At 63.6% G+C, this 55,481-nt stretch carries 55 protein-coding genes, 1 tRNA gene and 5 pseudogenes (1 of these 61 running past the window's edge); 37 read left to right on the top strand and 24 right to left on the bottom strand.

Translation table 11 applies throughout. The features are described from left to right. From mdoH to BF95_RS07665, 3 genes are all read right to left on the bottom strand, one after another. Positions 1–1,788, bottom strand: partial view of a glucans biosynthesis glucosyltransferase MdoH gene (gene mdoH, locus BF95_RS07675; RefSeq protein WP_043150601.1) — the 5' portion only. The gene continues 102 nt to the left of window position 1, outside the view; 1,788 of the gene's 1,890 nt are visible here — the first part of the coding sequence; the start codon lies at positions 1,786–1,788; its stop codon lies beyond the left edge, outside the window. A gap of 63 nt (positions 1,789–1,851) precedes the next feature. Next, the gene (locus BF95_RS07670; RefSeq protein WP_043150600.1) at positions 1,852–3,339 is read right to left on the bottom strand and encodes a glucan biosynthesis protein D; all 1,488 of its coding nucleotides are present in this window, start codon (positions 3,337–3,339) and stop codon (positions 1,852–1,854) included. Between the two features lie 206 nt (positions 3,340–3,545). Continuing rightward, positions 3,546–4,346 carry a flagellin N-terminal helical domain-containing protein gene (locus BF95_RS07665; RefSeq protein WP_043150546.1) on the bottom strand — a complete coding sequence of 267 codons (801 nt, stop codon included), beginning with the start codon at positions 4,344–4,346 and terminating at the stop codon, positions 3,546–3,548. 336 nt (positions 4,347–4,682) lie between these two features. On the opposite strand from BF95_RS07665, the gene BF95_RS07660 reads away from it, so the two are divergent. From BF95_RS07660 to queE, 25 genes and pseudogenes are all read left to right on the top strand, one after another. Then, complete coding sequence (locus BF95_RS07660; protein WP_043150544.1) at positions 4,683–5,963, top strand: sigma-54 interaction domain-containing protein; 1,281 nt, start codon at positions 4,683–4,685, stop codon at positions 5,961–5,963. A 15-nt stretch (positions 5,964–5,978) separates the two neighbouring features. Continuing rightward, positions 5,979–6,329 carry a flagellar hook-basal body complex protein FliE gene (gene fliE / locus BF95_RS07655; RefSeq protein WP_043150542.1) on the top strand — a complete coding sequence of 117 codons (351 nt, stop codon included), beginning with the start codon at positions 5,979–5,981 and terminating at the stop codon, positions 6,327–6,329. A gap of 3 nt (positions 6,330–6,332) precedes the next feature. After that, positions 6,333–8,078, top strand: coding sequence for a flagellar basal-body MS-ring/collar protein FliF (gene fliF / locus BF95_RS07650; RefSeq protein ID WP_043150540.1), 1,746 nt, complete (start codon positions 6,333–6,335; stop codon positions 8,076–8,078). Then, entirely contained in the window at positions 8,071–9,087 is a 1,017-nt protein-coding gene (fliG, locus tag BF95_RS07645; protein ID WP_043150538.1) for a flagellar motor switch protein FliG, read from the top strand. Before fliF ends, fliG begins: the two co-directional genes overlap by 8 nt. 91 nt (positions 9,088–9,178) lie before the next feature. Beyond that, positions 9,179–9,811 (top strand): FliH/SctL family protein, encoded by a 633-nt coding sequence (locus tag BF95_RS07640; RefSeq protein WP_043150598.1) that lies wholly within the window; start codon positions 9,179–9,181, stop codon positions 9,809–9,811. After that, positions 9,808–11,136: a FliI/YscN family ATPase gene (locus BF95_RS07635; protein ID WP_043150537.1), complete on the top strand. Its 1,329-nt coding sequence runs from the start codon at positions 9,808–9,810 to the stop codon at positions 11,134–11,136. Before BF95_RS07640 ends, BF95_RS07635 begins: the two co-directional genes overlap by 4 nt. After that, positions 11,133–11,558 carry a hypothetical protein gene (locus tag BF95_RS07630; protein ID WP_043150536.1) on the top strand — a complete coding sequence of 142 codons (426 nt, stop codon included), beginning with the start codon at positions 11,133–11,135 and terminating at the stop codon, positions 11,556–11,558. Before BF95_RS07635 ends, BF95_RS07630 begins: the two co-directional genes overlap by 4 nt. A 1-nt stretch (position 11,559) precedes the next feature. After that, the gene (locus BF95_RS07625; protein WP_043150534.1) at positions 11,560–13,575 is read left to right on the top strand and encodes a flagellar hook-length control protein FliK; all 2,016 of its coding nucleotides are present in this window, start codon (positions 11,560–11,562) and stop codon (positions 13,573–13,575) included. Between the two features lie 28 nt (positions 13,576–13,603). Beyond that, positions 13,604–14,224, top strand: coding sequence for a flagellar basal body-associated FliL family protein (locus tag BF95_RS07620; protein ID WP_043150533.1), 621 nt, complete (start codon positions 13,604–13,606; stop codon positions 14,222–14,224). 51 nt (positions 14,225–14,275) lie between these two features. Continuing rightward, the gene (locus BF95_RS07615) at positions 14,276–15,160 is read left to right on the top strand and encodes a flagellar motor switch protein FliM (RefSeq protein ID WP_043150532.1); all 885 of its coding nucleotides are present in this window, start codon (positions 14,276–14,278) and stop codon (positions 15,158–15,160) included. Beyond that, positions 15,157–15,492 (top strand): flagellar motor switch protein FliN, encoded by a 336-nt coding sequence (gene fliN, locus BF95_RS07610; RefSeq protein WP_043150531.1) that lies wholly within the window; start codon positions 15,157–15,159, stop codon positions 15,490–15,492. Before BF95_RS07615 ends, fliN begins: the two co-directional genes overlap by 4 nt. A gap of 88 nt (positions 15,493–15,580) precedes the next feature. After that, complete coding sequence (locus tag BF95_RS07605) at positions 15,581–15,844, top strand: FliO/MopB family protein (protein WP_043150530.1); 264 nt, start codon at positions 15,581–15,583, stop codon at positions 15,842–15,844. A 94-nt stretch (positions 15,845–15,938) separates the two neighbouring features. Further along, positions 15,939–16,699 (top strand): annotated as a pseudogene (gene fliP, locus BF95_RS07600) (flagellar type III secretion system pore protein FliP). Between the two features lie 35 nt (positions 16,700–16,734). After that, entirely contained in the window at positions 16,735–17,007 is a 273-nt protein-coding gene (fliQ, locus tag BF95_RS07595) for a flagellar biosynthesis protein FliQ (RefSeq protein ID WP_037476216.1), read from the top strand. Beyond that, complete coding sequence (gene fliR, locus BF95_RS07590) at positions 17,004–17,786, top strand: flagellar biosynthetic protein FliR (RefSeq protein ID WP_043150529.1); 783 nt, start codon at positions 17,004–17,006, stop codon at positions 17,784–17,786. Before fliQ ends, fliR begins: the two co-directional genes overlap by 4 nt. A 2-nt stretch (positions 17,787–17,788) precedes the next feature. After that, on the top strand, positions 17,789–18,925 hold the full coding sequence (gene flhB, locus BF95_RS07585) for a flagellar type III secretion system protein FlhB (protein ID WP_043150527.1): 1,137 nt from the start codon (positions 17,789–17,791) through the stop codon (positions 18,923–18,925). 78 nt (positions 18,926–19,003) lie between these two features. Continuing rightward, positions 19,004–19,456 carry a hypothetical protein gene (locus tag BF95_RS07580; protein WP_043150525.1) on the top strand — a complete coding sequence of 151 codons (453 nt, stop codon included), beginning with the start codon at positions 19,004–19,006 and terminating at the stop codon, positions 19,454–19,456. Positions 19,457–19,527: 71 nt separating this feature from the next. Beyond that, entirely contained in the window at positions 19,528–20,931 is a 1,404-nt protein-coding gene (gene fliD, locus BF95_RS07575) for a flagellar filament capping protein FliD (protein ID WP_043150523.1), read from the top strand. A gap of 17 nt (positions 20,932–20,948) precedes the next feature. After that, positions 20,949–21,343: pseudogene (locus tag BF95_RS07570) on the top strand (flagellar export chaperone FliS). Positions 21,344–21,499: 156 nt separating this feature from the next. After that, positions 21,500–22,696, top strand: a complete 1,197-nt coding sequence (locus BF95_RS07565; RefSeq protein WP_043150521.1) for an aspartate aminotransferase family protein — start codon at positions 21,500–21,502, stop codon at positions 22,694–22,696. A gap of 104 nt (positions 22,697–22,800) precedes the next feature. Further along, positions 22,801–23,730 carry an ornithine carbamoyltransferase gene (argF, locus tag BF95_RS07560; RefSeq protein ID WP_043150519.1) on the top strand — a complete coding sequence of 310 codons (930 nt, stop codon included), beginning with the start codon at positions 22,801–22,803 and terminating at the stop codon, positions 23,728–23,730. A gap of 96 nt (positions 23,731–23,826) precedes the next feature. Beyond that, positions 23,827–24,729, top strand: a complete 903-nt coding sequence (hslO, locus tag BF95_RS07555; protein WP_443018343.1) for an Hsp33 family molecular chaperone HslO — start codon at positions 23,827–23,829, stop codon at positions 24,727–24,729. Between the two features lie 142 nt (positions 24,730–24,871). Beyond that, positions 24,872–25,276, top strand: a complete 405-nt coding sequence (locus BF95_RS07550) for a DUF3617 domain-containing protein (protein ID WP_043150596.1) — start codon at positions 24,872–24,874, stop codon at positions 25,274–25,276. A 55-nt stretch (positions 25,277–25,331) separates the two neighbouring features. Next, complete coding sequence (queC, locus tag BF95_RS07545; RefSeq protein ID WP_043150517.1) at positions 25,332–26,024, top strand: 7-cyano-7-deazaguanine synthase QueC; 693 nt, start codon at positions 25,332–25,334, stop codon at positions 26,022–26,024. A gap of 13 nt (positions 26,025–26,037) precedes the next feature. After that, positions 26,038–26,685, top strand: coding sequence for a 7-carboxy-7-deazaguanine synthase (gene queE / locus BF95_RS07540; protein WP_081764076.1), 648 nt, complete (start codon positions 26,038–26,040; stop codon positions 26,683–26,685). A 7-nt stretch (positions 26,686–26,692) separates the two neighbouring features. On the opposite strand, the pseudogene BF95_RS07535 reads toward queE, so the two are convergent. From BF95_RS07535 to lipB, 3 genes and pseudogenes are all read right to left on the bottom strand, one after another. After that, positions 26,693–27,375, bottom strand: a pseudogene (locus BF95_RS07535) (hypothetical protein). Positions 27,376–27,468: 93 nt separating this feature from the next. Beyond that, a complete protein-coding gene (locus BF95_RS07530) occupies positions 27,469–27,738 on the bottom strand; it encodes a hypothetical protein (RefSeq protein WP_043150594.1) in 270 nt (89 codons plus the stop codon). A 59-nt stretch (positions 27,739–27,797) separates the two neighbouring features. Then, a complete protein-coding gene (gene lipB, locus BF95_RS07525) occupies positions 27,798–28,493 on the bottom strand; it encodes a lipoyl(octanoyl) transferase LipB (protein ID WP_043150513.1) in 696 nt (231 codons plus the stop codon). Positions 28,494–28,570: 77 nt separating this feature from the next. Between lipB and BF95_RS07520 the strand changes: the two genes are divergently transcribed. Then, complete coding sequence (locus tag BF95_RS07520; RefSeq protein WP_043150512.1) at positions 28,571–29,365, top strand: glycerophosphoryl diester phosphodiesterase membrane domain-containing protein; 795 nt, start codon at positions 28,571–28,573, stop codon at positions 29,363–29,365. Here BF95_RS07520 and BF95_RS07515 read toward each other — a convergent pair. Genes BF95_RS07515 through BF95_RS07505 form a run of 3 tightly spaced genes read right to left on the bottom strand, consistent with a single transcriptional unit; the run spans position 29,347 to position 31,293 of the window. After that, a complete protein-coding gene (locus tag BF95_RS07515; RefSeq protein ID WP_043150510.1) occupies positions 29,347–29,946 on the bottom strand; it encodes a GNAT family N-acetyltransferase in 600 nt (199 codons plus the stop codon). The two genes, BF95_RS07520 and BF95_RS07515, sit on opposite strands and share 19 nt — an antisense overlap. Positions 29,947–29,950: 4 nt before the next feature. Further along, the gene (gene hemF / locus BF95_RS07510) at positions 29,951–30,838 is read right to left on the bottom strand and encodes an oxygen-dependent coproporphyrinogen oxidase (RefSeq protein ID WP_051519899.1); all 888 of its coding nucleotides are present in this window, start codon (positions 30,836–30,838) and stop codon (positions 29,951–29,953) included. Continuing rightward, positions 30,835–31,293, bottom strand: coding sequence for a tRNA (cytidine(34)-2'-O)-methyltransferase (locus BF95_RS07505; RefSeq protein ID WP_043150508.1), 459 nt, complete (start codon positions 31,291–31,293; stop codon positions 30,835–30,837). The genes hemF and BF95_RS07505 overlap by 4 nt, the downstream gene beginning before the upstream one ends. Before the next feature lie 208 nt (positions 31,294–31,501). Here BF95_RS07505 and petA point away from each other — a divergent pair, with 208 nt between their 5' ends. From petA to BF95_RS07485, 4 genes and pseudogenes are all read left to right on the top strand, one after another. Next, entirely contained in the window at positions 31,502–32,068 is a 567-nt protein-coding gene (gene petA, locus BF95_RS07500; RefSeq protein ID WP_043150507.1) for a ubiquinol-cytochrome c reductase iron-sulfur subunit, read from the top strand. Positions 32,069–32,079: 11 nt separating this feature from the next. Further along, a complete protein-coding gene (locus BF95_RS07495) occupies positions 32,080–33,372 on the top strand; it encodes a cytochrome b (protein ID WP_043150505.1) in 1,293 nt (430 codons plus the stop codon). Positions 33,373–33,386: 14 nt separating this feature from the next. Next, positions 33,387–34,231 (top strand): annotated as a pseudogene (locus BF95_RS07490) (cytochrome c1). Positions 34,232–34,311: 80 nt separating this feature from the next. Next, positions 34,312–34,848, top strand: coding sequence for an adenine phosphoribosyltransferase (locus tag BF95_RS07485; RefSeq protein WP_043150504.1), 537 nt, complete (start codon positions 34,312–34,314; stop codon positions 34,846–34,848). Here BF95_RS07485 and BF95_RS07480 read toward each other — a convergent pair. Beyond that, positions 34,845–35,468 carry a 5'-methylthioadenosine/S-adenosylhomocysteine nucleosidase gene (locus tag BF95_RS07480; RefSeq protein WP_043150502.1) on the bottom strand — a complete coding sequence of 208 codons (624 nt, stop codon included), beginning with the start codon at positions 35,466–35,468 and terminating at the stop codon, positions 34,845–34,847. The genes BF95_RS07485 and BF95_RS07480 overlap by 4 nt on opposite strands. Positions 35,469–35,570: 102 nt before the next feature. Next, positions 35,571–35,645, bottom strand: a tRNA-Val gene (locus BF95_RS07475). A 128-nt stretch (positions 35,646–35,773) separates the two neighbouring features. Between BF95_RS07475 and BF95_RS07470 the strand changes: the two genes are divergently transcribed. Then, complete coding sequence (locus BF95_RS07470; protein ID WP_043150500.1) at positions 35,774–37,105, top strand: dicarboxylate/amino acid:cation symporter; 1,332 nt, start codon at positions 35,774–35,776, stop codon at positions 37,103–37,105. Positions 37,106–37,109: 4 nt separating this feature from the next. Here the strand turns inward: BF95_RS07470 and cpdR are convergent, their stop codons facing one another. Next, positions 37,110–37,487, bottom strand: a complete 378-nt coding sequence (gene cpdR, locus BF95_RS07465; protein WP_043150498.1) for a cell cycle two-component system response regulator CpdR — start codon at positions 37,485–37,487, stop codon at positions 37,110–37,112. A gap of 123 nt (positions 37,488–37,610) precedes the next feature. Between cpdR and BF95_RS07460 the strand changes: the two genes are divergently transcribed. Further along, on the top strand, positions 37,611–38,504 hold the full coding sequence (locus BF95_RS07460; RefSeq protein ID WP_043150497.1) for an N-formylglutamate amidohydrolase: 894 nt from the start codon (positions 37,611–37,613) through the stop codon (positions 38,502–38,504). Here BF95_RS07460 and BF95_RS07455 read toward each other — a convergent pair whose 3' ends face one another. Then, positions 38,505–40,388, bottom strand: coding sequence for an acyltransferase family protein (locus BF95_RS07455; protein WP_051519898.1), 1,884 nt, complete (start codon positions 40,386–40,388; stop codon positions 38,505–38,507). A 389-nt stretch (positions 40,389–40,777) separates the two neighbouring features. Then, a complete protein-coding gene (locus BF95_RS07450; RefSeq protein ID WP_043150496.1) occupies positions 40,778–41,794 on the bottom strand; it encodes a class 1 fructose-bisphosphatase in 1,017 nt (338 codons plus the stop codon). 218 nt (positions 41,795–42,012) lie between these two features. On the opposite strand from BF95_RS07450, the gene BF95_RS07445 reads away from it, so the two are divergent. Both BF95_RS07445 and BF95_RS07440 read left to right on the top strand, forming a co-directional pair. Further along, entirely contained in the window at positions 42,013–42,798 is a 786-nt protein-coding gene (locus BF95_RS07445) for a TerC family protein (protein WP_076605509.1), read from the top strand. Positions 42,799–43,338: 540 nt separating this feature from the next. Further along, a complete protein-coding gene (locus BF95_RS07440; RefSeq protein ID WP_043150495.1) occupies positions 43,339–43,683 on the top strand; it encodes a hypothetical protein in 345 nt (114 codons plus the stop codon). Positions 43,684–43,885: 202 nt separating this feature from the next. Here the strand turns inward: BF95_RS07440 and BF95_RS07435 are convergent, their stop codons facing one another. The 6 genes from BF95_RS07435 to BF95_RS07410 all read right to left on the bottom strand — a co-directional run bounded on the left by BF95_RS07435 (position 43,886) and on the right by BF95_RS07410 (position 48,299). After that, positions 43,886–44,158 (bottom strand): HPr family phosphocarrier protein, encoded by a 273-nt coding sequence (locus tag BF95_RS07435; RefSeq protein ID WP_037477255.1) that lies wholly within the window; start codon positions 44,156–44,158, stop codon positions 43,886–43,888. After that, on the bottom strand, positions 44,155–44,559 hold the full coding sequence (locus BF95_RS07430; RefSeq protein ID WP_043150494.1) for a PTS sugar transporter subunit IIA: 405 nt from the start codon (positions 44,557–44,559) through the stop codon (positions 44,155–44,157). Before BF95_RS07430 ends, BF95_RS07435 begins: the two co-directional genes overlap by 4 nt. 22 nt (positions 44,560–44,581) lie before the next feature. Beyond that, positions 44,582–45,520: an RNase adapter RapZ gene (gene rapZ / locus BF95_RS07425; protein WP_043150590.1), complete on the bottom strand. Its 939-nt coding sequence runs from the start codon at positions 45,518–45,520 to the stop codon at positions 44,582–44,584. Beyond that, on the bottom strand, positions 45,517–45,951 hold the full coding sequence (locus tag BF95_RS07420; protein ID WP_043150493.1) for an HPr kinase/phosphorylase: 435 nt from the start codon (positions 45,949–45,951) through the stop codon (positions 45,517–45,519). The genes rapZ and BF95_RS07420 overlap by 4 nt, the downstream gene beginning before the upstream one ends. Positions 45,952–46,030: 79 nt before the next feature. Continuing rightward, positions 46,031–47,626, bottom strand: a complete 1,596-nt coding sequence (locus BF95_RS07415) for a sensor histidine kinase (RefSeq protein WP_043150492.1) — start codon at positions 47,624–47,626, stop codon at positions 46,031–46,033. Then, entirely contained in the window at positions 47,592–48,299 is a 708-nt protein-coding gene (locus BF95_RS07410) for a response regulator transcription factor (RefSeq protein WP_043150490.1), read from the bottom strand. Before BF95_RS07410 ends, BF95_RS07415 begins: the two co-directional genes overlap by 35 nt. Positions 48,300–48,567: 268 nt before the next feature. On the opposite strand from BF95_RS07410, the pseudogene BF95_RS07405 reads away from it, so the two are divergent. From BF95_RS07405 to BF95_RS07395, 3 genes and pseudogenes are all read left to right on the top strand, one after another. Next, positions 48,568–50,168: pseudogene (locus tag BF95_RS07405) on the top strand (phosphoenolpyruvate carboxykinase). A gap of 120 nt (positions 50,169–50,288) precedes the next feature. Then, positions 50,289–50,600 carry a hypothetical protein gene (locus BF95_RS07400; protein WP_081764073.1) on the top strand — a complete coding sequence of 104 codons (312 nt, stop codon included), beginning with the start codon at positions 50,289–50,291 and terminating at the stop codon, positions 50,598–50,600. Positions 50,601–50,764: 164 nt separating this feature from the next. Further along, a complete protein-coding gene (locus BF95_RS07395) occupies positions 50,765–51,580 on the top strand; it encodes a ferredoxin--NADP reductase (RefSeq protein WP_043150589.1) in 816 nt (271 codons plus the stop codon). 187 nt (positions 51,581–51,767) lie between these two features. On the opposite strand, the gene BF95_RS07390 is transcribed toward BF95_RS07395, so the two are convergent. From BF95_RS07390 to BF95_RS28865, 4 genes are all read right to left on the bottom strand, one after another. Next, positions 51,768–53,597: a DUF885 domain-containing protein gene (locus BF95_RS07390; protein ID WP_043150486.1), complete on the bottom strand. Its 1,830-nt coding sequence runs from the start codon at positions 53,595–53,597 to the stop codon at positions 51,768–51,770. Between the two features lie 33 nt (positions 53,598–53,630). Further along, entirely contained in the window at positions 53,631–54,059 is a 429-nt protein-coding gene (locus tag BF95_RS07385) for a hypothetical protein (RefSeq protein ID WP_200866896.1), read from the bottom strand. Positions 54,060–54,369: 310 nt separating this feature from the next. Then, positions 54,370–54,906 (bottom strand): hypothetical protein, encoded by a 537-nt coding sequence (locus BF95_RS28870; RefSeq protein WP_235209624.1) that lies wholly within the window; start codon positions 54,904–54,906, stop codon positions 54,370–54,372. Further along, on the bottom strand, positions 54,887–55,450 hold the full coding sequence (locus BF95_RS28865; protein WP_235209623.1) for a type I restriction endonuclease: 564 nt from the start codon (positions 55,448–55,450) through the stop codon (positions 54,887–54,889). Before BF95_RS28865 ends, BF95_RS28870 begins: the two co-directional genes overlap by 20 nt. Between the last annotated feature and the right edge of the window lie 31 nt (positions 55,451–55,481).

The following is a 55,481-nucleotide window of genomic DNA, read 5'->3' as shown; positions in this document are numbered from 1 at the left end:
GACCTGGAACAGCCCGCTCGCCTCGGCCCTGCGGCCCAGATCCTTGCGCGCGGTAACCGCCGCCAGCACCGGCGCAAGAAACAGCCCTGCCGTCACCGGAATGATCCAGCCGATGCCGCTACCCGCCTGGATCGCCAGCACCAGCAGCAGCGAGCCCAACAATATATGCCATTTGAACAACCAGATCGCGCTGCCGATCGCCATGCCGTCGCGGTCGCGGGTCTGGCCGTTCCAACTGCTCTTGCGTCCCATCAATATGCCGAACAGGTTGATCGTCTGGGTCAGCATCGCCACCGGTGCCATGAGGATCGACAGGATGATGTCCACGATCACTCCGCGCGTCATCCGCGCCGCACCGCCAAAGCCGATCCGCCGCGCCGGGTCGAGCAACGCCCACAGCATCGCCAACAGCTTTGGCCCGAACAACAGGAAAGCCGTCACCGCGAGCAATCCGCCCGATGGCAATATCTCGGTGGGCGGCCACACGCCGCTGGCCCCGCCGCCCAGCACGACGAGCATTAGCGTCAGCCACATGGGCGATGTGCAATAAGCCGTCGCGCCAACCAGCAGCTGGAACCGGCTGACCGGATGCAGGCCCGCAATCTTGGCCAGCAAGGGCACATGCTGGATATTGCCCTGACACCAGCGCCGGTCGCGGGTGAAGAGGTCGGGCATCGATGGCGGAAATTCCTCGAAACTATCGTCGGCCGTGACCATATGCACGTCCCATCCGCGCCGCCGCAACAGCGCCGCCTCCAGCATGTCATGGCTCATGATGTGGCCGCCGAATGGCGCACGGCCGGGCAATTCAGGCAGGCCACAGCTTTGCGCAAAGGCCTTGACCCGGACGATGGCATTATGGCCCCAGAACATCCCTTCGGACCCGGCCCACCAGATCATCCCGGCGGCTGAGATCGGTCCGAACAGGCGGCTGGCAAATTGCTGCCAGCGCGCAAAAAGCGTCGCCGCACCCATGACGGTGGGGACGGTCTGGATCAGCCCGACCTGCGGATGCCGCTCCATATCGGATGCCAGCCGCGCCATGGTCTGGCCGCTGACGATGCTGTCGGCATCCAGCACGATCATATAATCATACCCGCCGCCAAACCGCTCGACCCACTCGGCGATATTGCCGGGCTTTCGCCCGATATTCCGCGCGCGGCGGCGATAATGAACGGGGCGCGAGAAGGAACCGCGCATTTCCAGATAAGCTGCGCGCTCCGTCTCGCCGCTCTGCACATTGGAATCAGACAGGATGAAGAATTCGAACCGCTCGCGCCCCATCACCTGCGCCAGCGATCGTTCCATGATCGACAGCCGCCCCAGCACGCCCAGAAAATCCTCGTTGCAGACCGGCAGCAGGATCGCGGTCTTGCCCTGCAACGGCTGCGACGCGCGCAGCGGACGCGGGGTGACGCTGCGCCCCTTGCCAACGGTCAGCAGCAGGAAGCCGATGATCGCGGTCGCACAGCCGAACGCGATCCAGGCGAACAGCGGAATGAACAGGGCCAGATAGACGCCCTCCAGCAGCGAAATGCCGTCGAGGCCGATCGAGCGGCGCATTTCATGCGCGGCCATGCCGGTGGGGATGAGGGCAAGCAACACGACCAGCATACGCCGTGCCCACAGGTCGATATTGAAGCGGCGCGGCACGATGAGCGGCGGCCGCGCGCTGAAATCCTGCTCCGGCATCGCGATCGGGCTTTCGGGCGGCAATTGTTCGAAGGCCGGGCTCACCGGCAACTCCCCGGCGGCGGCATCGGCCACCGGCACATGTCCATTGCCCATATCATCCAGACCCATAGCGATTCACCCAACGGCTTGAACCGTTCGTTACGCCAACGGTTCCGGTTATCCACCAACGGGGTAATGCACATATTCGCTCACCGCGTGATCGCCCGTCCGCAATTGCAGCCGCACGTCCGCCACGCCGCCGCTATTGGGCCGCAGGTCCAGCACGGTGCGATACAGGCCTTTGCGGCCCAGCACCGGATAGCCCGCCTGCTTGACCAAAGTGCCGTTGGCGATGTCCACCCACAGGTCAGGCTTACTACCGTCCGCCACCCCCACGAAATCGACCACCAGCCGCGCGATATCGGGCTGGTCCCCGCGCCCGCGCCACACATTTTCGACGATCGCGATATCGGTCGCGGCGGGCGATCGGTCGGCCGACCAGTCGAGCCGGTAGTTAAGGTCGATCCGCTTGCCCGGTACAGGCGCAGCGGCAGGCGTCCAATAGGCGGCCAGATTGTCGGTATATTCGCTGTCGGTCGGAAAGGCGTAGAGCCGTACCTCGCCTGTGCCCAGCGGCCGGGCCGGCGTGGCCCAAAGCGTCGGGCGGCGATCATAATAGACGCCGTCATCCTGATAATGGTCGAAATCCCGGTCGCGCTGCAGCAGGCCGAACCCCTTGGGGTCGCGCTCGGCAAAGGCGCTCACCATCGGCACCGTGGGATTGACGATCGGGCGGGCATGGGCGGTGCCATCGGCGCTGGCGATCGACAAAAGGTCGGAGTCATGGATTTCAGGCCGCCAGTCGGTCCCCACCGTTCGGTTCGCCTGATCATACCAGAACATGCTGGTCATCGGCATCAGCCCCAATTCGGGGATGGCGCGGCGGGGGAACAGGGCGGCGGTCACGTCCTGCCGCACGCCGTCCTTGTCCAGCCGACTGACGAAGCGGAACGCGCCGGTAATCGACGCGCCGTCCAGCAGGGCGAAGATGGTGACGCTGCTCGGCCCGATTCGCTCCAGCCAGAAATGGGTGAAGCGCGGAAATTCCTCGCGACCCTGGATGCTGGTGTTGATCGCGACGGCGCGCGCCGACAGGCCGAATTGTTTTTGCGGACTTGGCGCGCGGAAATAGCTGGCCCCCAGATAGGACAGCCAGTCGCCGTCGCGCGCGGCATTCATGATGCGGAAGCCCGCAAAGCCTGCGCCAGGCGGCAAGGCGGTCACCGGATTGCCTGCAGGCGCATCGAACATGGCAGGATCATAGCGTAGCGGGGTAGCGCGGCCTCGTTCGATGATCGCGATCTCGACGGGCTGCGGCGCGGTGGCCGACAGCGGGAAGAAACGGATGCCGGTATCGCCCGGCAGGTCGCCCCACAAGGTCCGCTCCTCGCGAAACCGTGCCTCGTGCAGCGCGGTATAATCGATCTTGGCTGCACCCGGATGGGCTGGGGTCTCGGCAAAAGGCGCACGCGCCAGCCGTTGCGCCCGGCTGATCAGCCGCTCCCACGAAAAGGGGGCAGCTTGCGTCTGCGCGTAAGCGGCGCGGGGGAGGAAGAGGGCAGCGCCCGTGGCGGCGATCAGCGCGCGCCGGTCAATATCGGTCATGGCCCGCATCATGGGGCGCATGCCCCGCAAAACCAAGCCCCCCGTGCCGCATATGCGATGAAGCCCCCGCCCGGGGGGACGGAGGCTTCCGATGCTGGTCGTTCGATCGAAGTCGTGGCTCCCGGCACGGTGGGGACTGTGATGTGCCGGGCGCCTATGGGCGGCTGTCAGGTGACCAGACCTCAGCCGACCAATGGAGTAAAGGCTTAGCCGATCAGCTTCAGAACGCCCTGCTGGCTCTGGTTGGCCTGCGCCAGCATCGCGGTCGATGCCTGGCTCAGGATCTGCTGCTTGGCGAGGGCGGTCGTCTCGGACGAGAAGTCGGCGTCCTCGATGCGGCTGCGGGCGTCGGTCAGGTTGGTGATGTTGTTGGTCAGGTTGTTGACCGACGATTCCAACCGGTTCTGCACCGCACCCAGCGTGGCGCGCGCCGTGGCGACCGTCTGCAACGCCGTGTCGAAGTTGGCGAGCGTCGCGGCGTCGACTGCTTCGGTGGCGGTTGCCACGCCGGTCACGTCGATGTCGCTCAGCGTGATGCTGACTGTGTCGGTGTCATTGGCACCGGCCTGGATCGTCACGACGTCATCGACGGCTGGGAACAGCGCCTTGCCGTTGAATTCGGTCTTGGTCAGGATGTCGTTGATCTGGACGGCCAACTGGTCCTTTTCGGCGTCGATGTTGGCGACGGCTTCGGTGCTGTTGGTGTCGTTGGTCCGCTGCACGGTCAATTCACGCATACGCTGCAGCATGTTGCTGACTTCGTTCAGCGCGCCTTCCGCGGTCTGCGCCAGGCTGATGCCGTCATTGGCGTTGCGGATGCCCTGGGTCATGCCCTTGATCTGCGACGTCATGGTCGATGCGATGGCCAGGCCAGCGGCGTCGTCCTTCGCGCTGTTGATGCGCTTGCCGGTCGACAGGCGTTCCATCGCGGTGCTCAGGCCCTTGCTGGCCATCGAAGAAGCGTTGGCCGAGCGAAGCGCGGCAGTGTTGGTTCCGATAACAGTCATGGTGTTCCCTTTCTGTGTCAATCAGGTCGCTGCCATGGTGCGCTTGCGGCCTCGAAAGGGGATAACGGCGGGCGGCGGCGGGCCTTTTAGCGAGATTGTGATTTTTTTGAAAAAATACCTATTTTCATGGTGTTATGCTGCCATATTGGCTGTGCGGGGGCCTTGGGTCTGAAGGATCAAGATCCTTTTGCCGCTTTTGCCGGAACTAAATTGCCGGTTTGCGGCAAATGGATGGCCGCATTAACCATCTGATAACCACACAAATATAGATATCGATGCATCGAAGGGGTCTGGGACGTGCGGGGGCACTAGCCGACCAAAATTGGGGTTCCGTTCATGTCATCGCTCGACGTGAGCCGTGGAGTCTGCGCGCTCGTCCCGGGTTTGCAGCACTGGCTCGAAAACGCTCTTTATACCGTGCGCATCGTCGACGCGGCCAGTCCGCGCGACAAGGGCCAGGATCGGGACAGCCGCCGTGTGCTGCTGGCGACAGAGATCGGTCATGCGACCCATCGCGACATTCTCATCAATCTGATCGACGGCGCACCGTCGCTGGTCGCGGCGGCCAATGGCCTGCCCGCCCGCGTCGCCTTCGGCCTCGCCGACATGGGCTTTGCCTTTGCCCTGATCGCCGAACTGGCGCGTCCTGCTGCCGTTCCGGCGGTGGGGGATGGCGGCAGCGTCCGACTGATGACCCTGGCCGGCCGGGTCGCCCGCAGCGACGCCACCGTCCTTATTCAGGGCGACACCGGCACCGGCAAGGAAGGCATGGCGCGCTTCCTGCACGCCCAGTCCGGCCGGTCGGGCCATGACTTCATCGCGGTCAATTGCGCGGCCCTTCCCGAAACGATGATGGAAGCGATGCTGTTTGGTCATCGCAAGGGCAGCTTCACCGGCGCGGCCAATGCGTCCGACGGCCTGTTCCTCGCCGCCGATGGCGGCACGCTCTTCCTCGACGAAATCGCCGAACTGCCCCTCACGCTCCAGGCCAAGCTGCTGCGTGCGCTGCAGGAAGGTGAAGTGCTGCCCGTCGGTGCGACCCATTCGGTGCCGGTCAACGTGCGCATCATCGCTGCCTGCAACCGCAACCTCGGCCAGGAATGTGCCGCAGGCCGCTTCCGCGAAGATCTCTACTGGCGTCTCAACGTTATGCCGCTCGAACTGCGCCCGCTTGCCGAGCGTCGCGGCGACATCAGCGCGATCACCGCCGCGATGCTGTTGCGGCACCAGGATGGGGGCAAGGCCGGGTTCGTCTGGCCGACCGCCGCCGCGCTCGACAAGCTCGCCGCCCATGGCTGGCCCGGCAATGCCCGTGAGCTTGGCAATATCCTCCAGCGCGCGCTGGTCCTGCGCGACGGCGACCGGATCGAGGCCGACGACCTGCATCTGGCCGGCGCGCCGCAGATGGTCATGCCGCTGCGCATGGCCGCGTCGATCCAATTGCCCGCCGAACCGATCCGCCTGCGCGATGTCGCGCGGCATTCCAAGCTGGAAGCGATCCGCCTGGCCCTGCGTGAGACGGACGGCCATCGCGCCGCTGCCGCGCGCAAACTTGGCATTTCGGAACGGACGCTGCGCTATCGGCTCGCCGAAATGCGCGAGCTGGCTGCGGCCTGAGGGGGGACATAGGATATGACCGGCATTTCCGCGACCGACAGCGTGATGGCGATCCGCAACGCCATCCTGCAAAAGAACGCCGCGCTGCGCGACATCGGTTCGACCGGCGCGGTCGGCGGTGCAGGCGCACCCCAGGGTACGGCCCCTGGCGGCTTCACCGAAGCGCTCAACAGCGCACTGCAGGAGGTCAACGGCCTGCAGGGCAAGGCCGGTGAAGCCGCCGCCGCCTTCGAACGTGGTGAAACCACCGACATCGCCGCCGTCATGCTGGCCAAGCAGCAGGCGTCGGTCAGCTTCGAAGCGACCCTTCAGGTCCGCAACAAACTCCTGTCCGCCTACAAGGACATTATGAGCATGCCGGTCTAAATCATGAGCGAGAACGCACTCACCATCGACGGCGGCCTGGCCGCCAAGCCCGCTCTTCCGGCACCCGCTTCGGCGGCGCGGACGAACCTCAAGGGCATGGACGCGCTCAAGGCGCGCTTCACCGGCTTCATCCAGCAACCGGCGGTGGCCAAGAGCCTGCCGCTGCTGGGTATGCTCGGCGTCATCGCGCTGGCGGGCCTTGCCTGGCTGGCGTTGCGCGAACCGCCCCAGCGTGACCTGTTCCGCGCCTTGCCCGACGCCGACAAGTCGGCCGTGGCGCAGGTGCTGGAGCAGGCCGGCATCCCCTTCGACTTCGATAACGCCGGCAGCATGACGGTCAGCGAGGATGATTATTTCAAGGCGAAGATGATGCTTGCCGCCCAGGGCCTGCCCAAGAGCGCGCCCGACGGCAACAGCATGATCGACAGCCTGCCGATGGGCGCCTCGCGCGCGGTCGAGGGCGAAAAGCTGCGCTCCGCTCGCGAAATGGACCTCGCCCGCACGATCGAGGCGATCGACAGCGTCGAAAGCGCCAAGGTCCACCTCGCCGTCGAACCGCCCAGCGTCTTCCTGCGCGACCGCGCCAAGCCATCCGCATCGGTGATGCTGCGGCTGGCGCAGGGGCGCACGCTCACCGACGCACAGGTCAGCGCGATCGTACATCTCGTCGCCTCCTCCATTCCCGACCTGTCGCCCGACCAGATTTCGCTGGTCGATCAGAATGGCCGCCTGCTCAGCAATAATGACGGCGACGCCGCCGACGATCGCCAACTGTCGATCCAGGGCCGGATCGAGGATCGCTATCGCCAGTCGGTCATCGCCCTGCTGACCCCGATCCTGGGCCAGGGCAATTTCTCCGCCGAAGTCCATGCCGAACTCAATTTCGCCGAGCGGCAGGCGACCCGCGAAACCTTCCCGCAGGACGAAGCGCGGCTGCGCGTCGAACAGGGCACCTGGGCATCCGACCCGCGTGGCCAGGGCACGGGGGAGGCGACGGGCATCCCCGGCGCGCTGACCAACCAGGCACCGGTCAACCCGACCGTGACCCAGACCAACCCCAATGGTCAGGCCGTGCAGCAGGGCGAAACTGCCGCTCAGACGCCCGGCACTCCGCCCAACCCGCTGATGAAGACCGAAGAAACCTTCAACCGCAGCTTTGAACTCGGCCGTGAAGTGTCCGTGACCAAGGATGCGATCGGTACCGTCAAGCGCCTGTCTGTCGCCGTGGCGCTCGACACCGGCGCGGATGGCAAGCCGCGCACCGCGCAGGAAATCGCCGCCCTGGAAGCGCTGGTGAAGGGCGCGGTCGGCTTCGACCAGACCCGTGGCGACGTGGTGGCGCTCTCCTCGCGCAGCTTCCTCAAGACGCCCGAAACCGTCATCCCCTGGTATGAATCCGACTGGATGAACCCGCTTGTGCGCAACGGCACCGCCCTGCTGGTCGCGCTGCTCCTGGTCTTTGGCATCGGTCGCCCGCTGCTCAAGCGCCGCGCCGCCACCCAGGCCGCCGCCGCCGAACAGACCGCGCAGGAAGGCCAGCGCATCGGCCAGGAAATCTCGTCCGAACTCACCAAGCAGGTGGTCGAGGCGCCCGATCCCGAACGGCCGGTCACACTCGACATGATCTCTTCCACCTATGACTATGCCCAGCGCGCCGACCTCATTCGCAACTTCGTGAAGCAGGATCCCGACCGCGCCGCCCTGGTGGTTCGCGACCTCCTGAAGGAGGGGAAGAAGGAAAATGCCTGAGATCGTTCCTGGCCGCCCCGAAGCGCTCAAGGGCAGCGCCGCTGCCGCCGTCCTGCTGATGCTGTTCAATGAGGATGAAGCCGCGCAAATCCTCTCCCGCCTGGAACCGGATGAAGTGCGTCAGCTTGGCTATGCCATGTATGACGTCGCCGATGTCCATCCCGAAGAGGTCAACGAAGCGCTCGACCATTTCGTCGCCAAGGCGAAGAAGCGCACCACTATCGGATATGGCGCGACCCGCCATATCCGGGGCGCCATGACCAAGGCGCTGGGCGAGGAACGGGCCGAAACCATCTTGGCGCGCATCACCCCGCCGACCCGCTCCACCCAGCTTGAAATGCTCAAATGGATGGATGCCAAGGAAGTCGCGATACTGATCGAGGCGGAGCATCCGCAGATCATGGCGATCGTGCTGGCCCATCTGGAAGCACCGGTGGCCGCCGACGTGCTGCAACTGCTGCCGTCCGAATATCAGGAGGAGATCGTCTATCGCATCGCCACCTTGGGACCGGTCTCGAACGAGGCGCTGGAGGATCTGGAGCAGTTGCTGATGCGCGGCCCGGTCGGCAAGCAGGGTGCGGCCTCGCAGCGCGGCGGCACGGTCGAGGCAGCCGCGATCATGAACAATGTCCGCAAGGATAATGAGCAGCGCATCATGAAGGCGGTCGCCAAGCGCGACAAGATGATCGCCCAGACCATCGAGGAGGAGATGTTCGTCTTCGACAACCTTGTGGACATGGACGACAAGAATCTGGGCGCGCTGATGCGGACCATCGACAACAGCGTGCTGGTCGTGGCGCTCAAGGGCGTGAACGACATGCTCAAGGGCAAGATCTTCAGCTGCATGTCCGCGCGCGCGGCACAGGCGATCGCCGACGAGATCGAGGAGCGTGGCCCGATCCGCCTCGCCGAAGTCTTGGAAGCGCAGAAACTGATCATCGCCACCGCCCGCCGCATGGCGGATGCAGGCACCATCATGCTCGGTGGCAAGGGGAACGACTTTGTCTGAAGCATTTTCAAGTTGGCTATCAGCCGACGACTCGGAAAATGCGGCAGCCAGGACTCTGGAACCGGTCCGCGCACGCGGAACCGGGACCAGAATTTGGGGGGCGGAGGCTGTCCGCGACTTCGCGCCGGTCGCGGTTGCCGGCTTCGTCCAGAGCGAAAGCAGCGGTTTCCGCAGCCTCTATACCGCCCATCCCGGCGCGCAGACCGCAACGATCCGCGCCGCCATGGCGGAGGTCGAGCCGGAAATCGATCTGCTCGAAGAAGCGCGGATGGAAGCCTTCACGCTCGGCTTCGACGAAGGCTGCCGGATCACCGCCGACGCCCATGGCACCGACACGGAAATCCGCGAACGGCTCGCCGAATCGCTGGCCTCCCTGTCGCCAGCGCCCAGCGGCATGCTGTCCACCATGTTGTCGGCCACGGTCGTCCGCCTGGTCGAACAGATTGTGGGTGAGGTGGAGATCGATATCGAACGCCTCGTGCAGCGCTGCGACACGGTCGCCGCCTTCATCGAGGAGAATGATGAGAAGGGCGCGCTCCACCTCCACCCCGACGATATCGCCATGCTGGAAGGCGAACAGATCGGCGTTAAGCTGGTGCCCGACAAGGCGATGCTGCGCGGCTGCGTCCGGCTGGAAACCGCCGAAGGCTGGGTCGAGGATGGCCCGGACGTGCGCCTGTCCCGCCTGCGCGCGTTGCTTGACGATATGGAGGGCAGGCCATGATCCGTGCCTCGCTGGCCCAGGCCGAAACATTGTTCGACCATCTGCAGGTGCAGAACCGCGCGCCGCGCCATGTCGGCCGCTTGGTCAGCCATGATGCGGGCATGCTCGAAGTCACCGGCTTTCGCCGACCGATCGGCGCGGGCGCGCGGGTGATCGCCAGCGACGGCACGATCGCGCGCGCCGAAGTCGCGGGCTTTCGCGGCGGCCGTACCTTGCTGGTGCCGCTCGACAGCGACGCGCCGCTGGAAAATGGCGCGCGGGTCGAACCTGACAGCCAGGCTAATATGGTGCAGGTGGGGGAAGGGCTGATCGGCCGCGTCGTCGACGCCATGGGCCAGCCGCTGGACCGCAAAGGTCCGATCCTCGCGGGCGGCACCTGGCCGCTCAACGGCGTGAAGGGCAATGTCCTCGATCGCGGCCGCGTCACCGAGCCGTTCGATCTTGGCATCCGCGCCGTCAACGCGCTGCTCACCGCCGGGCGCGGCCAGCGCATCGCCATCATCGCAGGCTCTGGCGTCGGCAAGTCGGTGCTGATGGGGCAGATGATCGCCGGGGCCGAAGCCGACATCGTCGTTGTCGGCCTGATTGGCGAGCGCGGCCGCGAAGTCAGCGACTTTCTCGAAACCAAACTCAAACACACGATGCACAAGAGTATCGTCGTCGCCGTACCTGCCGATCATCCCCCGGTGCTGCGCCTGCGCGCCGCTGCACGCGCCACCGCCATCGCCGAATATTTCCGCGCCCGTGGGAAAAAGGTGCTGCTGCTGATCGACAGCCTGACCCGCTGCGCCCATGCCCAGCGCGAAATTGGCCTGGCCTTGGGCGAGCCGCCCGCGATGAAGGGCTATCCGCCCTCGGCCCTCGCGCTCATTCCTCGCCTGGTCGAACGGGCCGGAGTGGACGCCCGCACCGGTGGTTCGATCACAGCGCTCTACACCGTGCTGGCCGATGGCGACGACACCGACGATCCGATCGTGGACGCGGCGCGTGCCATTGTCGACGGCCATTTCGTCCTGTCCCGCCATCTGTCGGAACAGGCGATCTTTCCGGCGATCGACATCGGCAAGTCCCTGTCGCGCGTCATGGCCGATGTGGTGCCAGACGATCATCGCCTGGCCGCCGCCAATTATCGCCGCCTGTGGGCCGCTTATGAGGAAAATCGCGATCTCATCCTGATGGGCGCCTATCGCCCCGGCAATGATCCGGTGATCGACGAAGCGGTGCAGCGCCGTCAGGAAATTCTCGACTTCATCCGGCAGGATCAGAAAAGCCGCATCGACCTCGACACCAGCGCCGCCGCGCTGATCGCCGGGTTCGGCGCGTGAAGGGGCTGGTGTCCCGCCGCCATCGCGTGTTGCGCGTGCGCCATGTCCAACATGCCATGGCCGTCGCAGAAACCGCGCGCGCGCGCGACGAGGCCGATGGCCTTGCCCGCAATATCGACCGATTGAACAAGGTCCGGCACGAATTGTTCGAAACGCAAGGGGCCGCCACCGGCGCGTCCTTCGCCGCCATGCAGGAACTCGCCACCCGGCTGGAACAGGCAGGGCGACAGCTTGACGGCGCGCTCTACGACGCGCGGCGCAAGGTGGAGACCAAGGAGGGCGTGACGCTCGCCGCCAATCGCGAAAAGGAAATCGCCACCCGCCTCAAGGATCGCGCCCGCGCGACCCTTGAAGAATGGCGCGAAAACAAGCTGGCGGCGCTGCCGCGCTATCGCCGCATGCAGCGGACAGGGGAAGGCTGAGATGACTATGCTCGCAACTATCAAGGCATTGCTTTTCACGACACCGACCGGTGCAACGGGTAAGGGCGCAGGCGTCGCGCCGATGCCGGGCACGCCCGACTTCGCGCAATTGCTTGACGCGGCAACACCCCAGCCCAGCGCGACGGCGTCGATGCCAGGCGCAGCGACCGTAGCGCCGAACGCAGCGCCTGCGCCTGCCGCGCTGGTTACCCCGACGCCTGTGCCACTGCCCGCGGCCGGGGAAAGCGGAGAGCTTGTCGCTGATCCAGCCCCTGCGCGCCCTGCGCCCCATGTGGCACAGGCGGCACCAGACGCGCCTGCCATGACGCAGCCCGCCCAAATGGTGCCTGTGAAGCCAATCGTCCTGACTCAGGCTGCTGCGCCTGTCGTCCCGCTGCCTATCGCGCCAGAAGCCCCAACCGACGCGCCGCAGCCGGTCGTCATGCCTGCGCACGCCGCTCACCCAATCCCCACGCCGCTTTCGCACGCCACCTTGGTCCCGGAGGCGGGCGAGAGCCATCCGGCGATCCCACAGGCGGCGGACAGCCCTCAGATGACCACAACGCCGCCATCCTCCCTTGTCCAGCCTGTCACCCCATCCGACGAAGCGGCGATCGCTGCGCCCGTGAAAGCGGCCGTCGCCGCGCCTTCCGTCGCACGTCCAGAGCTCCGCACACCGATCGCGGATAACGAAACGGACAGCGAAACGGACATAGGATCGGACGAGGCAGCCGGGTCCGAAAAAGCCGAACCTTTGTCCGCTTCGCTGTACGCCGACGCTCAAACCGAACCGTCAAAGGGCGAGGAACTACCCCTCGCCATGCCGGTCGAACCGCGTCTTCCGCCGCCCTCGGCGCCGGTCGCCTCGGCCAATCCTCCGGCCGAAACGACCGACCCCACCCGCGCCGCGCGCATCGCCATGCCATCGGCATTGCCGCAACCGGGCAGCGTTGCGCCGCTGGCCCCTGCCAGTCTCGACCGCCCGCCGTCGGAGGATGCTGACGCTGCAAAGTCCACCGATCCGCTCCCGCTGCCTGACCCGCAAGCCGCCGCTACCAGCATCGTGTCGCCGCTCGCCAGTCCCGTTGCTGTACCCGATATTGCTCCTGCCGCTCAGCCTGCGCGCGCCTTGGCCGCTGCATCGCTCGCGCCTTCGCGCATCACGCCAGCAATCGCCGCGCCTGCCAAGCTGGCCGCTGCCACAGCCCAGGACGTCGTTGCTGACGACGCTCCCATTGCCCCGCTACCTGTCGACACGCCGATACGGGCCGAAGCAGTATCGCTGCTGCAACTGGTGCGCGATCATATGACCGCCCGCGCCGCACCTCGCCAGCCAACGGCAGCCGTGCAATCCACGGACACCGATACGGAAGGCGTAGCCCCGCTGGCCGCTACCCCGCGCGCCGACGGCACGGTGGCGCCAACCCCGATCCCGATGCCTGTCCAGCCCGCTGCGATCGCGCCGGTCCTGCCCACGGCCCCAGCCGCCGATCTGTCCGTCAGCCTGGGCGCGCAGATGGTGGACATGGGCGTGTCGGGCCAATGGATCGACAGTCTGGCCCGGGATATCGCAGGCCTGTCGGCGAATGGCGCCCAGGGTCGGTTTCAGATCAATGCCGACACGCTCGGCCCGATCCAGATCGACATCCATCAGGGCGAAAAGGGGGCAAGCGTCGCCCTCACCGTGGCCACCGACCTTGCCGAACAGGCGTTGCGTCAGGATGGCGACCGGCTGCGCCTCGATGCGGGGCTGGCCGCGGTGAAGATCAGCGAGGTGAAGATCGAGCGCGCGCCTGCCGCCGACACCGCCCGCTCCGATCAACCAGGACAGAATGCGTCGGGTCAGCCGCACCAGCAGGGCGCGGGCCAGCCGAGCTTTCAGGGGCAGGGACAAGGCCGCTGGCAGGGCCGCGAAAATATCGCGCAATCGCATAAAGCGGCCGACGACGCGGCCGTTCTTAACCATGCGGATGCGGGAGACGGTTCCCGCAACGCCGTTCGCGCGCGCTACGCGTGATCGGCCTTGAGCCTGGGGGACAGGAAGAATGAGCGACGATCCAAAGGCCAAGAAGAAAAAGGGCGGGGGCATGAAGATGATCCTGCTGGTCGTCATCGCCATGCTGATCGGCGGCGCGGGCGCTGCGGGCGGACTTTATGCCGCCGGTTTCTTCAGTCCCAAGGATGAAGGGCCGAAGGAAGATCCCAACAAGCCGGTGCTGGTCCTGGCGGGTGAAAGTGCCGAGGAGATCGCCAAGGCGCATGCCGTGCCCCATGGTGGCACCGCGACGGCCCATGGCGGCGCGCATGGCAAGGGTATCGACCTGCCTCCCCCTGCCAATCCCACCGCGTATCAGGCGACCTATTTCCAGCTTCAGGCCCCTTTCACATCCAATATGTCGGACACCGATTCCTTTGCCCAGATTTCGCTCGCGGTATCGACCTATTATGACCTGCGGGTGATCGACGCGATCAAGACCCACGAGATGGCGATCCGCAGCCAGGTGCTCATGATGCTCGCCCAGCAGCCCGAAGAGACGCTGGCGACCCCGAAGGGCAAGCAAGCCCTGCAGGGGAAGATCAAGGTGATAATTAACGATATTTTGAAGCAAAAAACCGGTTTTGGAGGCGTTGATAACGTTTACTTTACCAATTTCGTTATTCAGTAGCACTGTCCAAAAGGCCGGGAAGTCCCCCGGTCCGCAGGGCAGGGGACAAAGATGGACGACGTTCAAACCTACGCCTTCGGGCGGGGGGATTCACAGGCGCCGGTGATGCTGTCAGGGCTTGACCGGCTGGGTGACAAGCTCGCCCGGCGCATGCGCGCGCTCATCGAACCGATTTCGGGTACGCGCCCCCATGTCGCCGCGCATGAGACGCAGTTGATGGACATGAGCGCCTGGTCCGCCGCCATGCCCGCCTTTGCCAGCTTGTCCGTCTATCGCCTGCTCCCGCTCAAGGGGCAGGTGTTGCTGCATATGGACGCGGCCATGATCTCGACACTGGTCGATTGCTTCTATGGCGGACTTGGCAACCGGCCCTTGCCGTCGCGCGGCGAATTTACCCCCACGGAAGACCGGCTGATCGCTCGCCTGGCGGACTCCATCATCGCGCGCGTCGTCGAGACTTGGGGCGATATCCTGCCACTGGATGCCAGCTTCGTCATGCGCGAAACCGGCGTTGGTTTCACCAGCAGCGCCCCGCCCGGCGATCAGATGGTCGTCCAGCGCTTTACCGTTCGCCTGACCCGCGAGCAGGAATGGCCGGTCGATCTCGTCTTTCCGCTGGCCGCCCTGCGCGCGGTCGAAGCGCTGATGGGATCGAAGCTGCCGACCGACGAAGAACAATGCGATCCCGTCTGGCAGGGACGGATCGCCCGGCGGATGCGCGACATCCGTCTGCCCGCGCGCACCGTGTTGGCGCGGCCCCATCTTTCCGTCGCCGATCTTATGGAATTGAAGGTCGGCGATGTCATTCCCGTCACGATCGGCCGCTCCTTGCCGCTGATCGTGGGCAACCGCATCGTCGCCCATGGCAGCATCGGCGAACAGGATGGCCGTGCCGCCTTCCAGATTGAAAAACTCGTACAAGGATCCGATCAATGAGCGACATGAGCGAAGCCCCCAAGATGGAGCGCGCCGAAGATCCCGTCAGCCGCATGACGAACAATCGTCATTTCAAGCTGTTGGCGGACATTCCGGTTCGGATGTCGGTGGAGGTCGGATCCACCTCGCTGCGTCTAGCCGAAGTCATGGATCTGGCCGAAGGCAGTATCGTGGAATTGGACCGGCAGGCCGACGATCTGCTCGACATCATGGTCAATGGCGCGCTGATCGCGAAGGGCGAGGTGGTGACGGTCAATGGCCGCTATGGCGTCCGCATCGTCGATATTGCGGCGACCGAAACCCGTCTGGCGGGTATCGAGCGGCGCGGCTGAACGCATCGCATTGATTTTGCGCTTGCCTTGCGGATCGAAACTGCGGATCGCTTGGCCAAATTAACCATGAAGCGCGGGCGGCTCCATCATGTTCTGGTATTTCGTCAAATTGCTGATCCTCCTGCCGCTCGTCGGCGGCATGGCGTTCGGCGCGCTGTGGCTGTGGCGCAAATATCAGCCGGGCATGATGGGCAATCAGGCGGATCGCTCGCTCAAGCTGCTTGAAGCCCTCCCCATGGGCGCGTTCGGCAAGCTCGCGGTGGTCGAATTCGAAGGCAAGAAGATCTTGCTGTCGGTGACCCGTGGCCGGATCGAGAAGATCGCGGAAGGCGACCATGCTCGCCTGCGCTAAACCCTTATCCGTCATCCCCGCGAAGGCCGGGATCCATCTCCCGACCTCGTGCCAGGGTACAACTGTTCGGAGATGGGTTACCGCCTTCGCGGGAATGACGTTGATGGTTATTCTGGCGTTACTCTTTTTCAGCACCCCTGCGTTCGCCCAGGCGGCTCCCGCGGGCCCCGCCGACAATGGTGGCGCGCTGGGCCGGGCCATGGGCCAGATTTCAGGCGACGGCCGGTCGCTCTCGCTCAGCTTGCAAATCCTGATCCTCATGAGCCTGCTGACGGTGCTGCCGTCGCTCGTGCTGATGATGACCAGCTTCACGCGTATCATCATCGTCCTCTCGCTGCTGCGTCAGGCGCTGGGCCTGCAACAGACGCCGCCCAACCAGGTGCTGGTGGGCCTAGCCCTCTTCCTGTCGCTGTTCGTGATGCGTCCGGCGATCGACCAGATTAACGGCCTGGCCTTCGATCCCTACGGCAAGGGCCAGATCACGATCGAGGAAGCGGTCGGCCGGTCGGGCAAGGTGCTGCACGGTTTCATGACCAAGCAGACCCGCGAGAGCGATCTTAAGCTGTTCGCCAACCTTGCCGAAGCACCCGCCTTCCGCACGCCCGACGATATTCCCTTCACCATCCTGCTCCCCGCTTTCGTCACCAGCGAACTCAAGACCGCCTTCCAGATCGGCTTCATGATCTTCCTGCCCTTCCTCATCATCGATCTTGTGGTGCCTCCACGCTGATGGCGCTCGGCATGATGATGTTGTCCCCGACCATCATCTCCATGCCGTTCAAACTATTGCTGTTCGTGCTGGTCGATGGCTGGGCGCTGACGATGGGCAGTCTGGCGAGCTCGTTCGCGACATGACGCGCTCTATGCTCCGGGTGGAGGGCTAGTCCCGCATGGACAACGCCGACTTCTTCATGGGTCTGGCCCAACAGGCGCTGTGGATCACGGCGCTGGCTGCCGCGCCCATCCTGTTGCCGGCGCTGATCGCAGGCCTCATCATCGGCATGGTGCAGGCCGCGACGTCGATCAACGAACAGACGTTGAGCTTCATCCCCAAAATCCTTGTGGTCGGGGCCATGCTCGCCTTGTTCGGTGGGTCGATCATGGTGCTGATCGCCGATTTCACGCGCGAAATATTCGACCGCATCCCGGACCTGCTGCAATGATCGCTCCCGGCTTTGCGGGGGTGGAGACGCAGCTCTGGGTCTGGCTGATCGCCATGATCCGCCCCGGCGCGGCCTTCATCGCCGCGCCCGTCTTCGGCGCGCCCGCCGTGCCGCTCCAACTGCGCTTGATCCTCGCGCTCGCGCTCGGTCTCGCCGCGCTCAACAGCGTCACCATCACCCTGCCGCAGGATGGCGTGGCCAGTTTCGAAGGCGTGATGATGGTTGCGGGCGAAGTGATGGCGGGCCTTGCCCTCGGCTTTGCGGTCCAGATCGGCTATGCCGCCGCCTTCGTCGCGGGCGAAACGATCGGCAATGCGATGGGGCTCAATTTCGCCGCGATGGTCGATCCTTCGTCGGGCCAATCGACCCAGGTGCTCGGCACCTTCCTTTCCATCCTCGCCACCTTCCTGCTGCTCGGCATGGACGGGCATCTGCTGCTCGCCAGCTTCGTGGTGCAAAGCTATCAGGCGATCCCGCCGGGCGCGGCGATGCTGTCCAACGATACGATCTGGCGGATGATCGAATTTGGCGGCGCGTTGCTGGGCGCGGGCGTCACCGTGGCCCTGCCGGTCGCCTTTGCGCTGGTGCTGGTGCAGATCGTCATGGGCATGCTGGCGCGCGCGGCGCCCTCGCTCAACCTGTTCGCCGTCGGCATGCCCGTCGCGATGATGGCGGGCCTCATCCTCCTCGCCATGGCCGTCCCGATCATGGCCGAAGGCATGACCGCCTCGATCAAGGCCGGACTTGAGCAGGCCCGCATGATCGCGGAGGGACAATAGCCATGGCAGGCGGCAATGAGGGCGGCGAAAAGACCGAGAAACCGACCCAGAAGAAGCTGGATGACGCCGCCAAGAAGGGTGACATTCTCCAGTCGCGCGAACTGGGCACGGCGATGGTGGTCATGGCAGGGATCGGTTGGCTTGCGGTAACCGGCCCATCCCTGATCGATTCGCTGTCCGATATGCTGGTCGAGGCGCTGCGCTTCCGGCGCGAGGACATTACCGATTTTTCCCCGGCGCAACGCGGGCTGGACCTGTTGACCGGTATCGCGCTGCCAGTGGCTGGCGTGATGCTGGCGACCTTCCTCGCCGCCATCGCCGCCCCGGCCTTGCTGGGATCACTCGGCTTCCGCCCCGGCGCCTTCGCGCCCAAGGCATCGAAGATGAATCCCGCTTCGGGCCTCAAGCGCATGTTTGGTACGCAGGGCTTGATCGAACTGCTGAAGTCCATCGCCAAGATCGCCCTGCTCGGCGCGATCGGGATCTGGATGGTCTGGGACCGGCTGACCGAGATTACGGGGCTCGGCAAGATGGGTATTGGCCCCGCCATCGCCGACCTTGGCAACATGTTCATCCTTACCTGCCTGGTCATGGCGGGTGGGCTGTTCCTGATCGCAGGAATCGATGTGCCCGCGCAGATCATGCAGCGCGGCAAGCGGCTGGGCATGTCGAAGCAGGATGTGAAGGACGAGCATAAGGAAAGCGAAGGTTCGCCTGAGCTGAAGGGACAGATTCGCCGCCGCCAGTTCGAAGTGCTGAATGGATCGACCCGCCAGGCGGTGGCCGAAGCCAGCGTCATCATCACCAACCCGACCCACTTCGCGGTCGCGCTGCGCTATAAGCCGGGCGTCGATGCCGCGCCGGTCGTTGTGGCGCGCGGCAATGACGCGATCGCGGCCTCAATGCGCGAACTGGCGGAGCAGAATGGCGTGACCATCCTGCAATATCCTGACCTCGCCCGCGCGATCTACTTCACGTCGCGTGCAGGGCAGGTGGTGAATGAAGGCCTCTACATGGCGGTCGCGACCGTCCTGGCCTTCGTCTTCCGCGTCGAAAACCGCATGGCGAGCGAAATGGATCGTCCCTTCATCACCGTGCCCGACGATCTGCGCTTCGACGCCGACGGACGAAAGCGGTGAAAAAAACCGTAATGGTGAATTAAAGTTTAGGCGCGCTCGTCCGTATTCTATTCATGGGGACGCATTAGGATATGCGTCATGAGCGACTATTTTCCCCGTATCGAGTTGCCGCCGGTCGATCGGACCGTGCCACGCGCAATATCGTCGGTGCAGGCCGTTCAGCCGATCGTGGCGGGACACTCCGCCCCGTCGGCCAACCCCGACGCCCGCGCGTCGGTGCCGCAGATCGATATCGCAGGCGTGGACGAGGATGTCGCCAGCGCCGCCCAATATGTAGAAATCTACGCCCGCATCGCCGACATATTGGCTGATCTCGACAGTAGCGGTTCGGTCGATGGCGCAGCGCAATCCATCAATGCGATGCTGCCCCGGCCGATCGTCCTTGTGCCATTGCCTCCTGCCAGCAGGGAAGCGATCGAACATGCGGCCGTGGTCGCTCGCCGCATGGTGGATCGCGCCGCCTACAGCCATGCCGCGCAGGCCCATCTCCCGCGCGGCGTCGTTGATCAGATCGTCGCTTCGGGCGGATGATCGCGCGCCTCGCAAATCATTCCTAAAGGTCTTCGCGCTAGCGCCGTTCTCTCCTCTGAAAGGACGACGCAATGGCATCGGTCAGCAGCAGCATTACGACGGCGCTCGGCGTCGGGTCGGGTATCGACACCAAATCGCTGGTGACCAGCTTGATCGCCGCCGCGCGCGATCCCAAACAGGACGTCATCACCAACCGGCAGAGCCTTAACAGCGCGCGCATCTCGGCGCTCGCATCGGCCTCCAGTTCGATCGACACTTTCGCCGATGCGCTCAACAGCTTGCTGGCGGGCACCGGCTATGCCGGTACGCCTGCGTCCAATGACCCCAGCATCGCAGCGGTCAGCTTGCTGCCAGGTGGCGTGCCCCAGGGGTTGCCAGCGCAGCTGGAGGTCAAGCAGTTTGCCTCGGCACGCACACTGGCATCGGTCCCGGTCGCGGGTGCGACCGCTGCAACGGCCGTAGGAGAGGGCGAAATGACCCTGACCGTGGGCGGCCAGAGCGCGGCGATCAGTATCACTGCCGCCAATAACAGCTATTCGGGCCTCGCCGCCGCGATCAATGCGTCAGGTCTGGGTGTGACTGCCTCGGTCGTCACCGATACGCAAGGGACGCGATTGGTGATGAAGGGCGCGACCGGCGCTGCCAATGATTTTTCGCTCAGTTCGGTGAGCGGCCCCGACCTGGCGCAATTTGCCTGGAGCGGCACGGACAGCGCAACGATGGCGTCGATGGCGACCCCCAAGGATGCGATCATCAGCCTGGACGGCGTGGAGCAGCGTTATGCCAGCAATACGATCGACACGGCGATCGCCTATTTGCGCATCGACCTCAACAAGGCAGAACCCAACACGCTTGTGACGTTGGCCTCGACCGAGCCGACCACCACCATGCGCGACCTGATGGTCGAGTTCGTCGATGCCTATAATACGCTGATGAAGGCGCTCAACACGTCGACCAGCACGGGCGCGGATTCGGCTTCGTCCGGGGTTCTGAACGGCGAAGCGTCGATCCGCGACATGAAGCGGCAACTGTCCCAGATGACCTCCACCGCGCTGACCGGCAGCGGCACCTATCGCACCTTGTCGGACATCGGTGTCGCGACAAATCGCGATGGTACGCTCAAACTCGATACCGACAGGCTAGACAAGGCGATTGCCGCTGATCCTTCGGCGATTACCCAAATGCTCAATCCTGCGGTCGCAACAGCCGCCAATCCCGGTCTGGCCGGGATGATGGATGCGGTGCGTGACCGGGTCCAGGTGAAGGACGGTGCCTTGGCGCTGGCACAGGTCAAATATGAGGCGCTCGCCAAATCGCTCAGCGAACAGCTTGAAAAGCTCGATACGCAGATGACCAGTTACGAGGCGCAACTCACCACCGTCTATTCCAAGATGGAAACGCGCCTCACGGCACTCAAGGCCACCCAAAGCTATCTCGAACAGCAGATCGAGATGTGGAACAACAGCGACAGTTAACGGGGACGAACGGGACCATGTTCTATAATCAGGGTTATGCAGGGGCCACCGCCGCGCGTCGTTATGCAGCGGTGCATTCGGGCAGCCGGACCGAAGGGGCAACGCCGCACGCACTGGTCAGGATATTGTTCGACGAACTGCTGCTGGCGCTGGACGCCGCCGCGCTCGCCGAACGACAGGCGGATCGTATGCAGGTGTCGGACAAGCAGGCGCGAGCCATGTCCATCCTCTTCGCGCTCGAATCGAGCCTGGACCATGACAAGGGCGGCGACGTCGCGCTCGGTCTGGCGCAAATCTATCGTGAGGCGCGCCGATTGCTGTTGGTGGGGGCCAAGGAACGGGTGGCCGAACCCGTCGATAAGGCCCGCGCCATGATCGCGGAGATTGCGACGCCTGGAACCAGATCGGCTAAGGCCAGCGGGATCGGACTGGCCCGGTTGCGGGGTTGCACCCCTTCCAAGCCGCCTGTATAGGCGATGCTCGCAGAGGGCGGCCCGGCGGGGTCGCCTTTTTGCGTTATATCTCCTGCGCCCAGGACGCGCAGCATCAAGCCAGAAAGGGAAGGCTCATGTCGATTACGCCGCTCATGCCCGTTTACCCCCGGTGCGATGTCCGTCCGGTGCGAGGCGAAGGCTGCTATCTGATCGGCGAGCGCGGCGAGCGCTATCTTGATTTCGCCAGCGGCATCGCGGTCAATCTGCTCGGCCATGGCCACCCCAAGCTGGTCAAGACGATCGCCGATCAGGCCGCCACCCTGATGCATGTGTCGAACCTCTACGGTATGCCGCTGGGCGAGAAATTGGCGCAGAAGCTGGTCGACAATACATTTGCCGACACCGTGTTCTTCACCAATTCGGGAGCCGAGGCGGTCGAGTGCGCGATCAAGACCGCGCGGCGCTATCATTATGCCAATGGCAACGCCCATCGCCACAAGATCATCAGCTTCGACAATGCCTTTCACGGGCGGACGCTGGGAACGATCTCGGCCACCAGCCAGCCCAAGATGCGCGATGGTTTCGAACCCTTGTTGCCCGGCTTTACTGTCGTGCCCTTCAACGATCTCGACGCCGCGCTGGCGCAGATCGACGACAATACCGCCGGCTTCCTGCTGGAGCCGGTACAGGGCGAAGGCGGCGTGACGCCTGCGACCAAGGCATTTCTGGCCGGCCTGCGGAAGGCCTGCGACGAGCATGGCCTGCTGTTGATCCTCGATGAGGTTCAGTGCGGTTATGCCCGCACTGGCACCTTCTTCGCGCATGAACAATTCGGCGTCACGCCCGACATCATGGCGGTCGCCAAGGGCATAGGTGCGGGCTTCCCGCTGGGAGCCTGCCTCGCCACCGAGGAAGCGGCCAAAGGCATGGTGTTCGGCACCCATGGGACTACCTATGGCGGCAATCCGCTCGCTATGGCGGTCGGCCTGACCGTGATCGAGGAAGTGCTGGCCGAGGGGTTCCTCGATCATGTGACCGCGATGGGCGCGCGCCTGCGCGCCGCATTGGAGCAACTCATCCCCAATCATGACGACATGTTCGAAGATGTGCGCGGCATGGGGTTGATGCTGGGCGTGAAGCTCAAGGACAGTTACGACGCGCGCAGCTTCGTTGGCCATTTGCGCGACCATCATGGGCTGCTGGCCGTATCGGCCGGGCAGAATGTGCTGCGCATCCTGCCGCCCCTCGTCATCGAGGAAAGCCATATCGCCGAAGCCATCGAGAAAATCTCCGCCGGTGCCCGGACATTTGTCGAAGCCAAGGCGGCTTAAGACTGACCACCGTTCGCCCTGAGCTTGTCGAAGGGCTGCACTTGTCTTCGCAGACAGTGCAGGGCTTCGACAGGTTCAGCCCGAATGGCTGAGGGGTGTTTACTATGACCAAGCATTTTCTGAATCTCGCCGACGCGGGCGGCGATGCCGTTGCCGCCATGATCGCCGACGCCATCGACCGCAAATCCGCACGGGCGGCCTGGCCCAAGGGTCGGGTCGATGCCGACGCACCGCTTGCAGACCATGTGCTGGCCATGGTCTTCGAAAAGAACTCGACCCGCACCCGCGTATCGTTCGACATGGCGATCCGCCAATTGGGCGGTACGTCGCTGATCCTGGATGCCGCGACGACGCAACTGGGCCGCGGTGAGACGGTCGCCGACACCGCGCGGGTATTGTCGCGCATGTGCGACGCCATCATGATTCGTACCGACGATCATGCCAAGGTCGAGGAGATGGCGCATTATGCCACCGTCCCCGTCATCAATGGCCTGACCGACCTGTCGCACCCCTGCCAGATCGTGGCCGACCTGCTGACCGTGGTCGAACATGGCGTTGCCTTGCCCGGCAGCCAATGGGCATGGCTGGGCGATGGCAACAACGTTCTTCATTCGATCATCGAGGCGGCTGGGCTGTTGAAGTTCGACGTGCGCATTGCCGTGCCGCAAGGCTATGAGCCCGACCCGTCCTTCGCGGCGGCGGCGCAGGCCATGGGCGCGCGCATCAGCCTGACCCGCAATGCGCTAGAGGCGGTCGCGGGCGCGGACATCGTCGTCACCGACACCTGGATCTCGATGGGCCAGGCCCATGCCGAGGAAAAGCTGGCCGCGATGATGCCCTATCAGGTCACGCCCGCTCTGATGGCGACTGCGAAACCGCAGGCCAAGTTCCTCCACTGCCTCCCCGCGCATCGCGGCGAGGAAGTGACTGCAGACGTGATCGATGGCCCGCAGTCGCTGATCTGGGATGAGGCGGAAAACCGCATTCATGCCCAAAAGTCGGTGCTGCTCTGGGCCTTGGGGCATCTTGGTTGAGTTTGCGGGCGGGCTTCCTATCTAGCGACTCGCCCGCATCGCCCGATGCTGCCTTATGCCTTGCACCGTCGGGTGCGGGATGACCGGAGCCTTGATTTGATTATCGCCCCCCATGTCGACCATGCCATCGGCTTCACCATCGCGTCGCGCCATGCGCGTGGCCGTCTCGTGCGGCTTGGCCCGGTGCTGGACGATGTGCTGGCGGCCCACGCCTATCCCCCGGCGATCGAGCGGCTGTTGGCGTCGGCGCTGGTGCTGGCGGCGCTGCTCGGCGCAACGCTCAAGCAGGCCGATGGGCAACTCACGATGCAGGCGCAGACCGAACATGGCGTCGTGCGCCTGCTGGTAGCCGATTATAAAAATGGCGATCTGCGCGGCTATGCCAAGTTCGATGCCGACCGGCTGGCTGAACTGGGGCCGGACCCGACTTTGTTCGGCCTGTTTGGCAAGGGCTATCTCGCCATCACCTTCGACCAGTCGGTCACGGGCGAACGCTATCAGGGCATCGTACCGCTGGATGGCGATTCGCTGGGCGCGGCGGCCGAACATTATTTCTTCCAGTCCGAACAGATACCGAGCGTGATCCGCATCGCCACCCGGCACGAGCCGGGCGAGGGCTGCTACGCGGCGGGATTATTGCTTCAGCATTTGCCCGAAGGCGAAGTCGGCCGCGAACGGCTGCACGTCCGCCACGATCACCCCGAATGGGAGCATGTCCAGGCGCTCGCCGTCACGCTCAAGGATGAGGAACTGACGGACACGTCACTGCCCTTGAGCGACATCGTCTGGCGGCTGTTCCATGAGGAAGAGGAAGTGCGCGCGACCGATCCAACGCCGCTGGCCAAGGGGTGCCGTTGCGACCTTTCGCATATCCGCGACGTGATCGGCCGTTTTTCGCCCGATGACCGGGCCGAAATGGCGGACGAACAGGGGATTATCGGCGTCGATTGCGCTTTTTGCTCGCGGCTTTTTCCGCTTCGGATCGACAGTTTCGCCTGACACGGCGTCGTTACGCTAACGATATTTGTAATTTGGGCAGCGCAGCCGGTTCGCGCTATCAAAATGCCGCATTTCGGCGGCATGGTGGAAATGGATGGTCGCGGCCCAGATGGCAGGTGACCCTTGGGCAGGAACACAGATCATGGGAAAGGCGGTTTGGCGCGCGCTCGCAGCAGCGGTCGCGCTGACGACGGCAGGTTGGGCCGGGGCGGCGGACGGGCCAAAGCTCGCGGCGCTCCAGACGCTGGAAACCGGCGAATGGGAATTGCGCGGCCGGGGCAAGGGCGCGGAGACCCGCAAGTTGTGCGTGTCGGACCTGCGTCAGCTGCTCCAAATCCGCCACGCCCGCGCCTCCTGCAGCAGTTTCGTGGTCAGCGATGCTGCCGATGCCGCCAGCATCACCTATGATTGTGCGGCGGCGGGCAACGGCCGCACCGACCTGCGCGTCGAAACCGCACGGCTGATCCAGATCAGCTCGCAGGGCGTGGCCGATGGTGCGCCCTTCGTGTTCGTTGCAGAGGGGCGTCGTATCGGTGCCTGCCGCTAAGCGTATGGCCAGCGCCATGCTTGCGCTGGCGCGATCGGGGCAGTAGCGCATATTCATGGTTGCCAATCAGGGAAAATTCGCCGTCGTCCTGCTTTCAGGCGGACTGGATTCGATGGTCGCAGGCGCATTGGCGCGCGAGGCGGGCTATCGCCTGTTCGCTTTGTCGATTGACTATAATCAACGTCATCGCGTCGAATTGCAGGCCGCTGCACGCGTCGCGAAATCCTTGAATGCCATCCGCCATATCGTCCTGCCGCTCGATCTGACGGCGTTTGGCGGATCAGCGCTGACCGCCGACATTGCCGTGCCCAAGGACGGCGTGGGTACCGATATCCCCGTCACTTATGTCCCGGCGCGTAATACCATCTTTCTGTCCCTGACGCTGGGGCTGGCCGAAGTGGTGGGGGCCAGCGACATCTTCATCGGCGTCAACGCGCTGGACTATTCGGGCTATCCCGATTGCCGTCCCGAATTCATCGACGCTTTTCAGACGATGGCGGCGCTCGCGACCAAGGCGGGGGTGGAGGGCCATCCGGTCCGCATCAAAACGCCGCTGCAATATATGAGCAAGGCTGATATCGTGCGCGAGGCCGACAGGCTGGGGCTCGACACCGGGATCAGCTGGTCCTGCTATGATCCAACGCCGGACGGCAAACATTGCGGGCTGTGCGATAGCTGTCGGCTGCGGTCCAAGGGATATCAGGAAGCGGGCCTGCCCGATCCTACCCTCTATGCCGCGCGGCCCTGAAGGGGCACGCGCGATGAGCTATGCAGTCAAGGAAATGTTCCTCACGCTCCAGGGGGAAGGGGTGCAGGCTGGGCGGCGCGCGGTGTTTCTGCGCTTTGCCGGGTGCAATTTGTGGAGCGGGCGTGAGCAGGATAGGGCGAGCGCCATCTGCCGCTTTTGCGATACCGATTTTGTCGGCACCGATGGCGATGGGGGCGGCAAATTTGCTGATGCCGATGCCCTGGCCGATGCCGCTCTGGCCTTTTGGGGCACGGCCGAGGCGGGCCATTATATCGTGCTGACCGGCGGGGAGCCGATGCTGCAGGCGGATGATGCGCTGGTCGAAGCGCTCCACGCGCGTGGCTTCATCATCGCGATCGAGAGCAACGGCACGCTGCCCGTCCATCCCGCCATCGATTGGGTCTGCATCAGTCCCAAGGCCGGGAGCGATGTCGTGCAAACATCAGGCGATGAGCTGAAGCTCGTCTGGCCGCAGCCGGGCGGCGGGCATAGCGTCGCCGAAGTCGAGGCGATGGAGCAATGGGCTTTCACCCATCATTTGCTCCAGCCGCTCGATGATCCCCATGCGCAGGATAATGCCCGGGCCGCCATCGCGCTGGTCATGGACCGACCACGCTGGCGGCTGACCGTGCAGGCCCATAAATATCTGGGCCTGCGCTGATCCACCCTTAGGGCTTGCCCACGCCGATCTTGTCGTTCCAGGCTGATGGCAGACAGGCTGCAGAACGCCCTTCTTCCAGCATTTGGGATCGAAGGAGGGCAAGGCGGTCACATAGTCATAGCCCGGCGTGCCATAATATTGCTCGCCCGCGGCCACCAACGACTTCTTGATCGAAGCCAGACCACTGCGTGCCACCTCATGCAGCGTGCCACGATCAGCGAAGATCGCCTTGCGACCGACCTCTGCGGTCGCGAGGCAAAAGCCCTTCTGCGCCTGCACCGTCGAATAGCCCGAATAGATGCGCGTGCCATATTGGTCGGAGGCGGCCTGTCCCGGCCGTCCCTTGCCCACGGTGCGCTGGAAATAGCCCAGCAGCGTGGTCTGCGCGGCGTCCAGTTCGGCATCATGATGCGCGATCATCGCGTTATAGTTGCCGATCGCAAGCAAGGTGGGTTCGAACTGGCATTGCAGCGCCGCGACATTCAGCGCCGCGCGCAGGTTCCAGACCAGCCCTGCCTTGATCTCCGCTTCCGTAGAGCCCGGCAGGCCCAGTGCGGTGGCCGCTGCCGCATCGGTAAAGGGCGGAGCCGACAAGTCGGGCGGCGACCAAAAAAATTGTGCGGCGGCAGGCTGCGCCAGCAGCGGCGCAACCGCCAGGGCAAGGCCGGTCAGCGCGGTACGGAAGGTCATGAAAAAAGGCCTTTTACGAAGGGATGCGATGGAATGCATCGACCCAATATGTGTCTGCGCCAACTGTATCAGGGCTGAATGATTGCGCCAGCCTTATTGATCGGACAGGACTTCGGCATCCTCGCCCGCGGCTTCGGTGGTCGGCTGTGCCGCCGTGCTGGCGTTGGTGGCCGCGTTGCCGGGCAGGGCGATCGCCGTGCCTTCGCTCTGGACCCCGTCCAGGTCGGTCATGGCGTCGCTGGTGGTGCCATCGACCACTTCCATGTCCTTCATCTCGACCTTGGTTTCGGTCTTGTCCGCGCCGCCGCAAGCGGCCAGCGGCAGCAGCGACAGGGTCAGGGCGGCAAGTACGTGGCGGCGCATCCGGGTCTCCTTGCGATCATCGATGCCCGGCAATCCCCCGCCCGGCGAAAGGCGTGACCCTAGCGACCGGCTTCGCATTGCTCAAGCCCCGAGCCGCACCGCGACAAGCGACTGAGAAAGACAGGGAAATGTGCCTTGAGGGCGTGATCGAGTGCAGCCATGGAGGCGTCGCCGCCCAGTGCGGCGATGCTGGTCACGGGATAGTCGCTGATCCCGCACGGCACGATTCCGGTAAAATGGCTAAGGTCAGGATCGACATTGATGGCAAAACCATGGAGCGTCACCCAGCGGCGCACCCTTATGCCCAGCGCGCCGATCTTCGCCTCTCGCCCGTCGCGGTCATCGGTCCAGATGCCGATCCGCCCGTCCGCCCGCCGCGCTGCTATGCCGAGATCAGCGAGCGCCGCGATCATCCAGCCTTCGAGATGATGCACGAAATTGCGGACATCCTTGCCGCGTTCGCCCAAGTTGATGTTGAGATAGCCGATCCGCTGCCCCGGCCCATGATAGGTGTAGCGGCCGCCGCGCCCGGCATCGTACACCGGGAAGCGCGGATCGATCAGTTCGGCGGGGTCGGCGCTGGTCCCGGCCGTATAGAGCGGGGCATGCTCCAGCAGCCACACCCGTTCGCGCGCTTCGCCCGCATGGATCGCAGCGGCGCGTGCCTCCATCTCGGCCAGCGCCGCAGGGTAATCGGCAGGCGCGGTTTCGGTGCGCCATTCGACGCTGTCGGGAAAGGGAAGGGGGGCCGTCATGACGCTTCCTTGACTTGGAGACAGCGAGCGATCAAGTCTCCGCGATATTTTCGGGAATAGGGCGGGCGTTACAAGATATGGCGACAATGTCGATCGGCAAGGCATGGCAGGAAGCGGTGGCGTTCGTCGCCCGCGAAGCCACGCTGCTGTTTCCCGTCGCGCTCCTGTTCGTGGCGCTGCCAGGCCTCATCCTTCAGGAAATGACGCCGCCTGAACTCGCCGCCTGGTCACTCGCGCCCAAAATGGACATGATGCCCGATGTTCCGGCCAGCTATGGGGTGGCCCTTACGATCGCTGTGGTCCTGATCTGGTTCGGGTCGCTCAGCCTGTTTGCGCTCGCGCTGCGTCCGGGCATTTCGGTGGGGGAGGCGCTGCGGCTCAGCCTTCAGCGGCTGCCTGTGCTGCTTGGCACGGCGTTGGTCGTGCTGGGAGCGCTGTTTGGGCTGCTGATGACGGTCATACTGCTGGCGGTGATCGTTTCGCTGGCATCGAAGGCGGCCGGTGCCTCGCTTGGGCTTTTGCTCGGCTTCGCCGTGGTCGGGGTAGCGCTTTTCGCTAGCGTAAGGTTGATGCTGCTCAACCCGGTCGTGTTGGACAGCGGTTCTGGTGTGAAGGAGTCACTTCGTCGCGCCTGGGCGTTGACCCGTGGTCATTTCTGGCGGCTACTCGCCTTCATCCTGATCCTGACCTTGCTGTCGGGGATCGTCGCATCGGCGGCGCAGTCGATTTTCGGCCTGTTGGGCAGCATAGTCGCTGGCCCTGACGGCGCGCGTTTGGCGGGCGGAATTGCCGGGGCGATCGTGTCGACGGTTATCCAGGTTTATATGCTGGTGATGCTCGCCCGCCTTTATCGTCAGGCCACCGCAGGCTGATCGAGCAACGGCACATGGCTTGCAGCGTCACGCGATAATATCCCGGCAAGACGGGGGTCGGCGAAGGTCTCGACCTCGCGCTTACGGGCAACAAATCCTGCTTTGATGTAAAAGCCGAGCGCCGCCGGACTGTCGAGCGTGCAAGTATGTACCCGTAAACACTCCACCCCCTTGCGCCAGCCCAGCGCCTTGGCCTGCGCCATCAGCCATTGTCCATGGCCTTTGCCGTTCAATTGCGGCACCAGCCCGAAAAAGCCCAGTTCGCAATCGGGCATCGACCGGAAATCCAGCTCCAGCAACCCTACCTCGATCCCGCGCGGGTCGGTGACGGCATAGACCTCGACTGCCGGGTCATGAATGATCGCGGCGAGCGATTCGTCCGGCATGATCAACCGCGAGAACCAAAGCCAGGGTTCCCCGACACGGCGGAATAGTGCGCGATAGGTGTCGAGCTTGGCGTTCTTCCACCGGACCAGCCGCAGGGGCGAGGGCGGAACTGGCGCAGGCCGGGGTTTCTGCCGCATCTCCAGATGGGTGACGATCGTAGCCACCATATGCTGATCGACCGTAATCAGCGCCATGGCGTCAACTCCAACTCGCCATTGGCGGCAGGCTCATCAGAATCGCGTCGATATTCCCGCCGGTCTTGAGGCCGAACAACGTGCCGCGATCATGCACCAGATTGAATTCGGCATAGCGTCCCCGCCATTCCAGCATCGCGGCATAGTCCGCTTCGCTCCAGGCTTCCGCCATACGTCGCCGCACGATCGGCGGATAGGCGTCAAGGAAAGCATCGCCGACCGCGCGGGTTAAGGCGAAATTTGCGTCGAACGTAGCATCATCGGCGCATTCGAGATGATCATAAAAGATGCCGCCGACCCCGCGATGGACTCCACGATGCGGGATGAAGAAATAGTCGTCGGCCCAATCCTTGAACCGGGAATAATAGTCCGGGTCATGTGCGTCGCAGGCGGCTTTGAGCACGTCATGAAAATAGGCCGTATCCTCTTCGCGCGGCAGGGGCGGATTGAGATCCGCTCCGCCACCGAACCAGCTTTTGGTGGTTACCAGATAGCGCGTATTCATATGGACGGCGGGCACATGCGGATTGGCCATATGCGCGACCAGGCTGATTCCGGTCGCGAAAAAGGCCGGATTCTCCGCCGCGCCATGAATGCTCTGCGCGAAGCCAGGGGCGAACTCGCCCCCGACGGTCGAGATATTGACCCCGACTTTCTCGAACACCTTACCCTTCATCATACCGCGCACGCCGCCACCGCCCTCGCCCGGAGCCTGCCCTTCGGCCTCGCGGTCCCAGGGGGTGTAGGTGAAGCTGGCGTCGCTGCCCGCCTCCCGCTCGATCGCTTCGAACGCAGCGCAGATCCGATCACGCAGTGATTCGAACCAGGTGCGCGCCGCCTGTTGGCGGGTATCGAGGATGAAAGGGACGACGGGCGTGGGAGCGGGGGTCATTGCGGGAACTTTCCGGTCTGGCGCAGGGCTTCGGCGACGGCGATGCCCGTAGAAACGGCGATGTTCAAGGATCGAAAACCCTCTGCCATGGGAATCCGTACCCGAATATCGGCCAGATCCCGCACGGCATCGGGCACGCCTGCGCTTTCAGAGCCCATCAGCAAGACATCGTCGCCGCGAAAGGCGACATCGGGCAGCCGCTGCGACGCGTGGCTGCTCATCAGCAGCAAGCGGCGGCCGTTGGCGCGCCGATCCGCATCGAAGGCATCGAAATTGGCGTGTCGAACGACCTCCGCCGCCGCGCCATAATCCATCGCCGCGCGTTTCAGGCGAGCGTCGGAAAAGGCGAATCCGGTGGGCATGATAATGTCCACCGGAACGGCAAAACAGGCCGCCAGACGCAGGATCGCGCCGACATTGCCGGCGATTTCGGGTTGATAAAGGGCGATACGCATTGGCGAGCCCATAATGCACTGCGGCAAATTGTCATAGCTTGCGTGACTTTGCTGTTGGCAAAGAGCGCGCACTGGGGTTATCAGGCCCCCGAACCACGCCGGGGGGAAGGCGGGGGCCATATGATATGGTTACCCATCACCCTTGATAAACAGGGCCGTTCACGGCATTGCGGCGGGACCAGGGACGTTCTTGCAAGGGTTGAGGTGCATGGCCAGCGTTGAACATACAGACAGCACGGGTTTACCCGGCGAAGATGGGGTCCGCCGTCGCGATTTCATCAATATCGCTGCGGTGAGTTTTGCAGGTGTCGGCGCTGTCGTCGTCGTTCTGCCGTTGATCGACCAGATGAACCCTAGCGCGGACGTATTGGCGCTTGCATCGACGGAAGTCGATCTGTCGGCGATCCAGCCGGGTCAGGCGATCAAGACGACCTTCCGCAGCCAGCCGCTTTTCGTGCGGCAACTGACGGAAAAGGAGATCGCCGAAGCCGACAAGGTGGATCCGTCCACGCTGCGCGATCCGCAGACGCTGGAAGAACGCACCGTCGATGGCAAGAAGCAGTGGCTGGTGACGATGGGTGTTTGCACCCATCTGGGCTGCGTCCCGCTGGGCGCTGGCGAAGGTGAGAATAAGGGCGAATATGGTGGCTATTTCTGCCCATGCCATGGCTCGTCCTATGACACCGCGGCGCGCATCCGCAAAGGCCCCGCGCCGACCAACCTGGAAGTGCCGAAGTTCAGCTTCACTTCCGACACCGCCATTCTCGTAGGCTGAGGTAAGAAACCATGAGCTTTCCCTGGGCTGAGCAATATACTCCCAAGAATCCCGTGATGGTGTGGATCGACGAGAAGCTCCCGCTTCCGCGCCTTGCCTATAATGCTGTTGGCGCGGGCTATCCGGTGCCACGCAACCTCAACTATTTCTGGAACTTCGGCGTCCTGGCCGGCCTCGCGCTGATGATCCAGATCATCACCGGCGTTGTCCTGGCGATGCATTATGGTGCCAATGATCTGGTGGCGTTCAACACCGTCGAACAGACGATGCGCGACGTCAATGCGGGCTGGTTGATGCGCTATGCGCATGCCAACGGGGCCAGCTTCTTTTTCATCGTGGTCTATCTCCACATTTTTCGCGGCCTCTATTTCGGCTCCTACAAGGCGCCTCGCGAAATGGTCTGGTTGCTGGGCCTCGTCATCTTCCTGTTGATGATGGCGACGGCGTTCATGGGGTATGTGCTTCCCTGGGGGCAGATGTCCTATTGGGGCGCGAAGGTGATTACCGGCCTGTTCGGCGCGATCCCGGTCGTTGGTGAGCCGATCCAGACCTGGCTGCTGGGTGGATTTGCCCCTGGCAATGCCTCGCTCAATCGCTTCTTCTCGCTCCACTTCCTGCTGCCCTTCGTGATCGCGGCTGTCATCATGCTGCACATCTGGGCGCTGCATATTCCGGGTTCCTCGAACCCGACCGGCGTGGAAGTGAAGGGGCCGCAGGACACGGTGCCATTCCACCCCTATTACACGTCCAAGGATGGCTTCGGTGCGGGCATCTTCCTGATTGCCTTCTGCATCCTGCTCTTTTTCGCTCCGAACTTCCTGGGCCACCCGGATAACTATATCGAAGCGAACCCGCTCTCGACGCCCGCGCACATCGTGCCGGAATGGTATTTCTGGCCCTTCTACGCCATCCTGCGCGCCTTCACCGTCGACTTCTTCTTCATCCCCGCCAAGCTGCTGGGCGTGTTGGCGATGTTCGCATCGATCCTGCTGCTTTTCTTCCTGCCTTGGCTCGACACCTCGCCGGTGCGGTCGGGCAAGTATCGACCCACTTTCAACAAGTTCTTCTGGATCCTGATCCTCGACGTGTTGATCCTGGGCTATTGCGGTGGTGCTCCGGCTGAAGAACCCTTCGTGATGATCTCGCAGGTCGCGTCGGCCTATTATTTCGCGCACTTCCTGATCATCCTTCCGCTGATCTCGCGCTTTGAAAAGCCGCTGCCGCTGCCCGGTTCGATCACCGAGGCCGTGCTGGCGAAATATGGCAAGACCGACGGCGCAACCGTCGCGGTCCCGGCCGAATAAGGGGTAGACGTAACATGGTACGCATCGGCGCATTTCTCGTCGGCCTCTTCTTCGCGGGCTGGCTGCTGGTCTCCTTCCTCATGGGGGCGGTGGCTTATGTCTCCGAACCGCCGCAGCCCACCGTGGAACATGAGTTCCACGAACTGCCCAAGCATGTGTCCTTCTCGTTTGACGGACCACTTGGCGGCTATGACAGGCAGCAACTTCAGCGCGGCTTCCAGGTTTACAAGGAGGTCTGTTCGGCCTGCCACAGCCTGAAGTTCGTGGCGTTCCGCGACCTTGAAGCGCTTGGCTATAACGAAGCCGAGGTGAAGGCGATCGCCAAGCAGTGGGCGATCAAGACCCCATCGGTCGATCCGGCCACGGGCGAAGCATCGACCCGCGATCCGATGCCGGCGGATTATTTCCCCAAGCCCTTCGCGAACAACGTCGCGGCGGCAGCGGCCAACAACAATGCGATCCCGCCAGACCTGTCGCTGATGACCAAGGCTCGCCACCATGGCAGCGCCTATGTCTATTCGCTGCTGACCGGCTATCAGGCGCAACCCGCCGCGCTGCTCAAGGAATTCCCGGATTCCAAGACACCCGAAGGGCTGCATTACAACCCCTATTTCGCGAACCTGAACCTCGCCATGGCACCGCCGCTGACAGCGAGCAGGTGACCTATAGCGACGGCACCAAGCCGACGGTGGACCAGATGGCGAAGGACGTTTCAGCCTTCCTGACCTGGACCGCCGAACCCAAGCTGGAAAATCGCCGCCGCGCGGGTCTGGCGACGATCATCTTCCTGCTGATCGCTACGGGCCTCGCTTATATGTCCTACCAGAATATCTGGGCGGACAAGAAGAAGGCCGCCTAAGGGGCTGGTCCGCGAGGACGAGATATAAAAAGGGCGCGGTTTCATCTGGAAGCCGCGCCCTTTTCTTTTATGGAGACAGCATGAACATCGACACGCTGGCAGGCCTGGTTCGCACCATCCCCGATTTCCCCAAACCCGGCATCCAGTTTCGCGATGTCACGACCTTGTTGGCGGATGGTGCGGGTCTAGCGGAACTGGTGGCACGCATGGCGTCGATCGCGCGGCCGCTTGATCCCGATCTGATCGTGGGCATTGAAGCGCGGGGCTTCATCCTGGGTGCGGCGCTAGCATTGGCACTTGGCAAGGGTTTCGTCCCGGTGCGCAAGGCAGGCAAACTGCCGGGCAAGACCGTCGGCATCGATTATGTGTTGGAATATGGCACGGATCGACTGGAACTGCATGAAGGGCAGGTGCCAACGGGAACGCGCATAGTGCTGGTCGATGATCTGATCGCCACCGGCGGCACGGCGCTCGCCGGCGCACAATTGTTGCGTGAGCAGGGCGCAAGCGTGTTGATGGCGCTGTTCGCGATCGACTTGCCTGATCTTGGCGGTATGGCCGCATTGGAAGCGGACGGCATCGCCGCGCAGGCGATCCTCGCGTTCGACGGCGACTAAAGACCTTTGGCGAGCGCCGCTGGCAGTAGGTCCACGGCTGCCGCCAGCCGCTCGTCGAGCAATTCTAACAATTCCATCCAGCCATGGATATGCGCCAGTTCGCCCGGCCCATCGGAAATGCCGCGCAGCCCCATCAGCGGTACGTCAAACCGGGCGCAGGCGCGCGCCACCGCGAAGGTCTCCATGTCGACCATATCCGCGTCGATCGCCGCATATTCTTCGCCACCGACGATATTTGCGCCGGTCGAGAGCCGCGCGCTCTGTACCGTCAGCGGCATCAACAGTGGCACATCGACCGGATGATCGACGAAGGGCGTCACCCCCTTGGTAAAGCCCAACCGTGAGGCGTCCATGTCGCGCCAGGAAACGCTGGCAACCTGCACCACTTCGCCCAGCCCGCAGATCCGCGATCCTGCTGATCCAAGACAGACGACAAGATCGGGAAGCGTATTCGTACGCGCCAGATCGTGCAGGGCGATTCCCGTCGCCAGCGCGGCCTCTACCGGCCCCACGCCCGTCATCAGCGGCGTAAATCGTGCGCGCAGATGTGCGCCATATTCCGCGTCCGCGGCCATCACGAACAACAGGCGCTTGCCCGACATAGTCTCGCAGCCCGCCATCTTTTTCCGCCCCTTGCCAATGCTGCGATGGCCATAGCCTGCTGGTCGCGGCTCCGCAAAAGAGAAAGCCCGCCACCTGCAAACAGGCGACGGGCTTTGTCATGGTGGGCGTGGCAAGGATTGAACTTGCGACCCCTGCGATGTCAACACAGTGCTCTACCACTGAGCTACACGCCCACGGGAGTTGGGCCTTTAGCCGGGCCAAATGGATGGTGCAAGCGAGAAAATGCGTGGCCCCGATATTCTTCTGGACAGGGCAGGGGCGGCCCATATGCTGCGGCGCAAACAGGGGGACGCCAAGACTTATGCTGCCATCGCCATCCTCGCCGATTCAGACGACGCCCCGCCTGCCCTGGTATCGCCAGCTCTATGTCCAGGTGCTGATCGCCATCGCGATGGGCGTTGCAATCGGTCATTTCTTTCCAGACGCGGGTGTCCAGCTCAAACCTCTGGGTGAAGCCTTCATCAAGCTGGTGAAGATGATCATCGCCCCGGTGATCTTCTTGACCATCGTCACCGGCATTGCGGGCATGAAGGAACTGGGGGCCATTGGCCGGGTCGCTGCCAAGGCCTTCGGCTATTTCCTCACCTTTTCGACGCTGGCGCTGATCGTTGGCCTGATCGTTGCCAATGTGGTGCAACCCGGCGCTGGGCTCAATATCGATCCCGCGACCCTGGATGCCGGACAGGTCGCCGATTATGCGAGCAAGGCGCATGAAAGCAGCCTGACCGGATTTCTGATGAACATCATTCCCGCGACCATGGTGTCGGCGGTGGCGGACGGCAACATCCTGCAAGTTCTGTTCGTGGCGATCCTGTTCGGCATTGCACTGACTCTGATCGGCGACAAGGCCGCGCCGCTGATGGTCGTTCTCGAATCGGCCAGCCATGCGGTGTTCAAGCTGGTGTCGATCCTGATGAAGGCCGCGCCGATCGGCGCGTTCGGGGCGATGGCCTTCACCATCGGTGAATATGGCGTGGGGACGCTGGCCAACCTCGCCGGACTGGTCGCAACCTTCTATCTGACGTCGCTGCTGTTCGTGCTGGTGGTGTTGGGCGGCGTGTGCTGGGCGGTGGGCTTCAACATCCTCCACCTCATTCGCTACCTGAAGGCCGAACTGTTGCTTGTCCTGGGCACTTCTTCGTCCGAGGCGGCATTGCCCAGCCTCATCGAGAAAATGGAGCGGGCGGGGTGTCGAAAGTCGGTGGTCGGGCTGGTCGTTCCGACAGGATACAGCTTCAACCTCGACGGCACCAATATCTATATGACGCTGGCGGCCTTGTTCATCGCGCAAGCATGTAATGTCGACATCAGCCTGGAGCAGCAGATCTTGCTGTTGCTGGTGGCGATGATCTCGTCCAAGGGCGCTGCCGGAGTAACCGGGGCGGGCTTCATCACGTTGGCCGCGACACTCTCGATCGTGCCGACGGTGCCGGTCGCGGGCATGACGCTGATCCTGGGCGTGGACCGCTTCATGAGCGAATGCCGCAGCCTTACCAACTTCATCGGTAATGCCGTGGCGACCGTCGTGGTGTCGGCATGGGAAAAGGGGCTCGACCGCGAGCGCTTCAATGCCGCGATGGCGGGAATCGCGCTCGACCCTACCCCTGACATGCAAGAGGTCGTCCCCGACTAAATGCTCAGCTCAGCCCGGTCAGGCTCTCGCTGCTGAACATCCGTTCTACCTCCAGCACCAGGTCGCGCAGGTGGAAGGGCTTGGACAAGACTTTGGCTTGTGGCACAGCCTTGCCCGCGCGCAAGGTGACGGCGGCAAAGCCGGTGATGAACATGATCCGCATGTCCGGTGCCACCGAAGCGGCATGCTGGGCCAGTTCGATGCCGTCCATTTCCGGCATGACGATATCGGTCAGCAGCAAGTCGAACCGGTCGGAGCGGATATGCGGCACCGCCTCGGTCCCGGTCGCGACCGCGACGACTTCATAACCCGACCGTTCCAATGCGCGGGCCAGATAGACGCGCATGCTTTCATCGTCTTCGGCCAATAATATGCGAACCATCGCCCCCACTCTCATATGCTCCGCGACCCCAACGGGTGGCGCGAAGCCGTGATATATGCGACAAGGTGTAAATATTATCCAGCCAAGCCAAGATTTTTGCTCAGACCGCCGAAAGGAGCCCTATTGGACGACAGCCCGCCGCGCGCGCCGACGCACAGCGACCCGGCCTTCGACCTATATGGCCCTGCGATTCCCGACCGTCCGGTTATTCTGTCCGTCCCCCATGCCGGGCGTATCTATCCGCCCGCCTTGTTGGCGCAGGCGCGCGTCCGTCCCGAGATGCTCCGGCGGCTGGAGGATCGCTGGGTCGATCTCCTCGTCCACCCGCTCATAGCGCAAGGCTTCACGGTGCTGGTAGCAAGTGCGCCGCGGGCGTTGATCGACCTCAATCGCCATGATCGGGAGGTCGATCCGGCGATGCTCTCCGACGTGCCCCATATGGTAACGTTGCAGAGCAGCGCGAAACTGCGTGGTGGTCTTGGCTTGTTGCCGCGTCGGTTGCCGGGCGCCCCGGAATTGTGGCGCGGACCGATCGGCTGGGCGGAGGTGGAGCGGCGGATCGATATGGTCCATCGCCCCTATCATGCGACGATTGCGCGATTGATGGCGGCAGCGCGGGATGTGCATGGCCATGCGATCCTGATCGATCTTCATTCCATGCCGCCGCTACCGCCGCCTATGCCGGGTTATCCCGCTCCGGGGCTGGTGCTGGGCGATCGATTTGGGCGCAGCGCGTCGAGCCGGTTGACGACCCTCGCGGCGGATGTCGCGGCCGGACACGACATGCTGGTGGCGCTCAATCATCCCTATGCCGGGGACTATCTGATGGAGCGGCACGGGCGGCCGGGGCGTGATCTGCATGCGCTCCAGATCGAGATCGACCGGACGCTCTATCTCGACGCGACGCTCAACTGGCCGGGACCGGGCATCACGCGCATGCGCGCCGTGGTGCGGGCTATCGCGGAGGCGCTGGCGGTGGAATTGCCCCGTTCGGACTATGCGCTTGCGGCAGAATAATCAGCGCGGCCTACCAAGGACGGCGCGCGCCCCTGCGACGCTCAGATGGTGGGAATCAAAGTAGAGGGGCTGGCCGTCCCGCTCGATGGCACAAAAGCGTGCGTCGCATAGCTGCGGCACGGGATCGATCAGCGTCACGCCTCTTGCCTGCCAGCGCGTGAAAAGTGCGCGCAGATTGCCGATGCGCGCTTCCACCTGCGGCCGCTCTATCCCCTCTGCGCTATCCAGAGCGTCGGCCCGCGCCAGATGGGCCAGGCGGCGCGGCACGTCGAAGGGCTGGGGGGGAACTGCGCCGATCAGCACGACCTCCCGTCCCTCGGCGCGGATGGCGGCGATGGTGTGGTCTAGCTTTGCCACGAAGGCGGGGTCATCAAATGCGCCATTGGCCCAGAAGGCGGAGAGATAGATGCGACTTAGTCCTGGATCGGCGCGGATTGCTTCGAACGCGGCCCGGTTCGCGGCGGCGCAACGGGCGTCCTTCGCTTCATAGGCCAGCACCGGCGGGCAGCTCGATGTCGTGCGCTCGACGAGCGACTTGCCTTGCGCGCGGGCTTGCTGCGCCAATACATGCGCCAGTTCCACGCCATGGCTGTCGCCCCACAGCATGGCGCTGGGCCGGACGGGCGCGCCCAGGACGCAAGGCTGCGCGCTGCGCATGAAGCTGTCGTGGCAGCGCTTGCGGTCGGGGCTGATGTCGTTCCGCCCGGCGATTTGCGCCAAGACGGCGGGCGCAAATCGGGATGGCCATGGTCCCATCGCCAGTAGGGCGACGGACAGCGCGCAGAGCAGCGCTATCGCCGCGCCGGTGAGGCGGAAGATTGTGCGGGGCGGCATGCGGGCCGAATCGCGGAAGGGTTGCTCGACGAAACGCCAGGACAGCCAGGCGATGGCCAGGGATGCGGCGATGACGGCAATCCGGGTGGCTCCCGACAGTGGTCGGTCGGTCGCATATTCGGTGAAGACGATCAGCGGCCAGTGCCACAGATAGAGCGAGTAAGAGATCAGCCCAATGCCCACCAGCGGGGACCAGGCCAGCGCCCGGCCTGCGCTTGTCCCCGGTGCGCTATGGAGTAGCGCGGCCGCGCCCAATACAGGTGCCAATGCGGCGAAGCCCGGAAACAAGGTGTTGCGATCATAGAGGATCACGGCTGCGCCGATGGCCAGCACCCCCGCCCAAACCACCGTCTCGCGCAGCCAGCATGCCCGGATCGCCGGAACGACGCCCAGTGCCAGGAGCGCGCCCGCGAGTAATTCCCAGGCCCGGGTAGGGAGCAGGTAGAAGGCGAAGCCTGTCGTGTCGCGCTGCATGAATATGCACAGCGTCAGTGACACTATGGCAATGGCCGCCACGACGCTTGTGCGTGCGCGCGTTCCGAATCGGGCGAGCAGCATCAGCAAGATCGGGAAGCCGATATAATATTGCTCCTCCACCGCCAGCGACCAGGTCTGGAGCAGGGGCTTCACATCCGCGCCGCCAGCGAAATAGCCCGTGTCGGTGAAGAACCACAGGTTGGATAGGAACAGCGTCGCGGCCAAGGCGGATTTGGGCACGCCCTCCAAATCGCCGGGCAGATAGAGCCAGGCCGCCAAGCCCAGCACGGCGAGGATCATTACGGCCAGGGCGGGAATGATTCGCCGGAAGCGCCGTTCGTAGAAGCGGAGCAGGGAGAATCGGCCTTCATCGACGTCGCGGGCGACGATGCCGGTGATCAGATAGCCCGAAATCACGAAGAAGATATCGACGCCGACATAGCCGCCGGAAAAGCCCGGCACATGGGCGTGGAAGAACAATACCGGCAGGATGGCGAGGGCGCGCAGGCCGTCAATGTCGCGCCGATGGGGTCGCGTGGCACGAGCGCCGATCTGTTCTACCTTTCCATGCATGGCGCAGGCCTAAGCGCAAAGCCCTGATATTTGCTTTATCCCCATGGCGAATCGCCGTCGTCGGTCAGGAGCCACACCGGCTTTCCGTAAGGGGAAGGGCGCCATAGCAAGCGACGATTGCAGTTTGCGCAATTGCCCCTTTATGTTTCGCATTTGCGAATAACCCACCGGCTGGCAACAAGACTGTGCCTTTCAGGCATCCTCTCCTAAACTTTTCAGGCTGGTCTCACGATCAGCCTTTTTTTTGTCTTCGGCTTGGGCTAGGCATCCCTCGCTGTTGCCGCGCCATATAACATGTTTCTGGAGAGGGGCCGCCGGTAAGACCGGCAGGCGGGGCATAGTTGGGGGATTGAGCGCTTGGTTGCGCTCTCCCCCATTTTCTTTTCATCCTATGCCGTTGCCATCTCGCGGCCATAAGCGACCACTGCTTCCACTTCGGCCCGATCGCCCAGCACCACGCCGACGCGCTGGTGCAGGCTGGTCGCGGCCACGTCCATGATCGGCTGGAACCCGTCGCTCGACGCGCCACCGGCCTGTTCGATCAGATAGCTCATCGGATTGGCTTCATACATCAGCCGCAGCTTGGCCTTGCCCGGATTGCGATGGTCGTAGGGATAGAGGAAAATCCCGCCGCGCTTGAGGATGCGATGCACGTCCGCCACCATCGAGGCGGTCCAGCGCATATTATAATCCTGGCCGCATGGCCCTGCGCCGCCCATCACCCGTTCTTCGACATAGCGGGCCACGGCGGGCGACCATTGGCGACGGTTCGACATGTTGATGGCAAATTCGCACTTGCCCTGCGGCATTTGCATATTGGCGTCGGTCATGACCCAACTGCCGACTTCGCGGTCGAGCGTGAATTCATAGACGCCGGTGCCGACGCTTAGCACCAGCAGCGTTTGCGGCCCGTAAATGGCATAGCCCGCCGCGACCTGTGCCCGGCCGTCCTGCAGGAAATCCTCCTCCGTCACTTCGCGACCGGCGCAGGCTTCCGGCGCTTTGAGCACCGAGAATATGGTGCCGACCGACAGATCGACGTCGATGTTGCTGGACCCGTCGATCGGATCGAACAGCAGCAGATATTCGCCCTTGGGATAGCGATTGGGGATGCGGTGGATCGTCTCCATCTCCTCCGATGCCATGGCGGCGAGATGGCCGCCCCATTCATTGGCATCGAGCAGCATTTCATTGGCGATGACGTCCAGCTTCTTCTGGACCTCGCCCTGGACATTTTCGCTGTCGAGACTGCCGAGGACTTCGCCCAGCGCGCCTTTGCTGACGGCATGGCTGATCGTCTTGCACGCGCGCGCCACGGTTTCGATCAGCAGGCGCAATTCGGCGGGCAGGGCTTCGGCCAGCCGCTGCTGTTCGATCAGGAAACGGGTGAGGGTGGTTCTTGCCATGGGCCGCCTTTCGCTTGGGGCTTGAACGCCGCAGCGTCAGGCCGCAGCTTGAAGAGGAGAACGTGCCTTCGCTAAGCGACTGGACCGCGCTAGTCCAGATGCTTGGCGGGCGCTTTTTGCGATGATAGCGTCGACATGTGACAAAGTGTGTCGGCCGGAACCGTCTGGCCTTCGCATCGTTGCGGTCCCGTGCCAAATGGCAGCGTGGAAGGATCATCATGGACAGTCTGATTGCCGCTTTTACCGACCCCACCGCCATTGCCGCGCTCATCGCGCTGGTGGTCATGGAAGTGGTGCTGGGCATCGACAATTTGGTGTTCATTTCGATCCTGACCAACAAACTGCCGGTCGAGCAGCGGCAGAAGGCGCGGCGCATCGGCATCGGCCTGGCGCTCGGCATGCGGTTGGTCTTGCTTTCGATGATCGCCTGGATCGTCGGCCTGACCGCGCCGGTGTTTGACCTGGGGATCAGCGGGCCGTTGAACGAATATGGCGCGCCGACCTTCGAAACCGAATTTTCCTGGCGCGACCTCATCCTGATCGTCGGCGGCCTGTTCCTGATCTGGAAGGCGACCAAGGAAATCCATCACACTGTCGATCCGGCAGGCGGCGACGATGTGCTGGACAAGAAAAGCGTCGCGACCATCACCTTCGGCAGCGCGATCGTGCAGATCATCCTGCTCGACATGATCTTCTCGCTCGATTCGATCCTGACGGCGGTCGGCATGACCGACAATCTGGCGATCATGGTGATCGCGGTCCTGGTCGCGGTGACGGCGATGGTGCTGGCGGCCGATCCGCTCGCCAACTTCATCGCGAAGAACCCGACCGTGGTGATGCTGGCGCTCGGCTTCCTGCTGATGATCGGCGCGGTGCTGATCGCTGATGGCTTTGGCGTGCATGTGCCCAAGGGCTATATCTATGCGGCGATGGCCTTTTCGACGCTGGTCGAGTGCCTGAACATCTTTGCGCGGCGGGCGCAGAAGCGGAAGGGCGGGGCCTAAGGTCACGCCTGCTAAGGTCACAGCGGCGAAGTTCACACCGTCGTCGGGTTTTTCGGGGCAATCGTAACGCAGAAGCGGTTGCGAAGACGCGGTGACGCGACGGTTGGGTAATGAATGGGTCACAGCGACGCGACAGCGATGCGACGTTGACGCGACAGTTGCGCGCCAGTGCGGCGACAGGGGTCGGGCTGACGTGGGGCATGTAGAAGGGCGGCGCGGGGGGGGGCATCTGACAGGATAGATCAGAGATTATCCTACATTGGAAGGTTGTTGGATGGGGGCGGCCGGGGGGTCTTGAAGCGACCAGCATTTGCCCTAAAATCCTCCCCTATAAGGGGAGGGGGACCGGCGAAGCCGGTGGAGGGGTGTAACCCTTATCGAGAGCGTGACACCCCTCCGTCAGGGCTACGCCCTGCCACCTCCCCTGCCAGGGGAGGATGACTGAAACCGACCAGTTTCTACATTCAAATAATTATAGCACATGCTCGCTAGCGGACATCCAAAGTTTGCCTTAAGCCACTGGTTGGAAGGATTGCCGTGATGAAGTCGATCATCAGATGGATGGATCGAGATTGGGCCGCCCGGCGCTACAACCCCGTCTTTGCATTTGCTCAGCGGTTCGTTTGGGGCGTTCCGGTTATGTTGAGCATCGCCCTGATTGGGATACTTGAGATCATCGGCTTGCCTAGCAATGGGCCAATTTCCACGATCATTTTGGTCCTAGGGGGTGTCGGCATGTTCGTCGTCATGCTCGTCTCAATGTATCGTTGGGCCAAAGGCTACGGTCAGACGAGTTTTCAAGAGCGGCAAGCGAACACCCACCTTGACAAGGTGTCGGAGCGGTCGGCATCGATCCGAAATTGGATTTGGCCAAACGGCAACTAACCCCGATTTTTCGCTCACTACCGGGCAGTCCGCTTCCCGCCCAACCCAGCCAGAAACGCTCCTCCCTGAAAGGTAGGGGGTGGGCTTGCGCGAGGGTGCGTTGGCCAACCCCGCTGCGCCTAAGGCGCTGCGCGCCTAAGTCTCGCTGCCCCTCCGCCAAGCGGGCGGGGGGGACAATGCCGCTCGCCTTTTGCCCCTGGCGTCATTCCTCGCCGAATTTGTCTTCGACCAGGCTCACCAGCTTGCCGAGCGAATCATGCGCTTCGGGGCCGGTGGCCTTGATGGTGATGCTGTCGCCCATGGCGGCGCCCAGCATCATGAGGCCCATGATCGAGGTGCCGGTGACGTGGCTGCCATCCTTGCTGACGATGATGTCGGCGGGCAGGCCGCTCGCCAGGGTCACGAATTTGGCGCTGGCGCGGGCGTGGAGGCCGCGCTTGTTGCTGATGCGCACTTCCTGGCTGATTTCATTCATGTGGTGCTGCCCAACAGTTCCGACGCTACGCTGATATATTTCTGGCCTGCCTCGCGCGCGGCGGCGACGGCGGTGCGCACGTCCATGACCTTGCGCGCGCTTTCCAGGCGAATGAGCATGGGCAGGTTGATGCCCGCGATCACCTCGATCTCGCCGGCCTTGAGCAGCGAGATGGCGAGGTTGGACGGGGTGCCGCCGAACAGGTCGGTGAGCAGGATGACGCCGCTGCCGTCATTGACGCGCGCCACCGCGGTCGCGATGTCGGCGCGGCGCAATTCCATATCGTCTTCCGGCCCGATGCAGATCGTTTCGATCTGCTGCTGCGGGCCGACGACATGTTCCATCGCGACGACAAATTCGGTCGCGAGCGACCCATGAGTGACGAGTACGAGTCCGATCATCTGCTTTTACGGCCCACCTGCTTCATGACGTTGCTTTCGGGCCTCCCGGACGACGCTTCTCCAGACTATCTTGGGGCGTCGATTCAATATTGCGGTGCAAGACCGTGGGCGAAAAGCCCGCATCTTGCAAGTAGCGTGCGACACGATCGGCGACATGGACCGAACGGTGCTTGCCGCCGGTGCAACCGAAGGCGACGGTGATATAGGCCTTTCCCCCCTCCGCATAGCGCGGCAGCAGGGTGGCGAGCAGATCCTCGATCTTGCTGACCGCCTGCTCATAAGCGGGATCAGCGGCGACATAGGCGGCGACGTGGGGATCGAGGCCGGTGCGTGGGCGCAAGGCTTCGTCCCAGTGCGGATTGCGCAGGAAGCGCATGTCGAACATCAGATCGGCGTTGCGCGGCACGCCGCGGGAAAAGCCGAAGGAGAGAATGGTCAGCACCGGGTCGGACAGGCGCTCGCGCGAAAAGCGGCTGCGGATTTCCTGTTGCAGCGTGTTGCTGGTGAAGCTGGTGGTGTCGATCACCTGCGCCGACCAGCGGCGCAGCGCCTCAGTCAGTTCGCGTTCGCGGGCGATGCCGTCGGCGGCGGGGCGATCGAGCGCGAGCGGGTGGCGGCGGCGCGTTTCGGCGAAGCGGCGCTCCAATTCGCTGTCCGAGCAATCGAGGAAGAGGGTTTCGACATCATGGCCATGGCGTTCGCGCAGCGCCTTGATCCGGCGGACGATGGCATTGGCATCGAAGCCGCGGGTGCGTGCGTCGATGCCCAGTGCCAGCGGGCGTTCGTCTTCGCCCGCATGGCCAGCGGGCAGGGGTGTGTCGAGCAGCCGGTCGAGCAGGACGAGGGGGAGATTGTCGACCACTTCCCAGCCCATATCCTCCAGCGTCTTGAGCGCGGTTGTCTTGCCCGCGCCCGACAGGCCAGAGAGCAAGAGGATGGATTTGGGGTGCGAGAGGGTCATGCGATCGGCACCGCGCGCAGCAGCCATTCGACCTTGATCGGGGCGGAGGCCTCGAACGGGGCGACCTTCCAGACCGGGATCGGCAGGCCTGCGATCGTGCGCAGCAAGGGTTCGAGCGGCATGCGATCAACCTTGTCGAACAGGTCGATGAGCAGGGCGACGGGTATATCGTCGATATGGGGCATGGCGACGATGCCCATGCCGCGTATCTCCATCTGGCCCGCAATCCGGTCGGGCGCGCTGGCGAGCAATTGGCCATCGATCCGTTTGATGAGGGTATAATCGTCGCTGATGAGGGTGGCGCCGCGATCAATGAGGCGCAGGGCGAGATCGGACTTGCCGATGCCGCTCTTGCCGCACAGCAACAGGGCGCGGCCCTTAATGGCCACGCTGGTCGCATGAAGCGTTTCGGAGGACAATGCGCGCGCCATAAGTCGACCGCCCTTCTACCCTGTGTTAGCGGCCATGCAAATGACATTGGTGGGCAGCGTCCCACGCGGGGACGGTGCGTTATTCCGATGCGATGCCGGGGTCGCGCGCGACCGCCATCGGCAGGCGCAGGATGAAGCGCGCGCCCTGCTGCGCATCCTCGCGATCGCCGATGCTGATGCGGCCCTGGTGCCCCTCCACGATGGAGCGGGCGATGGCGAGGCCAAGGCCGCTATGCTTGCCGAAACTCTCGCCCTCCGGCCGGACGCTGTGAAAGCGGCGAAAGACATGCTCGCGCTCGGTGACGGGGACGCCCGGCCCTTCATCCTCGACACTGACCAGCACCTGATCGTCGGCGACGGTCGCGATGATCTGGACAAGGCCGCCGTCGGGCGAGAAGGAGATGGCATTGTCGATCAGATTGTCGAGCACGCGGACCAGCCGTTGCTCTTCACCCAGCACCACCGCCACATTCTTGCGCGGGCGGGCGAAGGCGAGGCGGACGCCGCGTGGCACGCCGCGCGCTTCGCGGGCGATGACCATGGTTTCGATGAGCAGGCCAAGGTCGATCGGTTCGAAGCGGGTGCGCGACAGTTCGGCGTCGACGCGCGAGGCTTCGGCAATGTCGGTGACGAGCCGGTCGAGGCGGCGAACGTCATCCTGGGCGATCGCCATCAACTGCGCGCGCAGGTCCGGCCGGTCCACCCGGTCGAGCGCATCGAGCGCGGAGCGGAGCGAGGCGATGGGGTTTTTGAGCTCATGGCTGACATCGGCGGCGAAGGCGTCGGTGGCGTCGATCCGCTGGCGCAGGGCAATGCTCATGTCGGACAGGGCGCGGGCCAGCATGCCGATCTCGTCGCGCCGTTCGGGCAGGCGCGGCACGGTAACTTCGCGCGCGCGGCCGAGGCGAACACGGACGGCGGCGCGGGCGAGGCGCTGGAGCGGCTGCACGATGGTGCGGGCCAGGAACAGCGAGAGCAGGGTCGAGGCGAGCATGGCGACGGCGAGGACAAGGCCGAGCCGCAGCCGCTCCGCGCGCACGGTGCGGGTGATGTCGCGCGCATTTTCGGTGGCCAGCAACGCGGTCCCGTCGCGCACCGATGCGCCCGCCGATATCATGAAGGTGCGGTCGGGCGCGTAGCGGTTCATGGCGGTTGGCTGGCCGGTCTTGCGCGCGAGCAGCAGTTCGGGCCAGGCATCGGCGCTATCCACCGCCGGTTCGACGAAATCGGGCGGGCGGCGGGCCGAAACGACGCGATCCACCGCCCTGTCGAGGAAGCGCGCGACATGGCGCTGCCATTCCTCTTCCGACGGCGATCGCAGGCGATAGCGCGGGGCGTCCATCGCGAAACTGTCGGCGATCAGGCCACCGCCGGGCGCATAGCGGCGCACCCGGTCGCCGGTCTGGCGAGCATAGGCGGCGATCAGCGCATCGTGCCGGTCGGCCGGGGCATTTTCTAGACTGATCGCCAGCAATTTCAGTTCGCGGGCCGATTGTTCCAGGCGCGAATCGATGATCCGGGTGCGATAGCTGTCGAGATAGAAAAAGCCGCCCGCCAGCAGCGCCAGCGCAAAGACATTGACCGCCAGGATGCGCGGCGTGAGGCTGAGCCGCCCCGACCAGCGCACCGCCAGCGGCGCGTCATCCTTCTTCGGAGAAGCGGTAGCCGGCGCCATAGAGTGTGTCGATTGCGTTGAAATCGGAATCCACCTCGCGGAATTTGCGGCGCAGCCGCTTGATATGACTGTCTATCGTGCGGTCATCGACATAGACATCGTCCTGATAGGCGGCGTCCATCAATTGGTTGCGGTTCTTGACGACGCCGGGGCGGGCGGCGAGCGTTTCGAGGATCAGGAATTCGGTGACGGTCAGCGTCACATCCTGCCCGTTCCACTTCACCCGATGACGGGCCGGGTCCATTTCCAGCCGACCACGCACGATGGGGTCGGCGACCGGCTGATCCGGGGTATCGGGCGCCCCCCGGGCTTCGGCGCGGCGCAGGATCGCGCGGATGCGGGCGATCAGCAGCCGTTGCGAAAAGGGTTTGGCGATATAGTCGTCCGCGCCCATGGCGAGACCCAGTGCCTCGTCCAGCTCATCCGCCTTGGACGTCAGGAAAATGACCGGCATCTGCGTCTTTTCCCGCAGGCGGCGCAGCAGTTCCAGACCATCCATGCGCGGCATCTTGATATCGAACACGGCCAGATCCGCCGGATTGTCCAGCAACGCCTTGAGCGCGCCTTCGGGGTCGGAATAGATCCGCGTCATGAAGCCTTCGGACTGAAGCGCGATCGAGACGGAGGTCAGGATATTCTTGTCGTCATCCACCAAGGCGATGGTTGCAGTCATGCGGTTTCCCAACAGGTCAAGTGGGGCAGAGCGTTAGACCATGCGGCGCGCGCCTGCAAGAAAGGGGGTGACGGTGGCGATTTGGCATAACCGTCGATTTTCGGGACACTGCGCCCGTGACAGGGATTTGACGATGGGGGGACAAGCCCCTATTGCCCATGTGTCTGCGAGGATGACGTCATGGTACAAAAGCATGACGCAGAGGGGCGGATCGGTCGCAGATATAAGAGTAAGTGCGACACGACATTTCATATTCAGGAGCAAAGGCGTGCAGGCCAAATCCTCAATCACCCTGGCAGACCAGGGCATTTCCACCCATGCCACCCAATTTTGGAATATGGGCACCGCGCCGCTGGTCGAAGCGGCCATCCGCAACGGCGAGGGCATATTGTCCAAGGACGGCCCGCTAGTCGTCAAGACCGGCACGCATACCGGCCGGTCGGCCAAGGACAAGTTCATCGTCCGCGATGCCGAGACCGAATCGACGGTCTGGTGGGGCAGCACCAATGTCGCGATGACGCCGGAGCATTTCGCCGTTCTGAAGGCGGATTTCTTCAAGGCGCTGGGCGAGAAGGACACGCTCTATGTCGCCGACCTGTTTGGCGGGTCGCAGCCCGAACATCGCGTCAATGTGCGCGTCATCAACGAGCGCGCCTGGCATAACCTGTTCATCCGCACGCTGCTGGTGCGGCCGGGCGCGGACGAACTGGCCGATTTCGCGCCGGAATATACGATCATCGACCTGCCGACCTTCAAGGCCGATCCGGCCCGCCATGGTTGCCGCAGCGAGACAGTGGTGGCGGTCAACTTCACCGAGAAGCTGATCCTGATCGGCGGCACTGCTTATGCTGGCGAAATGAAGAAGTCGGTGTTCGGCATTCTCAACTATCTGTTGCCGGTCAAGGGCGTGATGCCGATGCATTGTTCGGCCAATATCGGCCCGAACGGCGACACGGCGGTCTTCTTCGGCCTGTCGGGCACGGGCAAGACGACGCTGTCGGCCGATGCGTCGCGCACACTGATCGGCGATGATGAGCATGGCTGGTCGGACACGGCGGTCTTCAATTTCGAGGGCGGCTGCTATGCCAAGATGATCAACCTGTCGGCCGAGGCCGAGCCGGAGATTTTCGCCACCACCAAGCGCTTCGGCACGGTGCTGGAGAATGTCGTGATCGACGAGGAAACGCGCGAGATCGACCTGGACGATAATACGCTGGCCGAGAATAGCCGGGGTTCCTACCCGATCGACTTCATCCCGAACACGTCGGAAAAGAATCTGGGGCCGGTCCCGAAGAATATCATCTTCCTGACCGCCGACGCCTATGGCGTGTTGCCGCCGATCGCGCGGCTGACCCCGGAACAGGCGATGTATCATTTCCTGTCGGGTTATACCGCACGGGTGGCGGGCACGGAGATCGGCGTGACCGAGCCGACCGCCACCTTCTCGACCTGCTTCGGCGCGCCGTTCATGCCGCGTCATCCGTCCGTCTATGGCAATCTGCTCAAGGAGCGGATCAACAAGGGCGGGGTTACCTGCTGGCTGGTCAATACCGGTTGGGCGGGCGGCAAGGCGACGATGCCCGGCATCAAGCGCATGCCGATCAAGGTCACCCGCGCGCTGCTCAACGCCGCGCTCGACGGCAGCCTGAACGATGCCGCGTTCCGCACCGATCCCAATTTCGGGTTCGACGTGCCGGTCGCAGTGGCGGGCGTGAGCCGACCATTTTGGACCCGCGCGCCATGTGGGCGGACGCCAATGCCTATGACGAAACCGCCGCCGTGCTGGTCAAGCAGTTCGTCGATAATTTCGCGCAGTTCGAAGAGCATGTCGATGAAGCCGTGCGCAGCGCGGCGCTGACGACGGCGTAACGGGCGCGGCCTGATCCAAGGCTAGGCGAGAGCCGGAGGGGCGACCTTCCGGCTCTTTTGCTTTTGGCGGCGGGGCGGGGGTGCTATGCTGTCGGTCAACATCCAACGGGAGTAGTGGACATGTTTGGTGATATGATCGGCAAGATGGGCGGGCTGGAAGCGGTCGCCGCACAGATCGGGATGACGCCCGAACAGATGCAGGGGCTGATGACCGAAATCAGCGCCAAGATCGGGTCGGGTGAAACGAGCATTTCGGCACTGGCCGAGGTGGCCGCCGAACATGGCGTGTCGGCCGACAAGTTGCAGGAATTGATGGGATCGTTCGGTGGCCCCGAAGCGATCATGGGCAAACTGGGTGGCCTGTTCGACCGGGATGGCGACGGCAATCCGATGAACGAACTGGGCGGGATCGCCAAGGGCCTGTTCGGCTGATCGCCTGACGCTGGCGGGGGGTCAGCTATCGGCCCCCCAAGTTTTTTTGGCCTTGCTTCATGCCGCGTTGGCTCCATTCGCGATGCATATCAGTTGTTGCGAACGATACGCAACTGGCGACGCCCGTGCGGGTGGACGCACATGGATTGGCAAGGAAGAAGGTCTTGAACGACGTGACGATCGAAAAGCCGGTGCTGGAACCGACCGGTGCCCTCTCGGTGGAAACCGTGCTGTCGGTGCGGCACTGGAACGAGCATCTGTTCAGTTTCCGCATTTCGCGCCCGGCCAGCTTCCGCTTCCGCTCGGGCGAGTTCGTGATGATCGGTTTGAAGGGCGAGAATGGCAAGCCGCTGCTGCGCGCCTATTCGGTCGCCAGCCCCGCCTGGGACGAGGAACTGGAATTCCTGTCGATCAAGGTGCAGGACGGCCCGCTGACGAGCCGATTGCAGCTGATCGAACCGGGCGACCAGATTTACCTCGGCCGCAAGCCGACCGGCACGCTGGTCACCGACGCGCTGTTGCCGGGCAAGCGGTTGTTCATGCTGTCGACCGGCACTGGCCTCGCCCCTTTCCTGAGCCTGGCGCGTGACCCCGACGTCTATGAATTTTACGAGCAGGTCGTCGTCGTCCATTCGGTGCGCCGGGTAAGCGACCTGGCCTTCCATGACGAGTTGGAAGGCAAGCTGGCGGAGGATCCGCTGGTCGCCGAACAGGCCGCGACCCAGTTCCATTATGTGCCGACCGTGACGCGCGAGGCGTTCCGCAACACCGTGCGGATCGACAAGCTGGTCGAGAGTGGCGCGCTGTTCGAGGGGCTTGAGGGGCCGGCCAAGTTCGACCCCGAAACCGACCGGATCATGATGTGCGGCAGCATGGAAATGATCAAGCAGTTCGCGGCCTGGTTCGAAGCGAATGGCTTTACCGAAGGGTCGAATGCGGCGCCGGGGCAGTTCGTGATCGAGCGGGCATTTGTGGGGTAATTGACGCTCCTCTCCCTTGAGGGAGAGGATGTGGAGACTTGGCAGCTTGCTGCCTAGTCGGAGCCGGTGAGGGTGGTCGGCGCTGCATCGACGTGCCCCATCGCATAGTCGCACACCCTCATCCAACTGCGCCTAACCTCACTGCGTTCGGTAAGGCTTCGTATCCTTCTCCCTGCAGGGAGAAGGTTTACGCCCCCTTCCGCCCCGCGACCCACGCCGCCACATTCCCCGCCAGCACGGTCATCGGCACACCGCCGCTCTTCACCACCGCGTCGTTGAACAGGCGGAAGTCGAATTTTGGGCCTAGTGCGGTTTTTGCCGCTTCGCGCAGGCGGACGATTTCGCCGTGGCCGACCTTGTAGCCGCAGGCTTGGCCCGGCCAGGCGCAATAGCGGTCGACTTCGCCCTGGACTTCCTCGACCGTCGAGCCGTTGGTGGTGGCGAACCAGTCGATCGCCTGTTGCCGGGTCCAGCGCTTGGCGTGGAGGCCGGTGTCGACCACCAGACGGCAGCAGCGATAGGCGATCGACTGGAGATAGCCCAGCCGCCCCGCCACATCGCCGTCATAGGCGCCCAGTTCGTCACCTAGCTGCTCGGCATAGAGCGCCCAGCCCTCGCTATAGGCGTTGAAGGGGAGGAGCGAGCGGATGAGGGGCAGCTTATAGCTATATTCGCCCTGCCAGATGTGCCCGGGTATCCCCTCATGATAGGTGAGGGTGGGCAGGCTGTAGCGCGGCCAGCTGTTGGTATCGCGCAGGTTGATATAATAGTTGCCGGGCACGCTGCCGTCGATCGAGCCAGCGCCCGCATAGGCGCCGGGCATCCCGGCCTCGATCTCCACCGGCACGCGCTTGACGATCAGCTTGGCGGGGACGAGCGTCGCGAAGGCGCGCGGCAGGCGGGTGCGGATGTCGGTCAGGCGGCCTTCGATATAGGCCAATATCTGCGCGCGGCCCTTGTCGTCGTCGGGGAAGAGGTGGCGCGGGTCTTTGCCCATCGCGGTCATGCGTTCGCCGACGGTGCCCTTAGTGAGGCCTAGCCCTTTGAGCAGCCCGTCCATCTGGCTTTGCAGCGCGGCAAGCTGGTCGAGGCCGAGCGCATGGACCTCTTCGGGGGTCATGGTCGTGGTGGTCCCGGCCTTGAGCGCCCAGCCATAATAGGCCTCGCCGTCGGGGAGTTTCCACACGCCCGCATCCATGGTGGCGGTGGCGCGCTGGCGGGTGAGTTCGGCGACCTGGGCGGCGAGCGCGGGGGCGACCTGTTCGCGGACGATCTTCGCGGCTTTCGCGCCATAGTCGCCGGGCATCGACGCGGTGCGGCGGGCGAGCGAGGCGACGGGCACCCATTGGTCGATCGGCTGGCGCTGGACCGTCGCCATCTGGCCCAATGTCTTGTCGAGCAGGAAGGCGGGCGCGGTGACGCCGATGCCCGCGTCGTGGCGCAGCCGCTGCGTTTCGCCCGCGAGATTGGCGGCATAGGCGGACAGGCGGGCGAGATAGGCGTCGGCGTCGGCGGGGGTTTCGATGCCGTGATTGGCGTCGAGGAAGTCGGGCGTTTCGACGAAGCTGCCGGTGTTCTGCGCCACGGCATAGGGCGCGTTGCGGTAGGACCAATTGCTGTTCATCATCGCCATGTCGCCGAACGGGAAGGCGAACCCTTCGGCGGCCAGTTCGTGCGCGGCGCGGGCGACCTCGACATCGGTGCGGGTGGCGGGGGAGAGCGGGGCGAGGTCCATGGCGCGCAAGGTGGCGAGGCGGTCGGTGACATGGGCGGCGATCTGCGCTTGGCCTGCCGGGCTTTTGTTGCCGAGGCGGCTTTTGAGTGCGGCGCGGGGGCCAGTGTCGAGGCCAAGGCCGGTGGCGCTTTCCGGGGCGTCGGCGAGCATGGCTTCGGCCATGGTGGCCAGCGTCGATTGCGCGCGAGCGTCGGGCGTGTCGGTCGCGGCGCGGGCGGGGAGCGCCGACAGAGCGAGGACGGAGGAACCGGCGACAAGGAAATCGCGGCGCGTGGCGGTCATGCTATGAGGCTCCGACAAGGGGATGGTCAGCGCTTAACTTCGCATATTTCCCGCAGATTTCGACATTTTATTTCGTCGGCCGGATTGATTGTGACAAGGGGCGGCTGTGGCGGGGGGCGGCGTTTGCGCAGTTGCGCGGGCGGCGATACGGGCATTATGCGGCATCATGGCGCGGCTGCCATCGGTGCAGGCGGACAGCGCCCGCAGCGCTGCAAGCATGACCCGGCGGTCGGGCTTGCTATAATGGCCGACGATGCGGCCACCGCGCACCAGCGGTTGCCGCCGGTCGCCCCGGATCAGCGCCACGGCACGACCCATCTGGTCGTCCAGCCCCATCTCGATCGCCCAGTCCCAGGCGGCGGCGAAACTTTCCGCCCCCGGCCGCGCCCGCAACAGATAGGCCGAGCGCGGCGAACAGCCAACGCTCCGCGCCGCCTGCGCGACGACGCCGCATCGGGACAAGGCATCAATGAAGGCGTGTTGGGCATCGGCCTCCAGCCGCGCGCGCGGCGTTGCAGCTGGACGGGGGTGAAGTGGAGCAGGTCGGGGGTGTTTGGCATGACGGGGAGCATGGCATGGGTTGGGGGATGTAGGACAGGGGGAAGTGGGCGAAGGGTCGGGGCGGGCGGCTTGAGGGGGAAAGTGTAGAGGCAAACTCTCGCAGCGATCACTTGGCCATGTTCAACAACATGGGTGGGCCTCGAATGCTTGCTTAGCTGTTCCCCGGCCTTCGCCGGGGAACAAAATTGATGTGCTGTTGGGTATGAATTGCCTAAGCGAGAATAGTTGGGTCAAGTTCACGCAGGCGCGCTTCGATCTGTCCCATATATTGATAGATGCTGGTCAAATCAGGCATAAGATGCCGCGTCTCATCCTTGCCCTCGAATGTGCCAAAATAACGGGTCGTCGGTGAATTGAACCACAGCCTCGCGATGGTTTTCCGATTATTGTCGTCGAGAAGGATAGCGCAATATGACTTGCTGTCTCGAATGACGATGCGCTTTGGATCGACAAGGCGTGATGCTATCGCCTGCACAATATGAAAGCCGCTCAACTCTTCTTGCGTGGTAATGATCGCTTCTTCCGGCGCCGGGATTTCCGCCTCTTCGGGTTCCGCCATAGTAGGCGTGGAAGCATTGAGCGCCGAGGCTAGTCGCTCGTTGACCTTGTCCCTGATTATTGCCGCAACGGTGTTAGGTATTAGCTTCGCGATGCTCTCTTTCGCGCCCGGTGTCAGACGCCCTTCCACGACATGAGCCGCGAAGACCCTCACAAATTCATCTGAAGGTTCAGCAAACTCCCGGTCCATCGCCTTTCGCAATAGCGATTGGAGTTTTGAGATGGCCCGCCTCTTGGATAATCTTCTCGATATCGAAATCTGCTTTGGCGAACTTTTTCCAGCGTTCGAATGTCAGATGGCTTTTATCGCTTCCATACTGAACGTAAAAAAAATGGCCGCTCGTCCATTTTTGTTTTGGCTTTTTCGACGTCTGAAAAAGAACTGATAAATTGACGCCATTGGTAAGGATGGCGAGACGCGATTCGGTAACGCTGAAATAGCGAAATAGCTGGGATGCGTGATTGACGTTCAGTTCAGCGGTCGATGGCTTGCATTCAATCAGGATATTGACCTTGCCATCCTGGCAGATGGCGTAGTCAACTTTCTCGCCTTTTTTGATGCCAACATCGGCCGTGAACTCAGGCACAACCTCTTTCGGATTGAAGACATCATAGCCGAGCGATTGGAGGAAGGGCATGACCAACGCGGTTTTTGCGGCCTCTTCGGTCAACAGAACCTCGCGATGCTCAATCGTGCGCTTTTGCAGCTCAGCTAAACGAGAAGCGAAATCCATCTGTTATCCCCCTATGTTTCAAACAGACTCG

It is taken from the genome of Sphingobium sp. Ant17 (genome assembly GCF_000588875.1).
In the GTDB taxonomy this organism is placed as follows: domain Bacteria; phylum Pseudomonadota; class Alphaproteobacteria; order Sphingomonadales; family Sphingomonadaceae; genus Sphingobium.
Note: the sequence above shows the minus strand (reverse complement) of the source record. Positions and strands in the feature narration are given on the sequence as shown.

Excerpts from the sequence above, each read along its gene's own strand:
- BF95_RS07670 (WP_043150600.1), bottom strand. The coding sequence starts at position 3,339 with ATGACCGATATTGACCGGCGCGCGCTGATCGCCGCCACGGGCGCTGCC.
- BF95_RS07665 (WP_043150546.1), bottom strand. The coding sequence starts at position 4,346 with ATGACTGTTATCGGAACCAACACTGCCGCGCTTCGCTCGGCCAACGCT.
- BF95_RS07660 (WP_043150544.1), top strand. The coding sequence starts at position 4,683 with ATGTCATCGCTCGACGTGAGCCGTGGAGTCTGCGCGCTCGTCCCGGGT.
- fliE (WP_043150542.1), top strand. The coding sequence starts at position 5,979 with ATGACCGGCATTTCCGCGACCGACAGCGTGATGGCGATCCGCAACGCC.
- fliF (WP_043150540.1), top strand. The coding sequence starts at position 6,333 with ATGAGCGAGAACGCACTCACCATCGACGGCGGCCTGGCCGCCAAGCCC.
- fliG (WP_043150538.1), top strand. The coding sequence starts at position 8,071 with ATGCCTGAGATCGTTCCTGGCCGCCCCGAAGCGCTCAAGGGCAGCGCC.
- BF95_RS07635 (WP_043150537.1), top strand. The coding sequence starts at position 9,808 with ATGATCCGTGCCTCGCTGGCCCAGGCCGAAACATTGTTCGACCATCTG.
- BF95_RS07625 (WP_043150534.1), top strand. The coding sequence starts at position 11,560 with ATGACTATGCTCGCAACTATCAAGGCATTGCTTTTCACGACACCGACC.
- BF95_RS07620 (WP_043150533.1), top strand. The coding sequence starts at position 13,604 with ATGAGCGACGATCCAAAGGCCAAGAAGAAAAAGGGCGGGGGCATGAAG.
- BF95_RS07615 (WP_043150532.1), top strand. The coding sequence starts at position 14,276 with ATGGACGACGTTCAAACCTACGCCTTCGGGCGGGGGGATTCACAGGCG.
- fliN (WP_043150531.1), top strand. The coding sequence starts at position 15,157 with ATGAGCGACATGAGCGAAGCCCCCAAGATGGAGCGCGCCGAAGATCCC.
- BF95_RS07605 (WP_043150530.1), top strand. The coding sequence starts at position 15,581 with ATGTTCTGGTATTTCGTCAAATTGCTGATCCTCCTGCCGCTCGTCGGC.
- fliQ (WP_037476216.1), top strand. The coding sequence starts at position 16,735 with ATGGACAACGCCGACTTCTTCATGGGTCTGGCCCAACAGGCGCTGTGG.
- fliR (WP_043150529.1), top strand. The coding sequence starts at position 17,004 with ATGATCGCTCCCGGCTTTGCGGGGGTGGAGACGCAGCTCTGGGTCTGG.
- flhB (WP_043150527.1), top strand. The coding sequence starts at position 17,789 with ATGGCAGGCGGCAATGAGGGCGGCGAAAAGACCGAGAAACCGACCCAG.
- BF95_RS07580 (WP_043150525.1), top strand. The coding sequence starts at position 19,004 with ATGAGCGACTATTTTCCCCGTATCGAGTTGCCGCCGGTCGATCGGACC.
- fliD (WP_043150523.1), top strand. The coding sequence starts at position 19,528 with ATGGCATCGGTCAGCAGCAGCATTACGACGGCGCTCGGCGTCGGGTCG.
- BF95_RS07565 (WP_043150521.1), top strand. The coding sequence starts at position 21,500 with ATGTCGATTACGCCGCTCATGCCCGTTTACCCCCGGTGCGATGTCCGT.
- argF (WP_043150519.1), top strand. The coding sequence starts at position 22,801 with ATGACCAAGCATTTTCTGAATCTCGCCGACGCGGGCGGCGATGCCGTT.
- BF95_RS07550 (WP_043150596.1), top strand. The coding sequence starts at position 24,872 with ATGGGAAAGGCGGTTTGGCGCGCGCTCGCAGCAGCGGTCGCGCTGACG.
- queC (WP_043150517.1), top strand. The coding sequence starts at position 25,332 with ATGGTTGCCAATCAGGGAAAATTCGCCGTCGTCCTGCTTTCAGGCGGA.
- queE (WP_081764076.1), top strand. The coding sequence starts at position 26,038 with ATGAGCTATGCAGTCAAGGAAATGTTCCTCACGCTCCAGGGGGAAGGG.
- BF95_RS07530 (WP_043150594.1), bottom strand. The coding sequence starts at position 27,738 with ATGCGCCGCCACGTACTTGCCGCCCTGACCCTGTCGCTGCTGCCGCTG.
- lipB (WP_043150513.1), bottom strand. The coding sequence starts at position 28,493 with ATGACGGCCCCCCTTCCCTTTCCCGACAGCGTCGAATGGCGCACCGAA.
- BF95_RS07520 (WP_043150512.1), top strand. The coding sequence starts at position 28,571 with ATGGCGACAATGTCGATCGGCAAGGCATGGCAGGAAGCGGTGGCGTTC.
- BF95_RS07515 (WP_043150510.1), bottom strand. The coding sequence starts at position 29,946 with ATGGCGCTGATTACGGTCGATCAGCATATGGTGGCTACGATCGTCACC.
- hemF (WP_051519899.1), bottom strand. The coding sequence starts at position 30,838 with ATGACCCCCGCTCCCACGCCCGTCGTCCCTTTCATCCTCGATACCCGC.
- BF95_RS07505 (WP_043150508.1), bottom strand. The coding sequence starts at position 31,293 with ATGCGTATCGCCCTTTATCAACCCGAAATCGCCGGCAATGTCGGCGCG.
- petA (WP_043150507.1), top strand. The coding sequence starts at position 31,502 with ATGGCCAGCGTTGAACATACAGACAGCACGGGTTTACCCGGCGAAGAT.
- BF95_RS07495 (WP_043150505.1), top strand. The coding sequence starts at position 32,080 with ATGAGCTTTCCCTGGGCTGAGCAATATACTCCCAAGAATCCCGTGATG.
- BF95_RS07485 (WP_043150504.1), top strand. The coding sequence starts at position 34,312 with ATGAACATCGACACGCTGGCAGGCCTGGTTCGCACCATCCCCGATTTC.
- BF95_RS07480 (WP_043150502.1), bottom strand. The coding sequence starts at position 35,468 with ATGGCGGGCTGCGAGACTATGTCGGGCAAGCGCCTGTTGTTCGTGATG.
- BF95_RS07470 (WP_043150500.1), top strand. The coding sequence starts at position 35,774 with ATGCTGCCATCGCCATCCTCGCCGATTCAGACGACGCCCCGCCTGCCC.
- cpdR (WP_043150498.1), bottom strand. The coding sequence starts at position 37,487 with ATGGTTCGCATATTATTGGCCGAAGACGATGAAAGCATGCGCGTCTAT.
- BF95_RS07455 (WP_051519898.1), bottom strand. The coding sequence starts at position 40,388 with ATGCATGGAAAGGTAGAACAGATCGGCGCTCGTGCCACGCGACCCCAT.
- BF95_RS07450 (WP_043150496.1), bottom strand. The coding sequence starts at position 41,794 with ATGGCAAGAACCACCCTCACCCGTTTCCTGATCGAACAGCAGCGGCTG.
- BF95_RS07445 (WP_076605509.1), top strand. The coding sequence starts at position 42,013 with ATGGACAGTCTGATTGCCGCTTTTACCGACCCCACCGCCATTGCCGCG.
- BF95_RS07440 (WP_043150495.1), top strand. The coding sequence starts at position 43,339 with ATGAAGTCGATCATCAGATGGATGGATCGAGATTGGGCCGCCCGGCGC.
- BF95_RS07435 (WP_037477255.1), bottom strand. The coding sequence starts at position 44,158 with ATGAATGAAATCAGCCAGGAAGTGCGCATCAGCAACAAGCGCGGCCTC.
- BF95_RS07430 (WP_043150494.1), bottom strand. The coding sequence starts at position 44,559 with ATGATCGGACTCGTACTCGTCACTCATGGGTCGCTCGCGACCGAATTT.
- rapZ (WP_043150590.1), bottom strand. The coding sequence starts at position 45,520 with ATGACCCTCTCGCACCCCAAATCCATCCTCTTGCTCTCTGGCCTGTCG.
- BF95_RS07420 (WP_043150493.1), bottom strand. The coding sequence starts at position 45,951 with ATGGCGCGCGCATTGTCCTCCGAAACGCTTCATGCGACCAGCGTGGCC.
- BF95_RS07415 (WP_043150492.1), bottom strand. The coding sequence starts at position 47,626 with ATGGCGCCGGCTACCGCTTCTCCGAAGAAGGATGACGCGCCGCTGGCG.
- BF95_RS07410 (WP_043150490.1), bottom strand. The coding sequence starts at position 48,299 with ATGACTGCAACCATCGCCTTGGTGGATGACGACAAGAATATCCTGACC.
- BF95_RS07400 (WP_081764073.1), top strand. The coding sequence starts at position 50,289 with ATGTTTGGTGATATGATCGGCAAGATGGGCGGGCTGGAAGCGGTCGCC.
- BF95_RS07390 (WP_043150486.1), bottom strand. The coding sequence starts at position 53,597 with ATGACCGCCACGCGCCGCGATTTCCTTGTCGCCGGTTCCTCCGTCCTC.
- BF95_RS28870 (WP_235209624.1), bottom strand. The coding sequence starts at position 54,906 with ATGGACCGGGAGTTTGCTGAACCTTCAGATGAATTTGTGAGGGTCTTC.
- BF95_RS28865 (WP_235209623.1), bottom strand. The coding sequence starts at position 55,450 with ATGGATTTCGCTTCTCGTTTAGCTGAGCTGCAAAAGCGCACGATTGAG.